The following is a 54,997-nucleotide window of genomic DNA, read 5'->3' on the forward strand; positions in this document are numbered from 1 at the left end:
CCACCAACGCACCATACAAACCTTTCCACATCGCCAAAAGCGATGCGATGGCTGCGCCGAGGATTGAAAGTGCAATGTTCAAGCTGACGTAGTTAACAACTTCTTTGCGACCATTTAAAACGGCCAAACCAAGGGAGTTGATAGCAAGTAAGGGCAGCGCTGCGGCCAGCCAGAAAAAAACCGATTGATATTCATCACTGCCTAGCAACTGAGTGGAAAGTTGCCGGGAAAAAAGGACGATCGACACACCACACAGAAGTGCCACGCCAAGGCCGAACACGAAAGCAGTAGACCACAAACGATTTTGTGCAGACTGGTCGGCGCCATACTCCGCGGTGTACTTGGTTACGCCATTTTGAATGGCCTGCCCCGCCAAGGCCGACACAATGACCAATGCCTGCTGGAACTGACCTATCAGTGCATAACCAGATGGGCCCACATAAATAGCCAACACTTTGTTCAAGCCAAGTGCGGTCAGAATTTTAACAATGACCGCGATGGCGTTGAGCAAACTGGTTTTGATAAGCCCCACGATTGGCCTTTGTCTTAGCGGAAAAAACTACACACAGACTGAATGACGTGTTCAATTTGTGACTGTGTCATGGTGGGGTCGACCGGCAGGCTTAGCACTTCCTCTTGCAATACTTCAGCCAAGGGAAAGCTACCTTTACCCAGGTGCAAGTGCTGATAGGCTTTTTGCAAGTGCGGCGCAACGGGATAGTGAATGACGGTGCCCACACCACACGCATTGAGATGATCTACCAACGCTGTACGTTGCGATGAGCGAACCACATACAAATGCCATACTGGTTCTTGCGCCGAATCAAACTGGGGCAGAGAGAGAGGCAAACCTTTGAGGCCTTCGGAGTATTGTTTGGCAATACTTTGTCGAATTTGATTTTGACGATCCAGATCGCGAAGCTTGATTCTCAGAAATGCGGCTTGCAATTCGTCGAGACGGCTGTTGTAACCAATTTCGTCGTTGAAATACTTGGTGGCGGAACCATAGTTGCGAAGTGTTCGTATTCTTTCAAACAAAGCGGGATCATTGGTTGTGACTGCACCCCCATCGCCCAAAGCACCCAGATTTTTGCCAGGATAAAAACTGAAACCCGCAGCATGGCCTAAACCACCAGTTCGCTGTCCCGATAAACGCGCGCCATGTGCTTGCGCGGCATCTTCAACGACTTTCAATCCGTGCTTCTCTGCAAGAGTCATGATTGGGTCCATGTCCGCAGCCTGTCCGTATAGATGTACTGCAATAATTGCTTTGGTACGCGGTGTAATCGCTTGCTCGATTTGCGAGGGGTCAAGATTGTAAGTATGCGCGTTTGGCTCAACGCCGACCGGGGTTGCACCAACATGGCTGGCGGCCAACCAAGTCGCGATGTAAGTGTTGGTAGGTACAATGACCTCGTCGCCTGGGCCAATATCCATGGCTTTCAAGATCAGAATGAGCGCATCAAGTCCGTTGGCTACACCCACCGCATGAGGAACTTCGCAATAAGCGGCGAACTCTTTTTCAAATGCCTCAAGTTGAGGGCCCATGATGAACCAGCCAGAATCCAGAACCGCTTGCTGAGCTGAGGCGAATTCAGTTTGGTATTGGCGATTGATTGCGCCCAGATTTAGGAAAGGTACCTTCATGATTGACTGACTTTAAGAAAATCGTCGTAGTTGCGGAAGTAATCGGACTCATCATATTTCTCAGATGCAAGCACCATACAAACAGAACCAGAGGAGAAGTTATACAAGTCTCGCCAGATCATCGGCGGAATGTACAGCCCATAGTAGGACCGATTCAGGTGAAATTCTTTCTTCTGTTTCCCGTCATCCAGCAACACTGAAAAACTGCCAGACATTGCAATCATGAGCTGGTGCAAGGCTTTGTGACCATGCGCAGCACGGCTTTCACCGCCGGGCACGTCATAGAGGTAGTACACACGCTTGATATCAAACGGAATGTGATTTTGACCTTCGACAAAGGTGAGGTTACCCCGAGGATCTGAAATTTTGGGCAGTTCAATAATTCGACATTCACTGACTGACATTGCCTGCCTCCTGAAGATAAATATTTGTTTGATCATTCGCCAAATCAAGTAATAGCTTTTTAGCATCGCTTTCTTGATTAGCATTTAATTGTTCAAACAATTTTGAGAACACTCGTACCCATTGATCTGCGCTCAGCCCCACCTCGTGCGCACGCATAATTTTCGGATGTGCTGTTTTCTCAGCCCCCGCGCTGTCTATCAACAATTCTTCATACAACTTCTCGCCCGGGCGTAATCCTGTGAATTGAATTTCAATATCACCTTTTCCATCGGCTGTTTTTTCTGTAAGCCCAGCCAAGCTGATCATCTTTTTGGCGAGGTCCACAATTTTGACGCTTTCACCCATGTCGAGCAAAAACACTTCACCTCCCTTTGCCATGCTGCCCGCTTGAATCACCAACTCAACCGCTTCATGAATACTCATGAAAAAACGATTGATCTCGGGATGAGTGACAGTGATTGGGCCGCCCTTCTGAATTTGTTCTTTGAACAATGGAATTACACTGCCGGATGAACCCAATACATTGCCAAATCGCACGGCACAGAAAATCGTTCTGTTGTTCTGTGTACTTGCGACTTGCTGAATAGCCAATTCGGCCCAGCGTTTGGTGGAACCCATTACATTGGTTGGCCGAACGGCCTTGTCAGTGGAAATGAGTACGAAGGTTTCTGTACCGAATTCTGCTGCCGCTTTGGCCATGTTTTGGGTGCCCAGGATATTGTTTTTAACGCCTTCGGATATATTACTTTCGACCAAGGGCACATGCTTGTGTGCTGCCGCGTGATAAACAGTTTGAACGTGGTAGGTTTTAAATACGTGCTGGATCAAATCCGCGTCAGCCACCGACCCCAAACAGGGCACCACTGGGCAGGCATTCAAATCTTCCACTTTTCGGTGAACCTGGTATAGCGCTGGCTCACTGTGATCGAGCAAAACTAACTGCTTGGGCGAAAGTGCCGCAATTTGGTGGCTAAGCTCGGAACCAATACTGCCGCCAGCCCCGGTCACCAACACAACCTTGCCAGTGATGCATTTGTGAAGCAATGCGGGGTCTGCGGCGATGGGATCCCGCCCCAACAAATCGCCCACATCCACCTCGCGAACCAGACTAACCAGGTTACGACCACTCACGATGTCGCTTAATCCGGGGAGAATACGCACCTTCAGCCGGTGTTGCTCGAGCAGTTCAACCACTTCACGGCGCTTGTCGCTACTGACATCGGGCAGGCATACAATGACGCTGGACACTTCGTAGTGTTCAATCAACCAAGGCAATTGAGTCACACTGTGTACGCGAAGACCACCAAGGTCTTTACCAACCAGGTTGGGGTTGTCGTCTACAAATGCAGCGGGAAACAGTTTGTCGCCTTGCAACAGGCTTGTGGCCAGTTGATGCCCGGCCTGCCCTGCACCATAAATCAGAATTTGTTCATTGCTGTAACGCTTGCGAAGCGGCAACCACAACAGCCACCGCGCACCAAAACGCGAAGCCGCCACAAAACCGGTCGCCAGCATGAAATAAAGCAGGGGAACCGAACGAGGCACGCCCTCAAGCCCGCGCATTTCAGTCATAAAGGCAACACCTGTCCACAGCAAGGTTGCGATACCCATTGACTTAACGATGGCCAATAAGGCCTGCTCACCCACATAGCGGATAACAGAGCGATACAAACCGTTGATCACAAAAATGGGCGCAGCAATAACCGGCGCGAGCAGAAACAAGGCGAACTGTTCAGCGGAAGGTTCGTACCAGTACCCCAAACGCAAACAGTAAGCCCCCCACACAGCAAAAAACAGGCATATAAAGTCGACCACGATAGTGATGATTTGCTTGGTACTGCGTGGCAATGCAGTCGCGACACGCGACATGCGCACCGCTGCGTTGTTGGGTTTATTCATGGTTTGACCGCCTGCGCCATGACACGCTGAAGTACGCTAAAGGTTTGATCAATGTGCTCGGCCGCCAAAGTGGGATGAACTAAAAACATGAGGCTGGTTTCACCCAAGCGCTGCGCGTTGGGCAATCTTTTTTCTGGTCTGAAGGGCGTTGAGTCAAATGCTTTTTCGAGATAGACCTCGCTACACGAACCCGAATAACAAGGTACACCCAGTGCATTGATTTCAGCGAGAATGCGATCGCGACTCCAATCGGTTTTCAGTGCTGACGGTTCGACGAACACATACGCTTTGTATGCAGCATGTTCGACGTTAGTGGGTATTTGTGGCACGCGCAAACCGGGGATATGGGAGGCGTGCTGCCAAATGCGCATGGCATGTTGCAAGCGTGTGGCATGCCACTGGGGCATGCGGCGCAATTGAATTCGACCAATCACGGCCTGAGTTTCAAGCATGCGCCAGTTGGTACCAAAGCTTTCATGCAACCAGCGGAAACCTGGAGGATGCTGACGGTTATACACCGCGTCGTAACTTTTGCCATGGTCTTTCATGGACCAAACCCGATTCCAAAGCTCCGGGTTGTTGGTGGTCACCATGCCGCCCTCACCGCCAGTGGTCATGATTTTGTCCTGACAAAACGACCAGGCCGCAATGTCTCCAAACGAGCCCACCGCCTGGCTATCGCGCAAGGCGCCGTGCGCTTGCGCACAGTCTTCGATCAGGTATAGGTTTTCTGATTTCGCAATTTCGGCCAGGCCTTTCATGTCACAAGGCCAACCAGCAAGGTGAACACACAAAATTGCTTTGGTTTTTTTGGTGAGTACCGGCCTTACTGTACAGGGGCAAATATTTTGCGAATTAGGACAAACATCAGCAAAAATCGGTGTTGCGCCAGCTTGCACAATGCTACTGACCGATGCGAGAAATGTACGTGAGGTAACAACTACTTCATCACCCGGACCAATGTTCAGCGCTTTCAATGCGGCATCCAGTGCCAAAGTGCCATTGGCCAAGGCCACCGCGTACCGGGTTTGAGAGAACGCTGCAAACTCCGATTCAAAATGGCGGCATTCTTGCCCGGTCCAGTAGTTGACTCGATTGCTCAGTAACGTATCTCGAATGGCGTCTGCTTCTTCGGGGGTAAAACTGGGCCAAGAGGGAAATGAGGTGTCGAGCATGTTTACACCTTGGGCCTTGCGGGATTGCCCACAACCACAGCACCAGCAGGAACACTTTTTGTAACTACGGCCCCCATGCCCACCACTGCGCCCCGACCGATTACAAGAGGCTTGCCCGGCAGTCCCTGTTTAATGAGCGCTCCGGTGCCAATGTAAGCGTAGTCTTCAATCACGACGTTGCCATTGCAATGAACACTGGGCGCGAATGTGACGAAGTCGCCAATAATGCAATCGTGTTCTACATAGCTGTAAAGGTTGGCGTGAAAATGTTTGCCAATTCTGATGTTGCTTGTGAAGGTCACGAAGGGGCTCAGTATCGCACCCTCTGCAATTTCCACTTCGTCCATTTCAACCACATTGTGTGCACGAGCCTGCACAAAACCAATACCGTCGGCAGTACAACGAAGGGCCAGCTTTTCACGGATGGTGCAATTGGCAATGGCCAAACACACCTTTTTGCTAAGTGCAGGATGCTTTAAAAACTCAGCATAAGTAAGACATGCGTGACCGTTGAGTACTTCAGCGGGTGGCTTGTCATCGACAAAAACCAATTCAGCGCTTTGCGCATGCTGTGCACGAAGCAAAGGCATGACACCCCTGCCGCAACCGCTCGCTCCGTATACACCAATCAAATTTGCCATATCAATTTTTTCCTGACCCGGTGAATTTGCTGACCGTGGCCTGACCTTCTTGCTGAATACCCTCACGCTTTAGCACCTTGGCTGCAGTGAGGACAATAATTTTCATGTCGAACCAGAACGATTGATGGTCGACGTAATACACATCGAGCTGAAAACGGGTTTCCCAATCAATCGCATTGCGACCGTTAATTTGCGCCCAACCAGTAACCCCGGGCCGAACCTCGTGCCGCCGGTATTGCTCGGGGGTGTACAAAGGCAAATATTCCATCAACAAGGGCCGGGGCCCGACCAAACTCATGTCACCTTTGAGAACGTTCCACAACTCGGGCAGCTCGTCCAGGCTGGTAGAGCGCAACAGTGCGCCAAATGAGGTCAAACGATCGGCATCAGGCAGATAATTGCCCAATTCATCCTTTTGTTCGGTCAAGGTTCGAAACTTGACCATTTTAAAAGGTTTGCCATGCAAGCCGGGACGAATTTGAGTGAAAAAGATGGGACTTCCCAGCTTTGCACGTACCAATAACGCCACAAGCAGCAAAATTGGGCTAAAAGCCAACAGTACAGAAAAGGAAACGATTACGTCGAATATCCGCTTCATGACTGCGCCACCAGAAAATTAACCAGAAATGTGGAGACTGCGTGCTGAGAAAATTGAAGCAAGGCACGCTGCCGCGCAGCTTCACCCATCAATTGTCGCTTGTCAGGATTTGTGGACAGGAACAACATTGCATCCGCAAGTTTGTTTGCATTGCGCACCGGAACCAGCAATCCGGTTTCCCCATCCACCACAGCATCGGACAATCCATAAATGTTGGTGGCCACCGTAGGTGTGCCGCAGGCCGCAGCCTCAATGACCACGGTTCCGAACCCTTCGCGATAGCTTGGTAGCACAAACACATCCGCGGCGGCCATGTAAGCTTCTGGTTGACTGGTTTTACCGGCAAAGCAAATCTTTGGATGGGGTATGGCCGATTGCTCAATATGCTCTTCATCGGGCCCAACCACCAGCAAGGAACTTTCTGGAAATTGTTTGTTGACGTAATCGAAAGCCTGGAGCAATTCGCTGATGCCTTTGTCGCGGGTTAAACGCCCGACGAATACAAAAAGAATATCGCCTTCAGGTACACCATGTTTCTGCCGCACGGGCAGTAGATTGACAGCCTCGGGTGAAAAGCGTTGGGAGTCAACGCCAGAAATGGAGCCCTCGTGAATGCAGTGAATACGCCCCTCAGGTGCGATTCTTTCACTTTCCAGAAAATCAATTTGACTTTGACTGTCAGCCAGGGGGGCTGTGCTAAGGGTAGCAATGAGACGGTCAAGTGCCTTCAAGGCAAGCCGCACCATGCCTTTGCGTGTAGCCCACACTTGACCGGTAAAAATATGAACCCGAACGGGAATACGATTGAACCACGCCGACAAAGCGCCCAACAAACCTGCCTTGGGCGTGACGGTGAGCATGATTTGAGGTGACAACTTGCGAACCAGACGGATCATCGCCAGCAGACAAGCGAGATCACTGAAAAGTGAGGGCTTTCTGCGAATGGGCAAATTGATAAATCCCAACGCCGACAGGGCCGGGTGTTTCTCAATAAACACCTGCCATTCATTGTTCAAATTCGGAAACATGACTGTGGTGTCAAAATGCTCCGAAAGGTATTTAAGGTGTGTGATTAAGAATGCATCAATGGTGAGAGGCGACGCCACTGCCAGTAATAGTTTAGGCTTCATAAGAGGCCTTTTTAATGTTACCAAGAATCTCGTTCAGATCTTTTTGCAACTGATGAGAGACTGGCGAATTTCCGCGAAGCATCAACATTAAGCGATTCAATTTAAGCAAATGCAAAACATATGCAATTGCAAGCTTGGATAACTGCACGATTCCAAAACGCAAACGCAACCAAACTGGGATATTCAGTTGACGGTTCAATGTAATGAACCTGAACTTACTGAGATAGACCTGCTTGAGTTTGCTGAAATGTACATTGCCCTCTTCCCGATAAACATATAGGTACTCGTTCAGAGCCTTGACACGAAGATCACCTCGGCTGGCAGCTGTTACGAACAACTCATAATCTTCAATTCTTTTTGAAGCCGGGTTGTAGCGATTTCTCAAATACCAGGATTTTCTGACCAAGATCGATGCATGAACTATCTGGCAACGACCATGAACCACATCCCCCAGTGTAAGAGGATACGGAATGATTGAATTTCTGGCGCCTTTAAGCTCAAGTTGATTACTCACTGAGTAGAGACCGGTACAAACTAAGTCGATTGACTCGTTTTCTTGCAAAACTTTAAGTTGTTTTTCCAAACGCTGCGGGTGCATTAAATCATCGGCATCCATCCGCATAATGAGGTCAAATTTTGCTTCGTCAACAATTTGATTAAGCCTCGCGGGCAACCCCTTGTTAACTCCGTCAGATAGCACTCTAACCCTTGGATCCTGAATCGATTTCGCGATCGACAACGACCCATCCCGGCTACCATCATCAATCAAGATGAGTTCCCAATCGCTTACTGTCTGGGCTACAACAGATTGCACTGTTTCCAGAAGAGTTGCTTCCGCATTGAATATCGGTATGCCGATAGTGACCATTTATCTATCGCTCGCTTGACTGTACGCTGCTGCCAAAAACCCGGAAACCAAAATCATATAAAGCGTGCGCTCGGCGCTGTCGAGCAGGAATGAATTGAATAAATTGCCAAAAGCAAACGTGGCAAACAATGCTGTGCTGGCTAGCCTAGCGGGTTCAGTCAAGCTGTAAATGGACAAATAGTGTGCTGTTAACATGGCCAGAAACAACAATGGCCCGATCAGCCCGATTTGAGTCAACAGCAAGAAAAACTGGTTGTGTGGGTTGTTGTGCGGTGGCACGCCCATGGGCTCGGCATGTTTTAAAAACTCGGATGGGTAAGCACCCACGCCGGCGCCCGCAACAGGATGTTCCTGAAAAATTTGCAGGCTGATGTGCCACCAGCTTAACCGGGCACCCATGTCTGTGTTTTCGTATTTGTCAGGATTCCAGTTAACCACTTCGTTGTAGGTTTTGTCCACACGGCTACTGACTGTTTCCGAACCGAAGTAAGCCACATTCGCAACAATTGCCACCACGGCGATTGCGATCAGCCCTCCCTTCCAGCTGAATTTCATAAACAGATAAACAAGCAGGGGTAGCACTAAAGATACATAGCCGATGCGGGCGTGCGTCATGTTCAAAAGATTAAACACTGCGAGTACGGTGAACACCACCGCCAAGGCATACAACTTCTTTTGGCTGGCGGGATTCTTCTCGCCCAAGGCAAGGGCCCAGGAAAAATACAGACCCAAACACAGCACGATGGATTGCGTGGTGTGCAATTTGAAGACCGTGGGGTACAAAGGATCTACCGAGGGAAAAGCCTTGAGCAACACGGCCACTTCAAGCCAAATCCCATACGACAGCAACAAGGTAAGCCAGGCTGACAAAACAAATGCGAACAGCACCTTCCGGAGTGCACCTGGATAGGCGAGAAACAGACCAAATACAAACGGTGCCATAAGCAAAGTTGAGTATTTGCCGAGGTAATGCATAGAATCATCGAAACTGCCTTTGGTCCATACAAGGCTAAACCATAGCAAAAGTGCCAGCACCACCCCAAGCAAAAGGAGCGGCTGCTGCAAGGCTGCTTTCAGCCGAGGTTTTAAACCCGGGATAACCACTGAAGCGATGAGTGCAAGCAGCAAAAAAACATTGCTTGGGCCAGGAGCGATCGGCAAAAAAAACGCCGCCCCCGCTAAAAACCAGGCCGGGTTGACCCGTTGAATAAAACTCAAACCCACCCCCACCGTTGCCAGTGCATTTTAAGGAATGCATAGGTGACTGGCGCGGTAATCAGCCCGGGCAAGCCGAAGGCCACTTCGCCGAGAATAATGGCGATGAGCATTTCAGGCACGCTGGCGCGCACGTTGCGGCCAATGATGTAGCCGTTCACAAAGTATTCAAGTTTGTGAATGATGAACAGGTACATGACTGAACCCATGGCCACGAAAACGCCGTAGCGAATGGTGAGCACCAGAATAAGGGTGTTGGCCATGATGTTGCCTGCGGCCGGAATGAGGCTGGCCACGGCCGTGAACATCAGCAGCAGTTCGCGGAAAGGCAGCACCACATCGAATGCGGGCAAAATGCCGTACACAAACACGGCGGTGCAGAAGGTGTTCCAGATGCTGACATACACCTGCGCGCCCATGAGCAGGGTGAAACAGCGCACATAGCGTTCAAGCGTTTCAAGCCAGGCCTGCGCCAGGGGTTTGTAAGGGCCGCGCTGCCCCGGTGAAGCGGGTGCCATTAAAGCGGCAGACACACCCAGAATAAGTGCAAACACAAACTGCAGGAAGATGAAGAAGCTGGCACCGCCGAAGCTGCGCACATAGCCCACGAAATCGCTGTCGTCTTTGCTGATCATGCGGAACAGTTCACTGGGCTTGCCGGGAATGTGTTCTTTGATTGCCTGGGGCAAGCTGGCGGTCACCGAGTTCAAGTTGCGCAGGGCTTCTTCGACCAATTGCGGGCCTTGCTGGGCCATGGTGGCCAGCACAAACCGGACACCGCTGTTTAGCCCAATGCCCAGTAGCACCACGGCTGCGGCCACCACTGCGGTGGTGAGAAAAGTAGGCAGCCAGCCAAACAGCCCGCGCATGAAGGGGCCGTTGAATTTGTTGATGTGGGGTTGCAACAAGTGCACGAAGCCCCGGCGGGTGAAGCGGGTCAGCGCAAAAATGGCCAGGCCCGCAATAAGGCCCACGCCTATTTTTAGCGACAACATGCTGGCCCAAATGGCCAGAATGCCAACAACGGAGGCGTATTCCCACCGAATGGCGTGATTGTCTTGGTGCTGTAAGGGGTTGGACATGGAATCTCTTGGCTGCTTATGGGGTTAGGTATGACCAAGGTTTTCCAGATTCTATCCCAACTTGGTCAGTTCACCCCGTACAAGCGGCGCCAAAGCGCGAGGAAGATGCCTAGCCCCAACAGTCCGGCCAACCCCACGCTTCCACCGCCGCCACCACCGCCAGCGCTTACCGAAGTGGGCGCCGGAGTGACAGACCCACCAGAGCCAGCCTCACCCGTGCCGGTGCCCCCGCCTACAGGGCTGCCGCTGGGCGTGAAAGTACGCTCATTCTCGCTAGCATTGGCCAGGCGAACCACGCTGGTGTTGCTGCGGTTGGTGGCTGTGTCGGTTACGGTGAGTGCAAATTCAGCAATATTGCCTGCCATGCCCGACTGCACTTGCAAGCTGCTGCTTGTGGTGCCAGCCAGCACCACCGGGTTGCCGAACACCTGTTGCCAGCGGTAGCTAAGGTTGGCGCTGCCACCTGCACTGTTGGTGGACAAATCGGCATTCAGGATAAATGGCCCATTGCTGGCTACCACTGCCGATTGCGGCACATTGGCGACGGGCAAGGGGTTGCTTAGGCCTCGGGCGGCATTGATTGCGGCCAAGGGGTTAAGCAAACCTGCCCCACAGGCGGTGGGGGTGCAGTCGAGACGACCGAACAAACCAACCGAATTGCTGGCATTGGCTGGATAAGGCAAGGCATTGTTGCGCAACAGTGTGTCGATTTGGCTGGGCGTTAAACTGGGGCGCGCCGCCTTGAGCAGGGAAATGGCGCCCGCCACCATGGGTGCCGAAAAACTGGTGCCTGCAAACAAAAATGTGGTGCTGCCATTCGGGTTGGGGGTAGAAGTACCGGTGTTGCTGGCGCCCACATACAGGCCGTTGGCATTGCCCGGTGCATGCAGGGTCAAGAAGCTGCTGCTGCCGCCTTTGGCCGAATAATTGGCCAGTTGTCCGTCTTGCTCTGCCGCGCCGGCGGCAATGGTGCCCGCGCAGTTGGCAGGGTACTGCACTGCGCCACCCGAATTGTTGCCTGCTGACACCACCACCGACACATTGCGTGCCCGTGCGTCGGCAATGGCTTGGGCCACCATGTCATTGGTGGCGCAACCGCCACCGAACAAGGGTGTATCGGTGGCAAAACTTAAGTTGATGACATTGGCAGGGTTGGGGTTCACGCCGATGGTGGGGTCAACCCGGCCAGAACCGGTGGCCCAGTAAAAGGCATCGACAATATCCGAACTGGTGGCAATACCACACCGGCCAGAAACCCGCACTGGAAGCACCTTGGCATTCCAATCCATACCAGCCAGAAATTGCCCGTTGTTCGACTGCGCGGCCGCCACAGAGGCCACGGTGGTGCCATGCCAGGAACTGGTGGTTGACCCATCGGGGCAATTAAAGCCGGGGGGTGGCGCATCGCCGGGATCAGACGGATCGGGATCGCGGCCATCGCCATCATTGGAACCTGAATCGAATACGGTACCGCTTTCGCGTGCCCCCGTGGGCGGGGTTACGCGGCTGACAAAGTCGTAACCGGGAAGCAGCCGGCCTTTCAGCTCGGGGTTGTCAAACAACACGCCTGAATCGAGCACTGCAATCACCACGTTGCTGCTGCCACGGGTTTGTTCCCACACGTCTTGCATGCGCAGCGAGGCGTACGCGCCAGTGTTCATGTAACTGGCTTGATTTGTGGCGTAGGCGCCGTCGTTCGGGGCGGGCACCGCTGTGCGCTGCAATTGAATATCAGGACTTGCAAAACGCACCCCCGGCAGGGCTTGAAGCGCTGCGCGAATGGCTTGTGGCGTTTGCAGGCTGCCCAGCACGGGCAGGCTTTGCATTTCAACCAGGTAGCTGTTGGGTTGCAGCAAGGGGCGAACCATTTTTACGGGCACGCCAAGCGTGGATTGAAGTTGCTGCACCATGCCGCTGGGCACAAGGCCTGAAGAATCGCTGCCCACATTGATCACCCAACGCATGGGGGTTGGCGTGGCTGTGGTGGTAACCGCACTGACTTGTGCCGCAGCAAGAGAGGGAAGCGCGCAAATTGCCGCCACGATGACCTGTTTGATTGGTGCTGCCACTGAAACTACTCCGAAAAAGCCGGTTTGATCTAATTGTACCCACCCGCACTCCGCATGGATTCAAATTAGGTTTTGTCGCGTCATGTCATCGACAGACATGCGACTAAACGCCTTACTTTCCCCGTTATTTTTGAAATTTTTATGACATTGCCCTGCTCGGCCGGTTTGTCACATTTCTGCATACAAAACGCGATTAGATACGCGTGCTTTTTCAATCAAATAACTTTAGAGAGTTGAGAGATGTCATACAAACTTGAACCGGAAGACATTGGTGTAAACACCGCCAAGGAATTGAGCCTGACCGAGATCGTAGAACGTGCGATCAAGGTGAACCAGGGCCGTCGCAATGTGTTGAAAAGTGGTGCTGGTCTTGCAGCGTTGTCAATTTTTGGTTTGAACGCCTGTGGGTCTGACGGTTCGGTTGCTGCAACGGCACCTGCCAACACCGAAGTGGCTTTTGCTGCAGCTGCTGCATCGTCTGGCGACACTGTGGTGGTGCCCGATGGCTATGTGGCTGAAATTCTCTATCGCTGGGGCGATCCCTGCGTGGCCGGCTCACCGGAATTTGCAGGCGACCTGAGCGAAACATCTGCCGTGGCAGAACAGCAAAGCGGCGACAACCATGATGCTATCAACTTTTTCCCGTTCCGCAATTCGGATGGTAGCGAACGCAACGATGTAGGCCTGCTGTGTATCAACCACGAGTATATCAATGCCGAGTACTACTACGACAAGCTGGTAAGTGACTCTTCAGTGGCCTTCACTTTTGAAGATGCGCGCAAGGGTCAGGCCGCACACGGTGTATCGATCATCGAGGTGATGCGCAACAGCAACGGCACCTGGACAGTAAACCGCAACTCCACATTCAACCGCCGTATTCATGGCAACACGCCCATTGACATTACCGGCCCAGCCCGCGGCAATGTTTTGCTGCAAACCGCAGCCGACCCAACAGGCACCCGTGTATTGGGCACCTTGAACAACTGTGGCGCAGGTCAAACCCCTTGGGGCACTTACATTACTTGTGAAGAAAACTTCAACGGCTACTTTGGCGCGAATGGTGCATTCACGCCCAACGCGCTGGAGGCACGTTATGGTTTGAATTCCAACGGATTTGGCTACCGTTGGCACGAAAGCGACCCTCGCTTTGACATGAATGCCAACCGCAACGAACCCAATCGTCACGGCTGGGTTGTAGAGATCGACCCATTCCGCCCCGCCAGCACTCCCAAAAAGCGCACTGCACTGGGTCGCTTCAAACACGAAAACGCAGAACTGGTGATTGACCCAACCACGAAGAAAGTGGTGGTTTACATGGGCTGCGACGAGCGTTTTGAGTACGTATACAAGTTTGTTTCCGATGCTGCGTTCGACGAGGACAACATGGCCGCCAACGCCGACATTCTGGACGCAGGTACTTTGTACGTGGCCCAGTTTAACGACGACGGCACCGCTGGCGACGGCGTGGGTGTGGGCACATGGATTCCATTGGTATTCGGCAACCCAGGCCTGACCGCAGCAGACGGCTTTTTGAACCAAGGCGATTTGTTGGTGCGCACGCGCCAAGCCGCGACAGCGGTGGGCGCAACCCGCATGGACCGCCCGGAATGGGTAGCCGCCAACCCCAAGAAGCCTGGTGAAGTATTTGTCACCATGACCAACAACAGTGCCCGTACGGCTGGCCAGGTGGACGAGGCCAATCCACGCGCCAACAACATTTATGGCCACATCATTCGCATCAATGAAACGAATGAAGATGCCACTGGCACAACATTTGACTGGAACATCTTCCTGCTGGCTGGCGATGCTGGTCAGGAGCTGTTCAACAGCCCAGACGGCTTGCAGTTTGACCGTTTGGGTCGCCTGTGGGTGCAAACCGATGGCAACTTCAGCAACGTGAATGCATTTGCGGGGCATGGCAACAACCAAATGCTGGTGGCCGATCTGGACGAGGGCACTGTACAGCGCTTCTTGGTGGGCCCGTCTGGCTGCGAGGTTACCGGCGTAACCTGGACACCCGACATGCGTACCATGTTTGTTGACATTCAACACCCCGGCGAAGTGGGCAGCCACCCCAACGCCATTAACCCGGCAACCGGCGCCCGCTACACAGAGGCAGAGTTGATTGCTGACCCCACTGCTTTTTCAACATGGCCTGACGGCGCGACAGCAAGCCGCCCACGCTCGGGCACAATTGTTGTACGCCGCACAGACGGCGGGATTATTGGCACCTAAGCCTCTGTTTTAAAAAGGCTTAACTGCAAAAGGGCAGGCCTGCTTTAGAGCCTGCCCTTTGTATTTTCTGGCTTGCGAAGATTCGCATTTCCATGCAAACTAAAAATTCCTAAATTTGCTCAGGTAGTTCGCAAATGCCAAGTGACAGTTCTTCTCGCCCCCCCTCAAATAGCAACAAGAAATTGCAGTTCGACAAAGAAAACAGCTTTCGACAACGAATATGGAAAATCTGGCTGATAATTTTCGCAAGTGTTTTAACCGCTGCCTTTACAACCAGCCTGACCCACGCCAGTGAAGCAGACGACAAGAAAGAAACCCGCGCAGTAATCGAAGCCCAACTTGAAGCCTTTAAACAAGGCGATGGCCCCAAGGCCTTTTCTTACGCAACCCCCAATATTCAAACCATGTTTGGCGATGCCGATACCTTTATGCAAATGGTGCGCGACGGCTATGATGTGGTGTATCGCCCTGCCTCGGTTCGCTTTGTGAAGTTTGAGACCGATGGAATGAATGCACTACACGCGGTGCAGATGATTGACCGCCAGAAAACGCTTTGGAACGTATACTACGTATTGCAGAAGCGCCCGGACGGCAGTTGGAGAATTTCCAGTTGCGAGACCGAGAAAGCGGAAACCGACCTGATTTGACATGACTATTGAAGCAGCAACCCCCACTTGTAACATTGCCTTGACCGACGCAGCCCAGGAACGAATTCTGGATTTGCGCGACAACATGCACAAACCGGCGATGATTCGCCTGTACGTGCAAGGGGGCGGTTGTTCTGGCTTTGAGTACAAGATCGACCTTGCGAAGGAAACGGACGAGGACGACATTCTGGTGGAAATCAACCCTTACATTCACATTTATGTAGACCAGGTAAGCGCGCCCTACCTGGAAGGCACCACCATTGACTACGAAGCCCACACCCTGGCCTCACGCTTTGTGTTTAACAACCCGCAGGCCAAAAGCACCTGTGGTTGTGGATCAAGCTTTTCAGTGGAATAAACCACAATTTGTTTCTGGTTCTATACAAAATTTGATTTTTGTATAGAATGGGAAACACAATGCCAGCCAAATTTGATTTAAAAACCTCAGCGCCCCGCGAGCAATTGCTAGCCTTGGGGCAACAATTGAAGCAACACCGCAAGGCCAATAAGCTAAGTGCCGATGCGGTGGCTACTGCTGCCGGCCTTTCCCGCACGACCTTGCACCGAATTGAACTGGGCGAAGCCTCTGTGGCTGCCGGGGCCTATTGGGCAGTGGTTGCTGCCTTGGGCTTGACGTGCGGAATTATTGCAAAGGGTACCGCTGCGGCCAATACGGTTTCCGACAACATCGATTTAAAAAAATATCCACAACTGAAACTGCTGGCCTGGCATGTGCAGGGCACGGATTGGCTTACACCGCGACAGGCTTGGGACATTTATGTACGCAACTGGCGGCATGTTGATGAAACAGCAGTTTCTGCGAAAGAAAGAAAGTTGATTGATCAACTGCGTGCGACGTTTGAACCTGACTCAAAGGACGACATTTGAATGTTTAAACGCACACACCACCAAGCCATTGAGCAAGTGCTTCGTTTGATGAATGCAGAGTTGTTGAAAGCCCACTGTTGCTATTTCGGCGGCGGCACTGCGATCGCGCTGCAATATGGAGAGTACCGGGAATCAGTGGATATTGATTTCATGGTTTCTGATGTGCCGAGTTACAGAACAATGCGTACATTGGTGCGAGAGTCTGGAAATGTGCTGGTACTCTTTAAAGACAACACCACCCTAGTGTCCCAGTTGCGTGAAGTGCGAGCAGATCAATACGGTATTCGAACTGCGATTGGCTTGGGGCAGCACATGATTAAATTTGAAATTGTGCTGGAAGGTCGAATTGAGTTTGATACGCCAAGCGACGATGACACGGTGTGTGGCGTTACAGCCTTAAGCAGTGTTGACCTGGTTGCAAGCAAATTGCTGGCGAACTCAGACCGTTGGGCAGATGAAGGCGTATTCAATCGTGATCTGATTGACTTGGCCATGATGAAGCCAGCGCACGACGCATTTGCAAAAGCATGCACCAAGGCTGAAACTGCCTACGGTGCGAGCATTCGACAAGACCTTGAAAAGGCAATTGGTAAACTGCTGGACAAGCCTGACTGGCTGGAAAAGTGCATGCGCGCCATGAACATGAATGACACCGCACCCGCTGTTGTAGCGACCGCTGTCCTGTCACTTCGCAACATATTGAAAAAAATCAACGGCACTTGATTTCTTCTTTGAACTCGTCGTACTTCGCCTCGCGTTTAACCCTGCATTCACCGTCTTGATATTCCTCTTTCCAGGGCGCATCGGCCACAGGTGAAAAACCATCTTCGCACTTCACTTCTTTCTTGTACTCGTAAGGTTTTGATTCAATTTTGACGCGACAAGGACCATCCCAATATTCTTGTTTGCTGCGCTCCCAATAGCCATAGTCACCACCACTCCAGGCGAATGCAGCGCTGGTGAATGCGAATGTGCCTAGTGCTGCGCTTAAGATTTTAAAGAACTTCATGGGTACTACCTCGGAACGTTGGCGATTGAGGTAATAACGGGTGGGTGAATGGGAGAGTTGACGGGATTATTGGTGGTACTTACATTGCGACATTGCCGTGCATGTCCAATGATGTTTTTATGAAGAAATCAAAAGTACTCAAGAGAAGCGGCACCCAAGCGGTGCGTCTGCCCAAAGCATTGGCTTTTCCTGCAGATCTTAAATTTGTCGACGTTACTGGAATGGGCCGGACTCGTATCATTTCACCGGCAGGTGAATCATGGGACAGTTGGTTCAACGGTCCGGGGGTGACCAATGACTTCATGCCGGATCGAGATCAGCCTGAACCACAAGAAAGAGAATCATTTTGATGTTGAAGTACATGCTCGACACCAACACCTGATTTACGCGATAAAAAACCAACCTGCTGAAGTTAAACGCGCATTCGCGCATCATTACGGCCAGTTCTGCATTAGTGCTATTACTGCAATGGAACTGGTCTTCGGCGCAGAAAAGTCGAGTAACGTGGAACGAAACCTGAACGTTATCGAAGGCTTCATGGCGCGCCTTGATGTGCTGGAATATGACAAGGTGGCTGCAATACAAACCGCGCAAATAAAAGCCGAACTCGCGAGATGTGGAACCCCTATAGGCTCGTACGATGTGATGATTGCAGGGCACGCACGCAGCCAGGGACTGATCATGGTCACAAACAATTTGCGTGAGTTTTCCAGGGTGTCGGGATTGCGTTCTGAGAGTTGGGTGGCCAAGCCAATGAGTGTCTAGTTAACTCGGGGCGATTCACAGTGATTAATTTCTGTTGTGCAAGAAATTAATTTACTTAAACCCCCTCTCAGATTCCAAAACAAAAAGTTTGAGAAGGTTTAAGGCTTGGGACTCGCTGTCCGCAAAACCTAAGACATTCTGCGCACCTCTCTCGACATATACGATTCTCCAATGGTCCTTATCTCTAAGAATTGAAAAAGCATCCTCCTTTGTCGAATAGAAAGCGTAAGAGGCTGGGCTTACTCCGTTTTTATTGAAAAACTTTTCCAGTAAATCAGTTGTCCACATTCTCAACGACTCCCAAGAATATCTTGATCTAAATAGTTTTGTACTGAGCTTGGAAGCTTGTATTGCGTCCCTAATCCAGGCTGATCAAACCAAGGCGCAATCTTGGCTGCCTCCACATCCTTAATAGGAGAGAGCACATCATACACATTTGGATCTACAGTAGGCGCACTAGCTAGAGCTCGAGACCCCAACGGCACCCCCCCTGGTGACACGAACGTTCCAGAAGTACGACCATATCTGTCAATGACCACACCGCGGTCCAGAGTAATAGTCTGTTGAGTCCCGGGAATTGCACCATCATATGGAGGCCACCAGGTGCTTCCATCAGGCTTTTTCCAATTTGCAGCTTTGGCAATCTCTCGTTCTTTAGCCAATAATGCGCGCTCATTAATCGAATGATTAAGATTTCTGAAATCTGGATCACGAGAGTTTTCAGCCATGCGAACAAAAGCTGAACGCTCCGAGGTAACTTGACTACTTTCCTTACAACTCAACCCCCACGGATCCACCCACGTCAGCGGGTTCGGTGCGTACTGGTAGGCATTCATTCCACCCAGCAAACCAATCGGGTCTTGCGTGGTGAACTGGCCGCATTCGGGGTCGTAGTACCTGTGTCTGTTGTAGTGTAGCCCTGTTTCTTCGTCGTGGTATTGCCCCTGAAACCGCAAGGGGTTGTTCACTTCGGTCACGGCTGCAAGGGCCAGTGCGCCGTAGGTTTTAAACCGGGCAGACCACACCACTTCGGCTTTGCTGTTTGTGATTTCTCGCGGCGTGCCAATGTGGTCGGTGTGGTAGTGAAACACTTCACCGTTTTGAACCAGTGCAAGCGGTTTGAAGCTGAATGGTTCGAACAGATAAGCGCGGGAACCGTTGCTGCCCACCTCACCCAAAAGCACATCGCCATTCCAGAAAAAGGTGGTGGTGCCACCCTCGCTGGTTTTTGAAATACGCCTGCCCAGGGCGTCATAGGCATAGCGGGTTACAGCCCCCGCCACATTCACTTCAACAAGCTGGTTTTGGGCGTTGTAGCGGTAGCGTGTTACCTGCCCCTGGCGTGCGCCACGCTCAATAATTTCTTCAATGCGGTTGCCGCGCGCATCATAATTAAAGCGCCTGTTGCCCTGGCGCTTTAAGCGATTGCCCGGCGTTTGTTGTGGCCTTCGGGCATTGGGGCTTGTGGGCTCGGGCAGGGCTTTGCTGGCCTGTGCATCGGTAGCTTCTTGCCCATCGAGTGCTTCCAGCAGGTTGCTGGCGGGATCGAACAAAAACGCTTCGGGGTTGGGGCCTTCCACCACGCGCAAGCGATCCAGCAAGTCGTAGTGGTACAGGCTGGTGCCGTGGCCTTGGTCGTCAATGCGCACCAGTTGGTTGCGCTGGTTGTAGCAGTAACGCCTGCGGGAAACAGTGGGTGAAAGGTCGCCCGCTTTTTCACGCCGGTTAACCTGCCCCACCAACCTGCCCTGTGGGTCGTACAGGCTTTGGGTGTGAACTTGATTGCCCAGCTTGCGCACCACTTCACGGCCGAGGGTGTCGCGCTCAAACTGCGCCAGTAATTCGCCATTGAAACTGATTTCACCCAACAAGCCGAGGGCATTGTATTGGTATGCCAAATTGGCCGCGGCAATTGCGCCGCCTGCCATGGCACCCCAACTGCTTTGCTTTAACCAGCCCGCCGGGTTGTATTGGTGTTCAATGCGATGTTGGCCTTGCAGCTCGGCCAGCACACGGCCTTCAGCATCTACTTCCCATGAAAGTGTTCGGTGTGCGTTGTTGGCCTCTATCAGCTGACCCTGAAGGTTGTAGGCAAAAGCAGCTTCTTCGCCATCGCTGTGCACTGCCTTGCTTAAACGCCCCAATGCATCGCGCGTGTAACGCGTGTAGGCCAGCGGTTGAGCCGGAATTTCATCCAGGTAAACACCGCCTGCGCTGCCATTGAGCACACCCCAGTCTTGCTTTTCAAGCAAATAACCCACCGCGTTGTATTGGTAGGTTTGCACGCGGCCATCGAAGCCGCTTTCTTTCACCAGGCGCTCGGCCAGGTCGTATTCAAAATGGCAGCTTTGCCCATTTTCGTTTTGAAGTTCGACCAAGTTGCGTTCGCTGTCGTAGCGGTAGCGCAATGTAAAGCCCTGTGCATCAATTCGTGCGGTGGGCTGGCTTAAGCGGTCGGCGTATTCATACACCGTGCTTCGGCCTGTGGGGTCGGTGATGCATTCCAGTTGCCCCAGTGCGGTGTAGCTGTACTGCGTAGTCAACCCTTCATGGTTGCTGGCCCTAGTGCAGCGACCCATTAAATCGTAGGCGTAATCGGCGGTGCGCCCCAGCGGGTTGCAAACGCTGGCCAACCTGCCCCATGCATCAAACTGGTAAGTGGTGCTGTTGCCCAAGGCATCGGTTTGCGCCTGCAACTGCCCTTGGGCGTTGTACAACAGCCGGCTGCTGTGGCCCAAGGGGTTGATCACCTCGCACAACAAACCCAGGGCGTTGTAGCGGTAACGTGTGGTGGCACCTGTGGCATTGGTGTGGCTGGCCAGCAAACCCTCTGGGGTGTAGGTGTTCAAGCGAACATGGCCTGCTGCATCGGTGTGTTTTAGCACTTGCCCTTGCGGGTTAAGTTCGAAGCGGTGTACCTGCCCAAGCTTGTTGGTGTAAGCCACCAAGTAACCGTGGCTGTTGTATTGAAATTGCTCCCGGTGACCCAGTGCATCAACGCGCTCCAACACCTGCCCATTGTTGTTGTAGCGCGTGCGCGTAGTGCCGCCTTCGGGGTCTTTTTCAAATACGGGAAGGCCCTGTGCATTGAACTGGAATTCATGCCGACCGCCGCGACTGTCGATGGCAGTGTTGTATGCCCTCCATTCAAACTGGTAGCGATAGGTGGGCTGCCCTTGCACCGGGTCGCCCCACTGCCGCACGCAACGCGAAATCGAGTCTGCCTTTTCCCACTCGAAGTAAATGTTGTAACCACTTTTCAAGGTGCGCTGCGTGAGCACATTGCCGCTGTTGTAGGCGTAACGTTCCTCAAAACCAGCGGCATCCACCGCACCCACCAGTTGGCCTTGCGGGTTGTAACGGTATTGCACCAGCGTTAGCTGGTTGTTGCCACCCTGGGCTACTTGCACAAGGTGCTCAATAAAACCTTGTGCGTTGTAGCCCAGCACCCAGGTACTTTGGCTGCTTTGAATTCGTGTGGCTTTTCCGTCGGCGTACTCAATGTGCAAGAAGTTGCCAAAGGCATCGGCAATGCGCACGAGTACACCGTGTTCAAAATACCTTCGCAGGCCCAAGCCGTTGCTCGCTTGTAACTGAAACGACTGTTCACCCGTGCGCACCAGCGTTAAAAATTCACTGGTGTTGGTGCAGCGTTGGCCCACAGTTAGGGGTTTGAAGTAGACGGTGCGGCCCTCGTCGTCGATGTAATTCAGACCAGCCGATCCAGTCTCTATGCGTTGCGCAAGCGGGTGTGCCCACCCGGCGCCCAGCCCTGCATTAAAGCCTTGCTCGGCCAGGCTGCTGCGGTAAGTGCGTTGCCAGTTCAAACCCACCAAACCGGGCATTGAGCAATCCAGCAATTGCAACAGTTCTTCACCGTTGATCATGCTGATGGGCTCGCCCGCTGTTTTGGTGTCGGCCACTTTGGGTGTGCTTGCGCCTTGCGAAGTTTGGGTGGGTGTTTTGTTGCTTTCGGTATTTTTTTCAGTTGCGGGTGCTGTGCTTTTTCTTGAAGTTGGGCTGCTTGTGGGTGTACCCGCTTCTGCGCGTAATTTGGGGGCCCGTGCCTTTTCAAGCGCCTTGGCGAAATTGGCCAAGTGGCGAATTGCCGCCATGGTGAAGGGGCCGACATGGCTTGCTGCACGCGCCACACCGGCACCTGCACGCGCTGCACCCACGGCAAGGCTTCCGCCAAAAGTGGCCAGGGCCAGCAATACTTCAATGCCAATGGCCACCACCACAGTGGCCGAATTGCGCAAGCGCCGCAGGTGGGGCACGCTTTCAGAATAGCCATCAAGAAACTCAAACAAACCCGTGCGCAGCAGGTGGTCCGAGCCAATCAGGTTGAACAGGCGCATGCCCTCTTTCAAGGTGGCGATCATTTCTTGCGCGGTGTTGTAGGCTGCCAGGCCTGCACCAATCAGCATCTGCTGAATTTGTGCAAAGTTGGAATTGATCATTGTCTCGAACCCCGCGCAGGTGGCCTTTGCAGCATTCACAGTGAATTCCACGCTGATCTTGATCAGATCCCACAACCCCTGAATAAAGCCCATGGCCGCAGCGCCCGCGCCTTGCCCAAGCGCCTTGCCTTCTTCCCACAGTTCATGAATTCGGTGTTTCACCTTGAACTCGAGGTTTTGTGAATCGTGCTCGCGCCAGCGCGCCAGCAAAATGGTGGCCATTTCAACCAGGGCTTTTCCGCGCTCGTGCTCGGCACTGCCCACTGGGTGGGCTTGCAGTTTGGCCTCGTTGGTCCAGTAAATGCTGTTGGGGTTGAGCAGGTCTTTTTGTGGATCCGCCGAAAGCGGAAATTTGACCACCTGCAAATCGCCGGTGAATGCGGCGGTGCGTTGCCTTTCGCTGCGGCCAACGAAAAACCCGTCAGCATACAAATCGCCCTGCACCAATCCAAAATGACTTAGCACTTTGCAATCCACGGTGTCGCCGGTGCGTGTGCGCGGAAAGCCGTGCAGCATCAGTTCATCGAGTTCAGTGTCATTGATCGACTCTCGATGCAAAGCCAACCAAGGTGACAGTTCGGTGCGTTTCTCGAAAAATGCCCAGTAGTTGCCGCGAAAACGCAGCCCCAAACCTGGCTTGACCGATTGACCAAAAACGGGAATTTGAACGAAATCCATGAAAGTAGCGGGGACAAATAACCTTGCGAAGTTACTTGCCCGCCTGGATTTCAGCGAATTGAATCAGTTTGAGTGATGTTTGCCGGGTGATGGGGTGAGCACCCGGCCTTCAAGGGGGGCTTTAGACGATTTTCGCGTTGCGGAACAGCTGGTCGACAGTAAGCCGGGCCAGGCTGCTTTCATCACGAGGATCGGTGGAGGAATACATGCTGACCTGCAAGGCGTCGAGCACGGCGAACAAGCGGTTCACGCTGATCGACCCCGGGTTTTTCTCCAGAGACGACACGGTGCGCTGGTCAATGCCAAGCTTCTCGCCCAACTGTTTTTGGGTAAGGCCCAATTCGCGCCTGCGCGTGCGGATCAGCACGGTGACATCACTCAGATTTACTTTTTTTAGTGCCATAGTGTTTTGAATTTACTTTGTAATTACAACTTGATGACCGCCATCTTTTCCTGTGTCATGTCGTGCATGGTGTGGCCAATTCCACCAACCCCATACCCCGACTGCCGACGACCGGCAAATGGCATCCAATCAACACGAAACGCGGTGTGATCGTTGACCATGACCGCTGTGGCGTCAATTTCACGCACGCAACGCATGGCCACTTTTATTTTTTGGGTAAACACCGCAGCCTGAAATGCCACCGGCAAGCTGTTGGCTTGCGCAATTGCATCGGTCAGTGACTCTGTGCCGTAAACACACACCACGGGGCCAAACACTTCCTGGGTACTGACTTTGGCATTGCGGGGTGGGTTGAGCAGCACGGTGGGCGCATAACTTGTTTCGCCCAAACTGCGGCCACCGCACAGCACCTGTGCACCGCCTGTTACCGCTTCATTTACCCACTGCTCAACGCGCTTGACTTCATTCGGGTTGACCAGCGGACCGCATTCTGTGTCGGCCAGAATGGCATTGCCCACCTTCAGTTGGGAAGCCTTGTCGGCAATGGCTTGTGCCAAAGCAGTGGCCATGTCTTCAGGCACATAAACCCGCTGAACACTGACACACACCTGGCCAGAGTGATAAAAACCGCCCTTGACCAAGGCGGGAACCATGGCATCGAGATCGGCGCAATCGTCCACAATCACCGGGGCGACACCACCATGTTCAAGCGCGCAACGTGTGCCGGGCGCCAGTTTGCTTTTCAGCCGCCAACCCACCGCACCGGAACCAATGAAGCTGAAAAATGCCACGCGCTGGTCGGTCACCATTTGCTCGGCAACATCGCTTTTGCAGGGTGCAAAACGGCACCATTCTTCGGGCAAGCCAGCCTCGTACAGCATGTGCACGAAGGCCTGGCAACTTAGGGGGGTGGCGCTGGCGGGTTTGACCAGCACAGGGCAACCGGTGGCAATGGCCGGGCCTACTTGGTGAACAATCAAATTAAGTGGGTGGTTGAATGCGGACACCGCCACCACGGGGCCAATGGGTTCGCGGGTGGTAAAGGCCATGCGGCCAGAACCTGCGGCGGTCAGGTCCATGGGAATTTCAGTGCCGGTTAAATGCCCCAGTTCTTTGATGCAAAGCTCAACGCCGTCAATGGCGCGGGTTACTTCCACCTTGGCGTCTATCAAGGGTTTGCCGCCTTCGTTGGCGATTTGAAAAGCCAGTTCATCGAACCGGCCTTGCATAAGCTGTTCAGTTTTTTTCAGAATGGCGATGCGCTTGTGCATGGGCAGCCAGTTGGCCCGTTGTTTGTGCAATTGACTGGCGGTGTTTAACCAGGCATCAATGGTTGGCCAGTCCACCAGCTTCACTTCGCCAATCGGCTTCAAATCATAGGGGTTGACCACTTCCAAAGTAGAGTTGCTCATATCAAACACACCTTTGCGGCCAATTCATCGATCAGCACGCGTTTGTTTTCAGAATAGTCCACAGGCACATCCACAATGTGCACGCCCCCGGCTTTGAAGGCTCGGTCGAAGGTGGGCACCAAGTCGGCTGCACTGCCCACGCGGTGGCCGGTTGCACCATAGGCCTCGGCATACTTCACAAAGTCGGGGTTGCCAAACTCAAGCCCCCAATCGGCAAAGCCGGCGTGCTCTTGTTTCCAGCGGATCATGCCGTAAGAACTGTCGTTCAAAATGGTAACGACCAGGTTCATCTTCAGGCGTACAGCCGTTTCAATTTCCTGCGAGTTCATCATGAAGCCGCCATCGCCACAAATGGCCATCACCCGCCTGTCGGGATAAAGCATGGCCGCCATCATGGCAGACGGCAGGCCTGCACCCATGGTGGCCAGCGCATTGTCCAGCAACACGGTGTTGGGCTCGTACGCTTTGTAATTGCGGGCGTACCACAGTTTGTAAATGCCGTTGTCCAGGGCGATGATGTCTTTGGCGCCCATGGCCCGGCGGGTTTCAGCCACCAGCCTTTGGGGAATAATGGGGAAGCGGTCGTCGTCGGCACCTTCTTTGATGTGCAGTTCAACTTCATCGCGAATGCGGTTGAAGTAAGCCAAATCGCACACCACCTTGCCGCCAATTTTCTGGGTCAGTTTTTGCACGGAGCGAGCCACATCGCCCACCACTTCGCACTGCGGAAAATACACCTGGTCCACCTTGGCCGCGCGGTAATTCACATGGATTACCTTTTTACCGCCCACGGCCATGAAGAACGGTGGCTTCTCGACCACGTCGTGCCCCACATTGATGATGAGGTCGGCCCGCTCAATGGCGCAGTGCAAATAATCACCATCCGACAGTGCAGCGGTGCCCAAGAAATGGGGTGAGCCCTCGTCGACCACACCCTTGCCCATTTGCGTGCTGAAAAAAGGAATGCCGGTGGTTTCAATGAATTCCTGCAAGGCCAGGCGCGCCTGCTTGCGGTTTGCACCGGCGCCCAGCAACACCAAAGGCATGCGGGCGGAACGGATCATTGAAACAGCCTCATTGAGCACCACATCGTCGGCCACGGCATAGTGCCTTTCGCTGCGGGGAATAATCGGTGCGCTGGTGGGCTCTGCTGCAATGTCTTCAGGCAATTCCAGCAATACAGCACCGGGGCGCTCTTCTTCGGCAATGCGGAATGCCTCGCGAACCAAAGCGGGAATGGTGTTGCCATGAACAATTTGCTTGCTCATTTTGCAGATCGGGTCGAACAGGTTGACCACATCAATGATTTGAAACTGACCCTGCTTGGATTTCTTGATGGGCTTTTGCCCGGTAATCATGATGAGCGGAAACGCGCCCAAGTGTGCATAAGCAGCAGGGGTGGTGAAGTTGGTTGCACCTGGCCCCAATGTGGCCATGCACACACCGGCACGGCCTGTTAAACGCCCATAGGTGGCGGCCATAAAACCCGCCCCTTGCTCGTGGCGGGTCAGCACCAGCTTGATACTGCTGTTGCGCAGGCTTTCAACCATGTCCAGGTTTTCTTCGCCGGGCACCGCGAAGATGTGTTTGACACCTTCGGCCTCGAGGGCTTGAACAAATAGGTCAGATGCTTTGGTGCCTTGGGTCGACATGGGCGTTCTCCTTTTTTGGGGGAACGACCAGTGTCTGCCTGTTAGATTTCAATATCAATACCTTTATCCATTCTGCATAGATTTTCAGGGTACTTTACTGTTTTACTAAAGTAGGACTTTATGTTCTACTTCAGTAAAACTTTCATGAACAGGAACTTCCATGCGACAAACTTTACGTAAAGCAGGCGGATCGCTGGTGATGACGATTCCAAAATCTTTTGTTGAACAGAACAAGCTATCGGAAGGATCTCAAGTGGAATTGGTTCTGAGTGGAAAAAAACTGCTGATTGAAGTGGCTCAAAAACCCAAATACCGGCTGGCCGACTTGCTGGCTGAAATGCCCGAGGAACTTCCAAAAGTCGAAGGCTGGGACACCTTGCCCGATGTGGGCGAGGAAAAAAACTAATGGCCTACACCCCAAACCGCGGTGACATTGTTCACCTGCAATTCGACCCGGCCAGCGGGCATGAAATGAAAGGCCCACATTTTGGTTTGGTCATCAGCAGTAAAACGTTCAATCAACTTGGTTTGGCCATGATCTGCCCGATTTCGCAAGGGCAAGCCGCTGCGGCCAGGTCTTTCGGTACAGTGGTCACCTTGATGGGTTGCGGAACTGACACTCAAGGTGCAGTGTATTGCCATCAACTGAAATCACTTGACTGGCGCGCGCGCAAAGCGTCCAAAAAAGAAAGCGTGCCGCAGTACATCATTGACGATGTACTGGCACGCCTTGAGGCCATTCTTTTCGAATAGCCAAGCTTGTTTTTAAGGCCTTTATGCGGCCTTGATCGCCATCAAGCCAGTGCTGATGTGGTCTGCCACCTTGGGCTTCACGGTTTTGCCATTGCTGGCGGTCAACACATACTCAGCCGGATTAAAACGCGCAACGCGCATGCGGTACTCTGCATTCAAGCCGGGGTACAAGGTGTTGTTTCGGCCATTGGGGCTGAGGTACCAGCTGGCACAACCGCTTTTCCACACCGTGTGGTCGCTGCGGAAGTCCATGGTATTTACAAACTTTTGCTCAACCTCGGGTTTCACGGAAATGGCTTTCAACTTGCGTTTTTGGCGCAGCTTGATGGCTTGAATGACATAGCCAATTTGGGCCTCTGCATACGCGATAACCGATGTGTGACCAGGACCAGTAAACGGACCCACCAAGAAGTACAGGTTGGGGAAACCAGCGGTTGATATGCCTTGGTAAGCTTCTGAACCTTCTTTCCACTTCTCGTGCAGGCTGGCGCCGCCAATGCCCTTGGCATCGATGGGTGAACCGGTGTGGCGTACTTCATAGCCGGTGGCGTAAATGATCACATCGAGTTCGTGCTCCACACCATCGGCTGTGCGAATGCCTTTCTCGGTGATGCAATCAATGGCATTGGTTTCCAGGTGCACATGCTCTTTCTGCATGGTGGGGTACCAGTCGGAACTGACCAACACGCGCTTGCAACCGAACTTGAAAGTTGGGGTCAGCTTCTTGCGCAGTTCAGGGTCTTTTACTTTGCGGGCCAAATAGCTGCTGGCCATTTTCTCGGGCTGGGCCTTGAACATGTCGTACTTCAAAATCAAAAACGGCGCAGTCAGTTCATTGAACCAGTAAACACCCAAGCGGTTCATTTTCATGTTCAGCGGGGTTTTGCGGTTCAGTGCTTTTTCAGCTTCTTCAATGTTGCGGTCGGGGCGCGGCATAATCCAGTTCGCTGTGCGCTGAAAAACCACCAGGTTTTTCACCTTGTCTGCGATGGCTGGGCCAACCTGAACAGCAGTAGCACCGGTGCCGATCAGGCCAACACGCTTGCCTTCCAGTTCCACGGAATGATCCCACGCCGCGGTGTGCACGGTTTTGCCTTTGAATTTTTCGGCACCCTTGAATTCAGCCACCTTCGGTGCACTGAATGGGCCAACCGCAGTAACCACATTGCGGGCCTGAATGGTTTTGCCATCGGCTGTGGTGATGTTCCACACACCGGCCTGCTCGTCGAACACTGAACCGGTGATGCTGGTGTTGAATTGAATATAGGGGTACACGCCGTACTTGGTGGCGCAGTGGCGCAGGTATTTGTAAATTTCACCTTGCTTGGCGTAGCTGTTGCTCCACTCAGCCCAGGGCTCGAAGGAGTAGCTGTACAGGCTGCTTTTGACATCGCAACCGCAACCGGGATACGTGTTGTCGCGCCAGGTGCCGCCCACATCATGGCCTTTGTCGAAAATTTTGAAGTTGGTTTCGCCTGCTTTCAGCAGTTGAATGCCCATGCCCAGGCCTGATACGCCTGCGCCAACAATTGCAACTTCAAGAATGTTTTGTGCTTCTTTTTTTGAGCTGGCCATGTGTGCTGTCTCGTAGTGTGGTGGTTTTCGATGTGTTGCAGTGTAGGGGGTTGCGGGCAACCGGCGTGAGTGTGAAAAGTGACGACTTTGGAGTCAATTTGGGCCACAGCCTTCGATTGCTGTAGCACAATCAAGGTTCGCAGTAACTTTGTAGCAGGTGACACATGGAATGGTTTCAAGCACTCACAACCTTGGCCTTGGGTGGTTTGTTCGGCGGTATTTTGGCGTTCTCAGCTTTGTTTGCCCCTTTGGTATTCACCAAACTACCCATGGAACACGCGGGGCCATTCATTCGCGCCGTGTTCCCTTGGTATTACCTGTACGTGATTGTGTTTGGCTTTCTCAGTGCAATTTTTGCAGGGCTTTCGGGCGGCGGCTTTTGGGTGTTGTTCCCCTCGGCTTTGGTGGGTTTGGCCAGTGTGTACACACGCCAAATTCTGATGCTTCAAATCAACGAACTTCGTGATCGGGAACTGGCCGGTGACGCCACAGCTGGCGCTGAATTCAACAGCAAACACAGGTTAAGCGTGATCATCAACAGTGTGCAATTGCTGGTGGCTGGTGCCACCCTGGTTTACTGGGCATGGAACTGAAAGACCTTCCGCAGCTTCGGCTGCTGGAACAAACCACGGTGGCGCAAGCCTACCCACTGTTTTTCGTGAACTATGCGGTGCAACGCGGGTTTGCCGCAGAACAAATTCTGGAACACAGCGGGCTGACCCTTGCCCAGTTACAAGTGCCCAATAGCCGAATTGCCGCGGCACAGCACGGCATTATTGTGATGAATTTGTTGGCGCTGTTTCAAAGCGAGCACATTGCCATCGACATGGGTTTGCAAAGCAGCCTGACCAAAGCAGGCATGATCGGTTTTGGTTTGATGAGCTGTGCAACCTTGCGTGAAGCCATCGAGTTGGGCATTCGCTTTTTGCCCACCAAAGTGCCCTTCTACACCATCGACACCAGCGAAGACGAACGTACCTTGATATGCCATGTTCGCGAGGCCATGCCACTAGAGCCTGTTCGCAAATTCGCGATTGAAAATTTTGTGATTGAAGTGTGGCGCTTGTTTGAAAGTTTGTTCAACCCCATGGGCGGCAAGCGCGAGGCCAGCGGAATTGAGTTGTGGTTTGACTGGCCTGAACCGCCCTATTACGGAAGCTACGCCAGCAGCCTGCCCAAGTGCCGTTTCAATGCGGCTGGCAATCAAATTCGAATTCCCGCCAAATGGCTAGACCTGCCCTTGCCCACCGCCAACGCCACCACTGCACAAATGGTGATCCAGCAATGCGAGCAGGAATTGATTGCGCTGGGCCTGGGCGACAATTTAAGTGGGCGGGTGAAAAACCTGTTGATGTGCCGGGACGGCCGCTACCCGCAGCTTGAAGACATGGCCGAGACCTTGCACATGTCAGTACGTACCTTGAAGCGTAAATTACAAAACGAAGGGCGAAACTTCAGCGATTTGCTGGGTGAAGTCATTCAACGCGATGCCTGCCTGTTGCTTGAAACCACAAAGCTAAACGTGGACGAAATCGCGCAGCGTGTGGGATACCAAGACCGGGCCAACTTCACGCGGGCATTTAAAAAACTGACTGGCAAAACACCCAGTGAATACAGGGAGTGGGTAACTACGCCGTCAAGAAATGACTGACCAAACCCTGTGCATCGGTGTCGTGCGGCAGGCTGACATGGTCGGTTCCTTTCACTGTCGCCACCAGGGGTTTCACTGCAAAGTGCTGCATAAGTCGCAACGAGGAATCGTGCGGCACCACTTGATCATTTTCAGCCAGCAACACAAAGGTCGGGTTGCGCACGTTCACCGCGCATTCATTTGATTTGAACTTGCTGCGCAACAGCAGCGACACAGGCGCCAAGGGCACCTTCTTTTTTGCAATGCTGATCAAGCTGTCATAAGGCGTGAACAACACCAGTTTGTGCACGGGTGTGCTGGCTGCCAGTTGCATGGCCACGCCTGTACCCAGGCTGCGGCCAATCACTGAAATTTGATTGCGGTCGCACCAAGGTTGTTCAGCCACCCATTTGTAAATGGCACGTGCATCGGCCACCAAATGTTTTTCCATCGGCGTGCCATTGGAATTGCCATAACCCCTGTAATTGAAAAACACCAAGGGCAAATTTTTGAAGCCTTGTGCTTCGTTGAGTAGCCAACGCACATCTTCACTGCGGCCACCAAAATATATGGCACAAGGTGCTTTGCTGCCTGCACCGCCCATGCCAGTGGGCATGCGCACCCAGCCTTCCAATTCTATACCGGGTGCCACCTGCAAGCGCAGCTCGGTGAATTCATGCGCATGGTGAGTCAGCACTTCATGGTGCTTCAATGCCGGGCTGAAAATATGTTTGGTTTGGCTGAAGTAAAGGTAGGTCCAATATGCCGCAAAACCCATGGAGGCTGACAAGGCCACACGGGGCATTAACCGCGACTCAAGCGCGGTATTTTGTTTTTCTTGAACATACTTCATGGCGGCACTTCTTTACAAAAGGGTTACTGGTCACACTACACAGTGTATTGAAACCAAACTGTCACAAAGGTTCAAAATGCTTGCAGAATCTGCGCTAAATCGATGTTTGGAAGGAATTGCCCACATGACCTGTCACAATGACATTTCATATTTCAGGAAATCTTCCCGGGACAAAACAGGGAAACTTCCTTAGCGTCAAAGCATTTAGCAGGGAGAGAACAACAAATGAAATTCAAAACAAGTGCGATTGCACTGGGCCTGGCAGTGGCCTTGGCCGCGTGTTCAAAAAAAGAAGAAGCAGTGGCCCCCGAGGCAGCGGCACCGGTTGAGCAAACCGCACCACAGGCCGTAGCCTACGTGACTCACCAAGATGGGCCAGTGACCATTTACTCACTCGCGGATTACTCAAAAATTGGTGAGATCAATGTTGGAGAAGGCGGCCGTGGTGTCGGCTTGACCGAAGATGGAAAACTGCTGGTGGTCGCGGTTAAGGAAACCAAAGACCTGGCCATTGTAGACACCGCCACTAACCAAGTGGTACGCCGCGTGCCCGTGGGCATTAACCCGGAATTTGTACGTGTGTTGGGCAACCTTGCATTTGTGGCTTACGAGCCCGCCTCCAAGGGCGGCCCGCCGCCCAAGCCTGGCTCAGCAGAAGCCAAGGCCATTGAAAAAGAACGCGAGGAAGGCGATGAGCTGCCCGCACAAGTGGCCATCATCGACTTGGTGAAGGGCGAGAAAATCAAAGAAATTACAGCCGGGTTTGAGACCGAAGGCATTGAGTTTTCTGCCGATGGCAAACACATCATCGTGACCAATGAAGCCGATGAAAATGTATCGGTTCACGACATTGAAACTGGCGAGAAAATCAAACAGATCGACACCGAAAGCTACGGTATTCGACCACGTGGCGTGAAGCGCTCTCCCGACGGGGAGCAATTCGTGGTCACGCTGGAATACGGCAACAAAATGCTGATTCTCGACAAAAACTACAATGTGATCAACGAAGCCGCCACTGGCGAGGTGCCCTATGGTGTCACCTACACCCGCGATGGTTCGGAAATTGTAGTGGCGCTGGCGCGCGGCAAAGCTATTCAGGTGTTTGATGCAAAAACGCTTGAGCTGAAACGAGAAATGCCGGTGGGCGAGCGTTGCTGGCACTTCAGCTTTACACCCGATGACACCCAGTTGATTGTGGCCTGTGGGCGCAGCGACAATATTCTTGTGCTGGATTACGCCACCGGCAATGTGGTCAAAGACATTCCGGAGGGCAATATGCCTTGGGGTGTGATGGTGTCGCCCAAGTCGGTGGGATCGCTGGACATGCCATGAAGCCACGCCTGCTTTTAATCGGTTTCTCGGTAGTTTCTTCCCTGCTGTTTCAGCCAGCGTGGGCAGCAGGCGACCTGACCAAGCAGGAACCAAAGCGGTTCCATGTTGAATTGAGTAATGCTGCCGGAGAAAAGCGTTTTACGCCCGACACTTTACAATTTGAAACAGGTACCCTGACAATCCTGACGATTTCCAACAACAGTCAGAAATCGTACTACTTTGGATCCAATGGACTTGCAGATTCGGTTTACACCCGCAAAATTGTGGTGCTGGACAAAGGTGGAAAAGAACCGTTGGCTGAAATTTATGGTCCCATTCGCAAGGTAGAGGTATATCCAGGGCAAGTCTTGGAATGGTGGTTTGTTCCCGTGCGCACCGGCCAGTTTGATGACCTGATGTCAAGAAAATCAGAAGCTGCGGCGGGCATGAAAGGTACAATCGAAATCAGGTAAACCGTTCAATACGGCTTTACTCAATAAAAAGGGAGCCTCACAAGGGCTCCCTTTTTTGTTTCAACATTTTTGATTGATTTGTATTCCTAAACGAAAAAGACGCGTTAATCAATGAAACGGTTGCCCCAGCGCAACACTTCTGAATACTTAGAACGACGCTTAGGAGTTACGTATGAGACACATATTCAGTGTGATCGAAACGAATACCCCCACCGCCAAACAACCCGCGGCACACACGGCCACAGCCCCGGATACCGCTATTGAGTCTGTACAAATGCTTTGGGCAGACGCACTGCGATGTGAGTTTGCGCGCGCCCGAGAGACGCTGCTTTGCAAGCTGTCAGAAACTGTTCAAGAACTCGCGATCAACTTTCCCAACGATCCAAAAGTACTGTTGTGGAACGGCATTGTGTTGACTGGTTATGCGAAGTGCCTGGGCGGCCTTGCCGGCATCCACTTTTTAACGCAGGCCAAGCTCTCGCTTGAACGGGCCATGACTTTGGCACCGCAAGACGGCGCCGCATATCTTTACCTGGGTTTGCTGTACGACAGTGCGCCAGAGGCACCTTACGGTTTTGGGGATGAATCGATGGCCAAAATGCTTCTGGAACAAGGCCTGGCGCTGACCTTGAATTCAACCGAACAGTTACGCCACGCATAAAAAAAGGAAAGCCAACTCTGCCTGGCCTTCCTTTTTCTTGCGACAACAACCGAAAAAATTAACGGTTGGCGATGTACATGGTGATTTCGAAACCGAAACGCATGTCTACAAATTGTGGGGTGGTCCAGCTCATGTCTTCTTCTCCAAAGTTGTTGTGATAAACAGCACACTGTGCTGCCATGAAAAAAGTGTACTGAATCCAGCTCAGGAATTTTGCCCGACATCACTGAGTAATCGATGCAGTGGTCAATCCCCACCCAATGGCCAACTTGGTCAGCTCAATGTCATTACTCACCTGTAATTTCTTTTTGATTTGGTAATGAATGTTGTGAATGGTTTTTGAACTCAAGAACAGCAATTCTCCGATTTGTTCAGCCGACTGCCCTGCCACCAACAGGCACAACACTTCAAACTCGCGGCTGCTAAGCTCGTCCAGCCCGCCCCGGTTGTCGCGCAAACGCGATAGCGCCATTAAACGCGACAGGTCTGCACTCATGAACGTGCGGCCCGCCAACACTTCACCAATGGCCCGCAACAGTACTTCTGGGCGGCTGCTTTTTGTGACATAACCTTTTGCGCCAGCGTCCATGCAGGCGCGCGCCAATTCAATTGAATTGTGCATGGTGAACATCAGGAATTTCACCTCAGGCCAACGCCCCAGCACCCGCTGAATCAAACTCAAGCCAACAGGTTCGGGCATGCTGATGTCGCAGATCACCAATGCGGGCAGCGCCTTCTGGCATGCGGCATAGGCTTCTTGCGCACTTTCCGCTTCTCGAACCTGACTATAACCGCCCTGCGTTTCCAGCAAGTGCCGGTAACCAGCCCGCACCACGGCATGGTCGTCTACCAATAAAATAGGAAAGTCGGCGTTGTTCATGCAGCACCTTTTTGTTGAAAGCTGGCCGACACCACAAACTGGTGATTCTCAACTTGCGCCTTGAACACACCGCCATGCACCCGCACTCGTTCAGCCAGCAAATTCAGACCCATTCCACCCGAGGGCAGCTGCGTTTCAGCAGGCTGGGGCAGTTGGTTATCAACACGTAATTCGAGCATTCCCTGCTGCAGCACCAAACCAACATTCACCGGCGAACCTGGCGATGCATGCCGCCGCACATTGGCCAGGCACTCCTCTACCGTGCGGTAAACGCACAGTGCGCGGTCTTTGTCCAAACCATTCAGCGCGGCCTCTTCAAGATTCAGCTTCACGATCCAGCCGCTGCCCGAATTAATTTCCCAGCGGGTGCACAGGTCTTGAATGGCCATGCCCAAATCCGCCCCCTCAAGAACCGGTGGACACTTGTTGACCAGCACCGCCCGCATGCGCTCGAAAGCCCCTTCAATCTGTAAATCGATTTCTTCCAGCTTGTCCTGCACTTCAGTGTCGCCGCCCTTTAGCTGCGCGCGCAACTGGGCACAGTTCACTGCAATCAAACTAAGAGACTGCCCCAAGTCTGCGTGCACCAAGTGGGCCAACTCCCGTCGCTCTTCTTCTTGCACATTCAGTAACTTCATCAACAGGTTTCGCCGGGTTTGGGTAAGGCGCCACAATCGCTCGTTCAAACGGTTCACACCCTGTGCAATCCGACCGAACTCGCGCGGTTGCACATCGGGCAATTGCGCCGGTGGCGGGCTGTCCTCTGAAATGGCGATCGAGTCGATTTTCTCGACCAAAGTGGCGGCCGGCTGCAAGGCACGACCAATCACCACATAAGTCAGGGCGGCAAGACTGGTCACAATCAGGGTGCTCAGCAACAGCAGGTCGCGCAGTGTGTTCCAGAATTTGGCCAACACCAGTTGCGGGTCGGCAGTAATGAACAACTCGCCGAACGGTTGGCCCCACAAACCCACTGCCCTGGGCTCGGATTCAATTTGAACGCCCAGCAAGCGCATTAACTGCGCCTCTACAGGATGGCGCACCAGGTTGTCACAGCCCTCCTGCCGCACCTGCCCATTCCAGCCTTCATAGCGAATGCAGTAAGGAGCCAGCAACAAACCATACTGGCTTCCCACCAACACCGGCGAGCCCTCGATTTCCGGGTTGATTTGCCGCTTGTACATGGAATATTCCACCATCTCGTGCAGGCGGGTGGCGTCGCTGACCAAGGCCTGGTCTACTTCACTGGCCGTGCGCAGCACCACATAGGCAGAAATGAGCACCCAGCACAACAGGCCCAGGGTGATCATTCGCACCAGCAAATAGCGTTTCAGGTTCATTCAAACAGTTCAATCGGCGTTGGGCTGCAAGTGCGCCAGCGCAGCCTCCCCATGCAGGCGGGCCGCCAGCTTTCGTGCAACCGAATAATTGCTCACTGCCTCGCCACGGTTTTGAACACCCAGTCGCCCAAAGGCCTCTTTGATGTGGGCATTCACCGTGTCAGGGCTCATGCCCAGTATCCTTGCAATTTCCTTGCCTGTCCTACCCAGGGACACCTGTTCCATCACTTGGGCCTGCTTGATGGTTAAGGGCTTGGGGCTACCGGGCATTTGAATCAGGCTTTGAAATTCGTTTCGCTGGGCAATCGAATTCACGTTGACTGAATCACGCTTCAAAAAAGACTGAACCTGAACCATGAGTTCTTTGTAATGCTGACTTTTGGAGAGCAGCAAGGCACCCGAGCTGGTCACCTGTCGCTCAATTTTTGGATCGCCCAAGGCAGTAAAGAAGATACGAAATGAATTGGAAAACCGCTGTGACACCAGGTCAACCACCTCGGCCGGCTTGCTGTTGGGCAGCACCAGGTCAGACACGACCAAATCAACATCGGCTGGCTCAATTTGCTGCAGTTGATCGACTGAATCAACTACACGGGTATTCAACCCTGGAATAACGGCAGCAATAATTTCTTCAACGACCATGGCCGAAGTCGGATGGTCTTCCAGTATCAATAAGTTCTTCAAACCCTTGTCCCCAAGTGTGCGGTTGTAGCGTGGCGAGTGTATTAATTGTTATGTGAATTATTGCTGCGATTATTAATTGAATGTTTAGTTATGTAAAGAATGCAAAGCCCGCAAAATGAATGTCAGCGAATTTTCGAAGAACTGCGTTTCAATACTATGATTGCCACGCTCGAGGCGGTCCAATTTGACAGGGGAAGCAATATGTCACATTCCGACGACGAGAAACTCAAAGCACGGCGGGCCGCGCTGGCCAAGGTGGGCCTGGCTGTGGGCGCCCTGTATGCTGCGCCTGCCATGGTTGGTTTGGCCACCGCACAGGCGGGCAGTCGCTCAAAACCCAGCCGCAGATCACGCCCTTCCCGCCCCGACTATCACCGTACCCGCTACGGTCGGGGTTATCGTTCCTCCCGGCCATCACGCCCTAGCCGGTATTCGCGGTACTCCCGCTACTCGCGTTATTCAAGGATCAGCCGACCCTGGTTCTACATTCGCTTTTAAGTACGCGTGGACACCGTAGTACCGGCCGCTTGCCTGGCACTGAGGTTTGCGGGTGTAGGCAAACACCTGTGCATTCCCGACGACCCCGAGTTGCTGGGTGGTATTGACCAAGTCATTCCGAGTTGGCAATACACCCGGCAGCCTGGGCAGCAACCCTGCAATCTTGGCGATGAATGCGTGGTCAGGGTTCGCCACAACCTGCAACAAGCAGGAACCTTCGACATCGAATCCGCGTACCTGGATGAACCATTGCGAGGCCTACCCATGGCCAGTGCCGTGTGCGCCGTGGTCGCCGATTTGCTGGAGGCTTTTTCAGAACAGGCCACCACCCCAATTGTTTTTCACGCCGGTGCATTTGCAATTGACAATCGCCTGATCGCGATTACAGGCCCAGGCCGTGCAGGCAAAAGCACCCTGATCAGCCGCCTGTGTGCCGAGCCCAAGCTGCAAGTGTTCTGCGACGACGTGCTGCCTGTAGGCCCGCAAGGTGAAGGAATTGCACTGGGCGTATCGCCCCGCCTGCGCTTGCCGTTGCCCGCTGACTCAAGTGAAGCTTTCAGGCAAATGGTTGCCAGGCACCTTGGCCCCCACGATTCCCGTTACGGGTATGTGTGCCCAGCCACGTTGGCCCCGCACGGCACACACCTGCCGTTGAGCGCACTGGTGGTGTTGGACCGACAGGCCGACACCCCCGCCCGTTTGCACCACATTCAGCAAGACGACGGCCTGTTTTATGCCCTGCAACAAAATATGGGGCACTTTGAATCGCCGGGCGAAGCCCTGGCGGCAACTCAAGCACTGTTGGGCGGAATCACTTGCGTTCGACTGGTGTACAGCAACCTGGAGGAAGCCGTACAACTGCTGCAACAGGCGTTCTCCAGCCCGACGGGAATAGCCCCCGATGTTCAAGTGCATGACGCAGGCCACTGGAACCCGCTCAAGGCCGCCGCCCCAAAACCGGTGAATTCAAAGCAAATATTTTCAAGAACAGCGGGCGCCACCCTGCGCAGGGTTGGCGAAACCGCCTTTTTGTGGAGAAACGGCGAACATTGTGTTTGGCGGCTAAATGCTGTGGCCCAGGCCGTGTGGGGAATACTTGAAATTCCCGGCACCGCAATTGAGGTTACCGAGGTACTGGCTGAAATATTTGTTCAGGTTCCCCGAAAGAAACTTGAGGCCGACGTGCGCAGCATGATGGGCATGATGCGAGAGGAAGGATTTCTGGTGGAATCACCGCAGGAACTTTTCGGGTGATTAGCACTCTGTGACAAGGAGTGCTAAAATTAACTGGAAATTGGTTCATTAATTCGGAGAACACCGCAATCATGACCACTGCATTAACTCTTGCTAACACCCGCGCCGCTGGCAGCAGCCTTGCCGTGCGCGACCCATGGGCGCTGGTGGCCCGTGGTCCGCTTGGCAATCTGGATGCTTACATTTCCGCCACCCACCAAATTCCAATGCTCTCGCAAGAAGAAGAAGTGGAGCTGGGCGAACGCCTGCAACGCGACAACGACCTGGAAGCTGCCCGCCGCTTGGTACTTAGCCACCTGCGCTTGGTGGTTGCCGTGGCGCGCCAGTACCTGGGCTATGGTTTGCCCCACGCCGACCTGATTCAGGAAGGCAATATTGGCCTGATGAAAGCCGTGAAGCGATTTGACCCAACGCGCGGCGTGCGCTTGGTCAGCTTTGCGCTGCACTGGATCAAGGCTGAAATTCACGAATACATTATCCGCAATTGGCGCATGGTGAAAATGATCACCACCAAGGCGCACCGCAAGCTGTTTTTCAACCTGAACAGCTTCAAGAAATACGGCCAAACCCTGTCACCTGACCAAATTAGTGAGGTGGCCAGCGAGTTGAACGTACGCCCGGAAGACGTCTACGACATGGAACGCCGGATGGCAGGCCATGAATTCAGCCTGGACCCTGTGGTGGATGCGGACAGCGAGGAAAACAGCTACAACCCTGTGCGTTATTTGGCTGCCGAGGGTGCCGAGCCCACCGAAGTGCTGGAAGGCGCCAACATGGAGCGCCTGCACAGCGAGGGGCTTGACCAGGCTTTGGCCAGCCTGGATGAACGCAGCCAGCGTATTATTGCCAGCCGCTGGTTGGCTGGTGACAATGCAAAAACCCTGCACGACCTTGCCGCCGAGTTGGGTGTATCGGCCGAGCGGGTGCGTCAAATTGAAACCCAGGCCATGAAAAAAATGAAAACCGCTTTGTTGAAATACGAACACGGCGAGGTTTAAAACAAAGCCGTAATCATTTCGGGTGAAAACTGACCTACACTAAGGGCTTGGCAACAAGCCCTTTTTTATGACCATGATCGAAGTACACCACCTGGAACACTCACGCTCGCAACGAATTATCTGGTTGCTTGAAGAACTTGGCCTTCCCTACAAAGTAACCCGCTACGCGCGTGACGCCAAAACTTACCTGGCCCCGCCCGAATTGCTGAAAATTCACCCCTTGGGGAAATCGCCTGTGATTACCGATGGCGACATTACCGTGGCCGAAAGCGGTGCCATTGTGGAATACCTGATCGACAAGGCGGGTGGCAAGTTTCGCCCGGCAGCAGGCACCCAGGCCCACCGCGACTACACCTACTGGATGCACTTTGCTGAGGGCACCGCCATGCCACCTTTGGTGATGACGCTGGTGTTCAACAAAATTGAAAACGCACCTGTGCCTGCCCTGCTCAAACCCATCGTACTGCCGATCGCGCGCGGTATTTCCAAGCAGGTGAAAAGCGGCTTCATCAACCCCAACCTTGAAAAGCAGTTCGCTTACATTGAAAGCGTGCTGAACAAGAATGAATGGTTTTGCGGCAGCGAGATCACCGGTGCTGACTTCATGATGAGCTTCCCCTTGGAGGCAGCCATGAGCCGCGCAGACAGCATTAATAAAATGCCGAAAATTGCAGCGTATGTAAAACGTATTCACGCCATGCCCAGCTTTAAAAAAGCACTTGAAGTAGGTGGCCCCTACAATTACGCTTAGCACTTATGAACGCAGCAAGCACCCAAGTTGAACAGCAAGCAAAAATTAGCCAGGTCAGCGGCAATGTGCAGTTGATACGGGATGGCTTTTTTCTGCCTGCCCAGGCTGGCCTGGTTTTGTTGCCGGGCGACCGCGTGGTGAGCGACCCGGCAGGCAAAGCCGTGATCGAGTTCACCGGTGTGAAAGATGCGTTGATTATTGAAAACGGTGCAGCAGCCACCTTCAATTTAGAAGTGGTTGAGATGGACCAGGCACCACAGTGGATCGCCACCGACCTGTACGGCCAAGGCGTGTATTTCGAAAGCCAGCAAGCTGACACCACAGCAGACAGCGACGACACACCCGACCTTTTCGGCCTGTTTGGCACGGGTGCCGAGGGCGGTGACTCAACAGGCTACCCAGTACTGGAAAGCCTGGTGTTTTTGGGTGCAACCGCGGCAATTTACAGCGACAACGAAGACAACAACTCAAGCACCACAGACACCACCAGCACCAATGAATCGGGCAATGGCAACAACCCTGGCACCAGCAACCCACCGCCCACCACAAACCCGGAGCCAGGCCCCGAGCCTGAGCCTGCAGCTGGTCCACTCGATGCCGTATTAAGCCCGGTCACCGATGCGCTGGATGGCTTGCTTTCTACCTTGGGAGCCCCCTCCCCACTCGGAAGCCTGGCCGCCCCAACCCAAGCCAACCTTGCAAATACGCCACCTGCTGAATAAGACACAAGCTCTGTTCTGCACAACGGAATAAGCTTTGTGCATAGAACTATGCACAGCGAGAATATGTTTATTCACTGAATAAGATAGGAGATCATTCAGGCAGCACAGGACGTGTTTTTATGAGTAACGGCAGAAGCTTTGAAATTGACTTTGCAGAGGCGAAATCAATTGTCGATGCAAACACACCACGCGAATTCAGCCCAACTTCCAGTTTCCAGCTTTCTTCCTTTTATGGCTTTACATCACCAGCAGGTGTTGAAAGGGCAAGCGGACCATGTGCGCTTGGTGCCATTCTTCATCATCATCAAATTGGCTGGAACCATGTTCCCAAGGACCGACACGGCCATCCACTGAACGACCCCTTCATTCAGGAAATCATGCGCTGGGCCGAATGCCCGAATTTGCTGAGTGGCAGCATGGGCAGCTCGCCCACTCGACTGCTGAAGGCTTTAAGAAAGGCAGGACTGAATGCAAACTGGTATGCAGGCAATGGCGCATCAGCCACAATCAATTTAATACGGGAAGAGTTATTCGAGGGCAGACCAGTGATCGCCTTGGTCAACCATGGACCCGAAGGCGAACCACTGTTGCTGGAATGGGAAGTGGTGTTCAGCATGGAAGGCAACACCGTGACCACAAAACAGGCTGAAGGGCCACACCCCGACAAACAACGCTCGGTAAGCGAGTTCAAAAAGCAACTGACCATGAACCTGCCACAACTGAGCTGCAGCGTGATCACGGCCAGAAAGGATTAATTATTTGCCGTCGAGTATTTGCGCAACGTCGCTTACCACGGGGGCAGAATCGGCATTGTGGCGCACCAGCAAACGAGCACGGCCTTGCTGGTCAAACACATAACTGGCCGAGGTGTGGTCCATCAAGTAGTTCTCAGGCGTACTGCCCTCGACTTTGCCGGCAAACACCCGCAGGCCAGCCAGCAAAGGCTTCAACTCCTCGGAGGATTCCGCAGTGAGCGCATCGAAAGAAGGGTCAAACTGGGGAACATATTTCTTCAGCAATTCAGGGGTGTCGCGCTCGGGGTCAACTGACACAAACAGCACCTGCAAGTTGTCGCCCTTCTCGCCTAACTTGGCTTTCACCTCGCTCCATTGCTGCATGGTAATTGGGCACACATCGGGGCAATGGGTGTAGCCGAAGAACATGGCCACCACCTTGCCCTTGTAGCTTTCCATGGTTCGCTCGGTGCCCGACAAGTCTTTCAACTTGAAGTTGGCCACCAGGGACGAACCCGTGATGTCTGTGTTGGTAAAACTGGCGGGACCCATGTTGCAAGCGGTCAAAAGCGCCACCGCGCCGACAACCCACCACGTTTTCAACTGCTGGAACTGCTTGAATACACTGCGCATACTGCTTACACCGTTACATAGTGATCGACCAACAAGGCCGCGAACAAAAACGCCAGGTAGGCGATGGAATACGTGAACGCCTTTTTCGCCAAGGCGTCGCTGTAGTTTTTCCAGATTCTGTAACCGTAGCCAATGAAAATTGCATTCAGCACGATGGCACTGATCAGGTAGATCAAACCGCTCATTTTCATGGCGAAGGGAATCAGCGTGGTGGCTGCCAACATGATGGTGTACAGAAACACATGGAACTGCGTGAAGGCGGCGCCATGGGTTACAGGCAACATGGGCAGGCCGGCCCGGGCGTATTCTTGCGTGCGGTACAGTGCCAGTGCCCAGAAATGCGGCGGAGTCCACACAAAAATAATCAGGAACAACACTAGCGCTTCAGCCGATACGCTGTTGGTGACCGCAGCCCAACCCAGCACCGGCGGCATGGCACCGGAAGCGCCACCAATCACGATGTTTTGGGGGGTATTGGGTTTCAGCAGCAAGGTGTAAATAATGGCGTAGCCCACGAAGGTGGCCAAGGTCAGCCACATGGTCAGCGGGTTCACGAACACATACAAAATCCACACACCCACACCACCAACCATGCTGGAGAAGACCAGCGTTTGGACGGAATTCAATTCACCACGCGGCAAGGGCCTGGCCCGCGTGCGGGCCATTTTTGCATCAATTTGTTGTTCAACCAGGCAATTAAAAGCCGCTGCTGCACCGGCCACCAACCAGATACCCAAAGTACCGGCAATCAACACCTGCGCATTGGGCAAACTGGGCGTTGCCAAAAACATGCCAATGACGGCACAAAACACGATCAAGGCCACCACGCGTGGCTTGGTCAATGTCCAGTACTGTTTGGCCACGTGAGAAAAACCACTCATGGTTTTGGCTTTGTCTGCTTTGGGTGGAGCTGATGGCATTGTTGGGCCTTATGAAATTCGATGGCGATTGCCCGCAACCCGATAGTTTACCAAGATCAGGGTGACCAGCAATAGCGCCGCGCCCCCATTGTGCGCCACGGCCAACCACAAAGGCAATTGAAACACCACGTTACCAATGCCCATGGCAATTTGCAAAGCCAGCACCGCCACCAGTTTAATGGCCAACGGTTTGGTGCCAGGGTTACGCCACAGCGCAAAGGCGAGGAAGCCCAAAATGCCAGTGACTACCAAGGCGCCAATGCGGTGAATAAAGTGAATCGCGGTGAGCGAGGCCACGTTCAGAATTTCGCCCTCGGGTGTTTCACCCAAATGGCGAACGATGTGAAATGCATCCTTGAATTCCATGTGTGGCCAGAAGCTGCCTTGGCAGGTCGGGAAGTCCGTACACACCACAGCAGCGTAGTTGGTGCTTACCCAGCCACCCAGAATAATTTGCGCGGCTACAGCCACGAAACCCACGCGCGCCAGCAAGCGCAAGCCGCCCATGTCGCGTGGCGGGGCCACGGTGCGCGCCGGGCTGGTTTGGCGCAACCACAACCAGGTCAGCATGCCCAGAATGGTCATGCCACCGATCAAATGCCCGGTCACAATAGCGGGCTTGAGCAACATGGTCACGGTCCAAGCACCAAAGGCACCTTGCAAACACACTGCAAAAAACAGCCAGGTGGCCAAAGCCGGGGACTGCTTCAGTTCAGCCCGTTTTTTCCAGGCCATCACCATGATGCCGATAATCAACAAGCCCAGAAATGTTGCCACGTAGCGGTGCGCCATTTCTTTCCAGGCTTTGGGCATGGAAACCGGGCCGTGCGTACCCCCTTGAATTTCCACTGCCTGCGCGATTTCCTCGGCGGCGTGCGTGGGGGTTAACTTGCCGTAGCAGCCGGGCCAGTCGGGGCAACCCAAACCTGCATCGGTCAAGCGCACAAAAGCGCCCAACATGATCAACAGGAAGGTAAGTACGGTGGTGAATGCGACCAAACGCTTGTAACTGCTCATGATGCTGCTCTCGAATTAACCAATATTGGATGCCCACAACAGGCGGCTTACGTCTTTGCGAAACTTGTCAAACTGCAAGGTGTTGTTGGGCGGAAAACGCATCATCACATGGCCCAAAGGGTCAGCAACGAACACGTGGTCGCGAACCGTGCCAATGTCGGCACTGCCTTTGCTGCCCACAATGCCCTGCTCCAGTGGCAACCAGCTTTTCAATTGATCTTCACTGGCGCGCACAAAATGCACGTCTGGAAACTGGCGCAACAACAAGGTTTCAAGGGGACCGTCATCGGTGACAAACACCACACGCTCGATGCGCCCCTGTTCCTTGCCCTTGGATGCGCGGGCCTGACGCTGGAAGTACATCGTGTTCTGGCACACTTCATCACAACTGCTGTTGATGACCTGGATTAGCACCCACTTGTCGGCCACCTGCTTCATGGTGAAATCGTCGCCATTGATGTTCTTGAATACATCGGTTGACACATCCACCTGCGGATCCAGAATGGTGCCGTAGTTGTTGGTGCCCTCGGGCTTGTCGAAAAAGTACAAATAGAAAGCCGCCGCAATGGGCAAAGCACAGGTCAGGAACACCAAAATGATGGTGATTCGGCCTTTGTTCATTGTTTGTTTCCCTTGTAAAACTCGCGATACACAAAAAATAGGGTCAGCAAAACCAACACCGCCGACATGCTAAACCATTGAAAAGCGTAACCCTTGTGCTTGGCCACTTGTTCCTGCAAAGGCACAGGCAGGTGATAAAAACCGCCGACCTTGCTGGCTTGTGACTGCTGCCCGGCAGTTTGTGCTACAGGCTGTTGGGTTACAACAAAATTACTCACCGCTTCACCGGCGTGTTTCTCAAATTCATTCGCACTAAAATTTGACCACACTTCAAAACCATTGCTTTGGGTCATCACAATGTCCTCTGTGCCGCCCAGGGCAATACCCCGTAACTCAGCAGACTGGGCAAAACGCGGCAAAATAGTCCCTTGCAATTCAAACAGTCCGCCAGCCTGGGCAGCCTCCGAAGGCATCTCGGGCGCAAGGCGTGGTTCAGCCGGGTTGCGAAGCAACAAGCCACGATCCACAGGAATCAGAAAACTTTCTCCCTCGGGCCTGAACCCCTGCACCACTTGTACTGCGGGCCTACCGTTAACCTGACGATTGTCTATATATATCAGGGCTTTGGCCTCGAACCTACCCTTCAATTCAATTTTCCGGTAGGACAAATTGTCCAAGTCCAATTGCGCACTGGCTGGAGACACAGGCTCGGCCGCCAATGCGCGCGCCTGCGCATCAAACAGGGTTTGTTTTTCCTGCGCTCGCCCTGTTTGCCATTGTCCCAAACTGAAGGTCAGCCACACCAAAGTAGCCCCGATCAACAGGGTGAAGGTAAGCTTGACTTTGCCGGGTGTTCTCACTGCTTTAACCATGACATACTTCCACTTGTGTGCTGTACACGGTTAGTTTTAAAAAGGTTTTCACCATGAAGTTGATCATTGGCCTGGCGTTCCTGGGCATATTGGCAAGCTTGGGTTCGGCGTTTTTCTTTCTCATGAAAGACAAAAGCAAATCCAGCCGCACTGTAAACGCCTTAACCATGCGCATCGGTTTGTCCATCGCGCTGTTTCTATTGATTCTGTTTGCCTGGTACATGGGCTGGATAGAGTCAACAGGCATTCGATAAGTTCAAAATCCAAAAAAAAGCCACCGGAGTTTTCCAGTGGCTTTTTTCATTGCGTGTTTTACAGCCTGCCGGGAAAGCTCCCGGTGTTACAGCCAGTAAACCACCACGTACAAGCCCAACCAAACCACATCCACGAAGTGCCAATACCAGGCTGCCGCTTCAAAAGCGAAATGGTTCTGCGGCGTGAAGTGGCCCTTGATGCAACGAATCATGATGAAGAACAGCATGATGGCACCGATGGTCACGTGGAAGCCGTGGAAGCCGGTCAACATAAAGAAGGTTGAACCGAAAATACCGGAAGTCAGCTTCAGGTTCAGGTCGCGATAAGCGTGAATGTATTCATACGCCTGGAAGCCCATGAAGATAGCGCCCAACAACACGGTCAGCGCCAAGCCCCAAATCAACTGTGAACGCTTGTTGGCGATCAGCGCGTGGTGCGCCCAGGTCAGGGTCAGGCCTGAGGTGAGCAGCAAAGCGGTGTTGATGGTTGGAATTGGCCAGGGGCCCATAGTTTGAAATGCATCCACTGTGCCGGCGGGGCCAGTGTTGGGCCAATTGGCGGTGAAGTCGGGCCACAGGAAGGCCTTGTTGTCGATGTCGCCAAGCCAAGGCAGCGCAATTTGACGGGCATAAAACAAAGCGCCGAAAAATGCGGCAAAGAACATGACTTCAGAGAAAATGAACCAGCCCATGGACCAGCGGAAGGAGACGTCAACGCGGGCGCTGTACTGACCACTTTCGGATTCACCAACCACGTGCTTGAACCAGCCGGTGAGCACATAGATGAGAATTGCCATGCTGAGTGCAAACAGGTAAGGGCCAGATGCGGCGCCGTTTACCCACTGGGACATGCCCAGTACAAAAAAGAACATGGCCACTGCGCCAAGCACAGGCCACTGGGACAAGCCGGGCACAAAGTAATATGGTGCATTCGCACGCATGGTGGTTTCTCCTATTTCTCTAATTTAGATGCTTCAATATTGCCTCAGCGGGTTCCGTACGGCTTAAGCGGAACTCACCACAAAATTCACCAGTAGCAGCAGTCCGATCACAAAACCGGCTGCGGCCAGCAGGCCCACAATGATCACGTGGACCGGATTCAACTTCTGCATGTCTTCGGAGTGGCTTTTGCCCCTGCGAACACCAAAAAACGACCACAACACCGCCGACAGCGTTTGCAGAAAAGTGGCCTTGCTCGCTTTACGCGATGCGGCCTCTTTGATGTCTTCCGACATTACTCTGCTGCCATGGCTGTAGCACCGGCCACTTCAAAAAACGTATAGCTCAATGTGATGGTGTGTACGTCTTGCGGCAACTTGGGGTTGATCACAAACACCACCGGAAATTCTTTGGTTTCACCCGACTTGAAAGGCTGCTGTTTGAAGCAGAAACATTCCAGCTTGGTGAAGTGCTCAGCAGCCTTGCTGGGCAAATAACTGGGTATTGCCTGACCTGCCGTGTCGTTGGGCAGGTTGTTATAAACCACATAATTCATGGTGACCAATTCACCGGGGTGGACCATCATTCGATTGGTCTCGGGCTTGAACTGAAACTTGCCCCGCTCGTTGGCATCAAAAATCACTTCAATGCTTCGGCTTTTGTCCACCTGGGTGTTCTTGACAATTTCTTCCGCATTCTTGGTTTGAGGCGTCAATACGTTGATCCCGGTAATTTCGCAAATTGCCTTGTAAATGGGCACCAATGCGTAACCAAAGGCAAACATGGCCACAACAATCACCACAAGACGCACAACCATTTGTTTGTGCAAACCGCTTGTTTTTTGACTATTTCCTTGTGCCATGCTGCATTACCTCTACTGCTGATTCAACAAAACTAATTCACCAAACTCAAAATGCTGGGCTCCATCACCTTTCGGACCAGGATGCCGATGAAAAACACGGCGGCCACCGAGAGCAGAATTAAACCGGTACGCTTGTTCTGCTTGGCTTTCTCTTTCTCTTCAGGTGTCACTTTTACTTCCTTACTGAACCAATTCGTTGTGTGAAAAAGCCTCCGTGCGGAAGCCTTTTTACACAACGCAGGGTTGGAAAAAACCAACCCCCCGTTGTTAACCGCGCAGCGAATTACTTCACTGTGGGTGGATCTTCAAAAGTGTGGAACGGTGCTGGTGATGGAACAGTCCACTCCAGGCCTTCCGCGCCTTCCCATGGCTTTGCAGGCGCTGGCTCACCTTTCTGGAACAGCCAGGCTTGCAACACGCACCACAGGAAAATCAGCTGAGACAAACCAAACCAGAACGCACCAACAGTGGCAAGGGCATGGAAGTCAGTGAACTGAGTGGCGTAATCGGCGTAGCGACGTGGCATACCGGCCAGGCCCAGGAAGTGCATTGGGAAGAAGGTGACGTTGAAACTGATCAGCGATGACCAGAAGTGCCACTTGCCCAATGTTTCGCTGTACATGCGGCCAGACCACTTGGGCAACCAGTAGTAGGTACCCGCAAACAAGGCAAACAATGAACCCGCGACCAACACATAGTGGAAGTGGGCGACCACGTAATAGGTGTCTTGCAGCTGAATATCAACCGGGGCTACGGCCAGAATAAGACCGGTGAAACCACCCATGGTGAACACGAAAATGAAGCCCACAGCAAACAGCATTGGGGTTTCGAAGGTCATTGAGCCGCGCCACATGGTGGCCAGCCAGTTAAACACCTTCACGCCAGTGGGCACTGCGATCAGCATGGTTGCATACATGAAGAACAACTGGCCTGTGACTGGCATGCCGGTTGTGAACATGTGGTGCGCCCACACGATGAAGGACAGAATCGCGATGGACGCTGTGGCGTACACCATGGAGCTGTAACCAAACAGTGTTTTACGCGCGAAGGTAGGCACGATGTGGCTGATGATGCCGAAAGCCGGCAAGATCATGATGTACACCTCAGGGTGACCAAAGAACCAGAAAATGTGCTGGTACATCACGGGGTCGCCGCCGCCGGCCGCGTTGAAGAATGACGTGCCGAAGTGGCGGTCAGTCAACACCATGGTGATGGCACCGGCCAACACGGGCATTACAGCAATTAGCAGGTAAGCAGTGATCAGCCAGGTCCAGGCAAACATTGGCATCTTCATCAAGGTCATGCCGGGAGCGCGCATGTTCAGGATGGTGGTGATAATGTTGATGGAACCCATGATTGATGAGGCACCCAGAATGTGCATCGCGAAAATGGCGGCATCCATGCCAGGGCCCATTTGTACGGACAACGGTGCGTACAGGGTCCAGCCAGCAGCGGTGGCGCCACCGGGCATGAAGAATGAAGCGGTCAGAATGATCGCAGCGGGCACCATCAGCCAGAAGCTGAAGTTGTTCATGCGGGCAAAAGCCATGTCAGAACAGCCGATTTGCAGCGGAATCATCCAGTTGGCAAAACCCACGAAAGCAGGCATGACCGCACCAAACACCATAATCAGACCGTGCATGGTGGTGAGCTGGTTAAAGAACTCGGGCTGAACCAGTTGCAAGCCGGGTGCAAACAGTTCTGCACGCAGCATCAGGGCCAACACGCCGCCTTCAAGCAGCATGATGAACGAGAAAATCAGGTACATGGTACCGATGTCTTTGTGGTTGGTTGCGTACAACCAACGACGCCAGCCATGCGGATGGTCGTGCGCGTGGTCATGGTCGTGACCATGGCCGTGGGTTAAATCTGCCGCGGTAGTGCTCATTTAATAAATCTCCTAAGCAATATTAACGTGCAGCCGTAACAGCACTTGGCTGAACAACCGGGTCGGTACCTGTGCCAGCATTGGCCCAAGCGTTTCGTGTGTATGTGATTACTGAAGCAATTTCAACATCGCTCAACTGCTTCCACGCTGGCATGCCAGCGCCCTTGCCGTTCAGCAGAATGTCGATTTGACCTGCTTGTGGGCCAACCACGGAAGGTGCAGCGACCAGCGAAGGGAATGCGCCAGGAATGCCTTCACCGGAGGCTTGGTGACAAGCTGCACAGTTGGCGTTGTAGACCTGCTCGCCACGGGCAACCATGTCTTCTTTGGTCCATTCCTTGGTGGGGTCATCCTGCTTGGCTTTCATTTCTTCCAGCTTGGCTTGAACCCACTTGGAGTAGTTTTCCTCGGACATCACTTCAACAACGATGGGCATGTAGGCGTGGTCTTTGCCGCACAGTTCTGCGCACTGGCCGCGGTAAATGCCTTCTTGCTCGGCCTTGAACCAGGTGTCACGCACGAAACCAGGAATTGCATCTTGCTTCACGCCGAAGGCGGGAATCATCCAGGCGTGAATGACGTCGTTGGCTGTAGTTACCACGCGAACCTTCTTGTTCACCGGCACCACAACATGGTTGTCCACTTCCATCAAATAATTTTCGCCACGGGCAACGGCCTGACCTTGATGGTCGTCGATTTGATCGCGCGGGGTAGACAGGGTGGACAGGAATGAAATGCCTTCGCCCTCACCTGCCAGGTATTCATAGCCCCATTTCCACTGATAGCCAGTGGCCTTGATGGTGAGGTCGGCATTCGAGGTGTCTTTCATGGCCACCACGGTTTTGGTGGCTGGCAGCGCCATGCCGATCACGATCAGGAAAGGCACGATGGTCCATGCAATTTCAACTTTCACGCTTTCGTGGAAAGAAGCAGGCTTTGCGCCTTTTGACTTGCGGTGGGCATAGATTGAGTAAAACATCACGCCAAACACGGCAACGAAAATGACCAGACAGATCACCAGCATCAACGTGTGCAAATCATAGATTTGACGCGCAATTTCGGTAACCGGTTCGGCGAGGTTGTACTGCACGGGTTGCCCAGAAACATTCTCGGCAAACGCTGCACCTCCGAAGGATGTCATCGCAATTGCTGCAGCCGATGCCACTGCTTTGCGAATACCCAAGGACGACTTCAACATGGCGATCCTCAATCTCAAAAAAAATATCAAACTGGTGGAAGCCACATGCCTATACCGCACATGCAGCCCTGGCCAACGCTGCTTTTAATTCCCGGTGCAACGCCGACTTGTCTTTCTCGGCAATAAACTTGCCTATTTTTACTTGTTGGCCCCTGTGGCTGAACAACAGCGGCGCTTTGTATTTTCCGTTATAGCTCAATTTGGCCCATTGGGGAGACCATTCAAGCTGGGTCAATTTGGTGCCATCGGCCATGACCAGGGTTAGCTGGTTTGGCTGAAGTTCGATCATTTCGTAATCGGCCGCATGCCTCGCATAGATTACAAATGCCGTGCCCACCAACAACAGTTCAAGTCCGGCAAAAGGCAAAACGATCCAGAAACCTGCCAGCAAAAAACCAGTGGCAATCACCAGGGTGATTACACACAAGCTTAAATACCACTGCAAAAGCTGCCTGGGACTGAGCGAACAATTGCGCCGGAATACCCACTTACTACTTTGCGGCTCCGCCTGTGGCGCGCCGTGTGGTGTGTTAGCTGAACTTGAATTTTCTGGAATCATGCCCATTTACCTCTCAGAGAGCAGTCATTCAGACCCAATGCACACCCAAAAGAGTGCATTAAAACCTTCGAATTATAGGCTCAAGGCTCTAAAGCAAGCAATAAGACAGGTGCAATCCAAGCCTGATTTCCCAGAAATAAGTTAAAAACAATGCGCTACATTTGAAAATGCTGCGCAGCAACATGCTATTTCAAACCTTTGCGCCCTTTGATGTCTGAAATTTTGACGGTCGCAATGTCGGTTTTGGTTTTTCTTTCGACCTTCCAGGCGTGTCCGTAAACCAGCTCGAGTGTGAGCGGAATACGCCCCGTTTCAGGATTGCGCAATGCTTCAAGTTGACAGGTGGCCACAGCCAGCTGTCGCGGTGTTTTCAAACCTTTTTGACGTGATTCCAGGTGGTTGCCGCACAGCGCGCGCCAGTCTTCAAGCAATTTGGCGGGCGAGCTGTAGGTCAGCGTCAACTTTTCCATTTCCATGACTGGGTCTGAGAAGCCTTGCTTGCTCATCAGGTCGCCAAGGTCGTGCATGTCTGCAAAATCAGGAAAGGGCTCGCCCAGCGTTTGGGCAAGCCCTTGCAATTCGCGGGCGGTGTCGGGCCCGAAACAACTGAAAAACACACCACCCTCGGGCTTTAACACCCGCAGCCATTCAGCCATGTATTGGCCGGGGTCGGCAACTGCGTGCAACCACAATGGCGACCAGACCATGGCCTGGCTTTCAGTGCTTACAGGCAGGGGCGCATTGATTGGCAGTGCAATGGCCGAAGAGGGCTTGGGTGCCCCCCTGCCGGGCCACAGCTTGGCCAGAAAGGAGGCTGCCGCCTGATCAATCTGCGCCACGGGCAAAGTAACCGCCTTGGGTGCAAACACAGCCAGTTCACGCCCGGCAAACAGGGTTTTTACATTCGGCAAGGCCCCGGGGTGTAACCAGCCTTGATGCACTACACCTCCCTCGACCGGGCGCATGATTTGCGCACGGTTCACCATGCGCTGGTTGACCTCTTCAAGGATGAACGGCAACGGTTTTGCAATGCGCCGCGACCATTGGTGCGCCAAAGCGGTGTTTGATCGAGAAATTTTCCAGAACTGCGAGGACATTGTGCGGCTAGCCATTTCAGCAAAAAGGTGGTGCTTTCTATTCTATAGAACTTGCCAGAGTATGGGCGCCGCCATGGTGCCGGGGCGCTGCATGGCCTGCCAAACGCCTTTGCACAAGCAAACCCATGGTTTTGGAAGTTTTGTGTGCACGAATTGCCAAGCAATGATTGACCACCTTGAGACCGTGCGCTGCAAACGGTGTGCACTGACCCTTGGGCCAAGATTGCAGGCATTTGGATGGACGCATTGCAGACACTGCAAACCGGCGGTTGAGAATTCCACACCAGCGCCTTTGGAGTGCGTGGTGTGCAGCGATTACGTGGCGCCGTTTGATCAATGGATTGCCCTGCTGAAGTACGGCAACAACCACGGCATGGCGAGGTTTCTGGGCTACTGGCTGGGCAGCAGAGTGATGGAATCGGGCATGGCGTTGCCGGATGTGCTGGTGCCTGTGCCGGTGAGCCCGGACAAATTAAAGCAGCGCGGCTATAATCAAGCCGCTTTGATTGCCCGGCATTTGGGCAGGCATATTGATCGACCCGTGCGCAATGACTGGCTGATTAAAACCCAGGAACTGGGAGCACAGGCGGCTTTGGGCCGGGAAGAGCGACTGCAAAATTTGCAAGGCGCCTTCAGGGCAACGCGTTGCATTCCCAAGAACATTCGGATTGGCCTGGTGGATGATGTAATTACCACGGGGGCCACCATTCAAAGCTGCGAGGCGGCCCTTCGCAAGGCAGGCGCTGAAACAATTCTAACCATGGCAGTGTGCAGGACCCCAGAATGATTAATGTGGTATTGGTTGAACCGGAGATTCCGCCCAACACGGGCAATGTCATTCGCTTGTGTGCGAATACAGGCGTGCAATTGCACTTGGTTGAACCTTTGGGCTTTCCGTTGGAAGACGCGCGCATGCGCCGCGCCGGGCTGGACTATCACGAGTTTGCCGACATGCTGGTACACCCAAGCTGGCAGGCATTTCTTGATCGCTGCCAACCCGACCCGCAACGCTGTTTTGCAATGACCACCAAGGGCAAAAGCTCACCCTTCGATGTGAAGTTTCAAACCGGTGATTACTTGATGTTTGGCAGTGAAACCCGCGGCCTTTCGGAGGATGTGCGCAACTGGTTTGCACGTGAAAACTGGCTGCGTTTACCGATGCGCCCGGAAAGCCGGTCGTTGAACCTGTCCAATTCAGTGGCGGTGATGGTGTATGAAGCGTGGCGGCAGCTGGGGTTTGAAGGCGGAAGCTAAGCGTTTTTGCTCGCTGCGGGTTAGATGCCCGATCGGCTTGGGTTCCGCTTTCTCGACCGTTCGTTAACTGCCCGATCGGCTTGTGTTCCACTTTCTCGACCGCTCGTTAACAGCCCGATCGGCTTGTGTTCCGATCTCTCGCCTGAAAACCTGTACTTCCCTTTTTGAGATTCACCCTGACTCACCTCGCTCGGCAAAAGGGCGGGCCGAGTCTCGGTGCCGGCCTTTGGCCGACCGTGGCGGGTGAATTCAAACGGGCAGGTTTTCTTGAAGGCGAGGCGATCGAAACACCGCCGCCGATTGGGCTACAGACCCAGCCGACGGTGACGCTGAGCTGAACTTGCAAGTGGTCGCGCACGGCAGGTTTAAGCCAACTCGGCAGTGGGATTGCTTGGGACGCACTTCAAGAAAACCGCCCCGTTTGAGTTTATTTGAAGCGTTCGGCGCGAAGCCGACACCGAGACTCGGCCCGCCCTTTTGCCGAGCGAGGTGAGCAAGAATAAAGTCAAAAAGGGATCAAGCGGTTTTCAGTGCGGCACGAGTAACCCACGCCGAGTAGGCGAGAAACCAGCAGCGAACAAGCAACAAGTCAGCAAAAAACCGCAGTGGTCACCCTTCAAGTTCAGCGCGCAATCACGCTGAATCTTCAGACCTGGCCTCGCGCGACAGCAAACGCATCACGCCCTCACCCGGACTTAAGCCCTCAAACAAAACAGCATTGACCGCCGCAGTAATTGGCATGTCAACACCCAAGCTGGCAGCAAGTTGCTTGACCACAGGCGCACATTTCACACCCTCGGCCACTTGCCCCAATTCTTTGAGAATGGTGTCCAAACACTTGCCTTGAGCCAACAACAAACCGACGCGCCGGTTGCGGGACAGATCGCCAGTGCAGGTAAGAATGAGGTCGCCAAAACCGGATAGACCATTCAAGGTTTCAGCCTGCGC

Annotated in this window: 60 protein-coding genes (2 of these 60 only partly in view); 23 read left to right on the forward strand and 37 right to left on the reverse strand. The window is 53.2% G+C overall.

All coding sequences use genetic code 11. The features are described from left to right. The 12 genes from FCS97_RS01350 to FCS97_RS01405 all read right to left on the reverse strand — a co-directional run. Nucleotides 1–532, reverse strand: partial view of an O-antigen translocase gene (locus FCS97_RS01350; protein ID WP_171035120.1) — the 5' portion only. Its footprint begins 728 nt before the window's first position; only the first 532 of its 1,260 coding nucleotides appear in the window; it begins with the start codon at nt 530–532; the stop codon falls past the left edge of the window. Between the two features lie 14 nt (nt 533–546). Further along, nucleotides 547–1,647 carry a DegT/DnrJ/EryC1/StrS family aminotransferase gene (locus FCS97_RS01355; RefSeq protein WP_138515908.1) on the reverse strand — a complete coding sequence of 367 codons (1,101 nt, stop codon included), beginning with the start codon at nt 1,645–1,647 and terminating at the stop codon, nt 547–549. Further along, entirely contained in the window at nt 1,644–2,051 is a 408-nt protein-coding gene (locus tag FCS97_RS01360) for a sugar 3,4-ketoisomerase (RefSeq protein ID WP_138515910.1), read from the reverse strand. Before FCS97_RS01360 ends, FCS97_RS01355 begins: the two co-directional genes overlap by 4 nt. Continuing rightward, the gene (locus FCS97_RS01365) at nt 2,038–3,951 is read right to left on the reverse strand and encodes a polysaccharide biosynthesis protein (protein WP_138515912.1); all 1,914 of its coding nucleotides are present in this window, start codon (nt 3,949–3,951) and stop codon (nt 2,038–2,040) included. Before FCS97_RS01365 ends, FCS97_RS01360 begins: the two co-directional genes overlap by 14 nt. Then, complete coding sequence (locus FCS97_RS01370; RefSeq protein ID WP_138515914.1) at nt 3,948–5,126, reverse strand: DegT/DnrJ/EryC1/StrS family aminotransferase; 1,179 nt, start codon at nt 5,124–5,126, stop codon at nt 3,948–3,950. The genes FCS97_RS01365 and FCS97_RS01370 overlap by 4 nt, the downstream gene beginning before the upstream one ends. A 2-nt stretch (nt 5,127–5,128) precedes the next feature. Beyond that, a complete protein-coding gene (locus tag FCS97_RS01375; protein WP_138515916.1) occupies nt 5,129–5,767 on the reverse strand; it encodes a NeuD/PglB/VioB family sugar acetyltransferase in 639 nt (212 codons plus the stop codon). A 1-nt stretch (nt 5,768) separates the two neighbouring features. Then, a complete protein-coding gene (locus tag FCS97_RS01380) occupies nt 5,769–6,365 on the reverse strand; it encodes a sugar transferase (protein WP_138515918.1) in 597 nt (198 codons plus the stop codon). Further along, on the reverse strand, nt 6,362–7,393 hold the full coding sequence (locus FCS97_RS01385) for a glycosyltransferase family 4 protein (RefSeq protein ID WP_171035121.1): 1,032 nt from the start codon (nt 7,391–7,393) through the stop codon (nt 6,362–6,364). Before FCS97_RS01385 ends, FCS97_RS01380 begins: the two co-directional genes overlap by 4 nt. A 91-nt stretch (nt 7,394–7,484) precedes the next feature. Further along, entirely contained in the window at nt 7,485–8,363 is an 879-nt protein-coding gene (locus FCS97_RS01390; RefSeq protein ID WP_138515922.1) for a glycosyltransferase family 2 protein, read from the reverse strand. Continuing rightward, nucleotides 8,364–9,428: an O-antigen ligase family protein gene (locus FCS97_RS01395; RefSeq protein ID WP_212746427.1), complete on the reverse strand. Its 1,065-nt coding sequence runs from the start codon at nt 9,426–9,428 to the stop codon at nt 8,364–8,366. A 149-nt stretch (nt 9,429–9,577) separates the two neighbouring features. After that, nucleotides 9,578–10,660: an AI-2E family transporter gene (locus tag FCS97_RS01400; protein WP_138515926.1), complete on the reverse strand. Its 1,083-nt coding sequence runs from the start codon at nt 10,658–10,660 to the stop codon at nt 9,578–9,580. Between the two features lie 65 nt (nt 10,661–10,725). Continuing rightward, the gene (locus FCS97_RS01405; RefSeq protein WP_138515928.1) at nt 10,726–12,729 is read right to left on the reverse strand and encodes a S8 family peptidase; all 2,004 of its coding nucleotides are present in this window, start codon (nt 12,727–12,729) and stop codon (nt 10,726–10,728) included. Nucleotides 12,730–12,969: 240 nt separating this feature from the next. Between FCS97_RS01405 and FCS97_RS01410 the strand changes: the two genes are divergently transcribed. From FCS97_RS01410 to FCS97_RS01430, 5 genes are all read left to right on the forward strand, one after another. Further along, a complete protein-coding gene (locus FCS97_RS01410; protein ID WP_138515930.1) occupies nt 12,970–14,964 on the forward strand; it encodes a PhoX family protein in 1,995 nt (664 codons plus the stop codon). Nucleotides 14,965–15,146: 182 nt separating this feature from the next. Next, nucleotides 15,147–15,611: a DUF4864 domain-containing protein gene (locus tag FCS97_RS01415; protein ID WP_171035123.1), complete on the forward strand. Its 465-nt coding sequence runs from the start codon at nt 15,147–15,149 to the stop codon at nt 15,609–15,611. Between the two features lies 1 nt (nt 15,612). After that, nucleotides 15,613–15,969, forward strand: a complete 357-nt coding sequence (locus tag FCS97_RS01420; protein ID WP_138515935.1) for a HesB/IscA family protein — start codon at nt 15,613–15,615, stop codon at nt 15,967–15,969. Nucleotides 15,970–16,028: 59 nt separating this feature from the next. After that, the gene (locus FCS97_RS01425; protein ID WP_138515937.1) at nt 16,029–16,499 is read left to right on the forward strand and encodes a helix-turn-helix domain-containing protein; all 471 of its coding nucleotides are present in this window, start codon (nt 16,029–16,031) and stop codon (nt 16,497–16,499) included. Further along, entirely contained in the window at nt 16,500–17,222 is a 723-nt protein-coding gene (locus tag FCS97_RS01430) for a nucleotidyl transferase AbiEii/AbiGii toxin family protein (protein ID WP_138515939.1), read from the forward strand. It begins immediately after the preceding gene. Here FCS97_RS01430 and FCS97_RS01435 read toward each other — a convergent pair. Beyond that, entirely contained in the window at nt 17,209–17,508 is a 300-nt protein-coding gene (locus FCS97_RS01435; RefSeq protein WP_138515941.1) for a hypothetical protein, read from the reverse strand. The two genes, FCS97_RS01430 and FCS97_RS01435, sit on opposite strands and share 14 nt — an antisense overlap. 101 nt (nt 17,509–17,609) lie before the next feature. Between FCS97_RS01435 and vapB the strand changes: the two genes are divergently transcribed. Both vapB and vapC read left to right on the forward strand, forming a co-directional pair. Further along, nucleotides 17,610–17,858 carry a type II toxin-antitoxin system VapB family antitoxin gene (vapB, locus tag FCS97_RS01440; protein WP_281283825.1) on the forward strand — a complete coding sequence of 83 codons (249 nt, stop codon included), beginning with the start codon at nt 17,610–17,612 and terminating at the stop codon, nt 17,856–17,858. After that, entirely contained in the window at nt 17,803–18,273 is a 471-nt protein-coding gene (gene vapC / locus FCS97_RS01445) for a tRNA(fMet)-specific endonuclease VapC (protein WP_342776942.1), read from the forward strand. Before vapB ends, vapC begins: the two co-directional genes overlap by 56 nt. Nucleotides 18,274–18,563: 290 nt before the next feature. Here the strand turns inward: vapC and FCS97_RS01450 are convergent, their stop codons facing one another. From FCS97_RS01450 to FCS97_RS01465, 4 genes are all read right to left on the reverse strand, one after another. Further along, a complete protein-coding gene (locus tag FCS97_RS01450; RefSeq protein ID WP_138515943.1) occupies nt 18,564–23,411 on the reverse strand; it encodes an RHS repeat-associated core domain-containing protein in 4,848 nt (1,615 codons plus the stop codon). 121 nt (nt 23,412–23,532) lie between these two features. Continuing rightward, entirely contained in the window at nt 23,533–23,814 is a 282-nt protein-coding gene (locus FCS97_RS01455; RefSeq protein WP_138515945.1) for a helix-turn-helix domain-containing protein, read from the reverse strand. A 23-nt stretch (nt 23,815–23,837) separates the two neighbouring features. Further along, nucleotides 23,838–25,226 (reverse strand): aldehyde dehydrogenase family protein, encoded by a 1,389-nt coding sequence (locus FCS97_RS01460; RefSeq protein ID WP_138515947.1) that lies wholly within the window; start codon nt 25,224–25,226, stop codon nt 23,838–23,840. Beyond that, a complete protein-coding gene (locus tag FCS97_RS01465) occupies nt 25,223–26,878 on the reverse strand; it encodes an acetolactate synthase large subunit (protein WP_138515949.1) in 1,656 nt (551 codons plus the stop codon). The genes FCS97_RS01460 and FCS97_RS01465 overlap by 4 nt, the downstream gene beginning before the upstream one ends. A gap of 160 nt (nt 26,879–27,038) precedes the next feature. Between FCS97_RS01465 and FCS97_RS01470 the strand changes: the two genes are divergently transcribed. Then, nucleotides 27,039–27,284, forward strand: coding sequence for an AbrB/MazE/SpoVT family DNA-binding domain-containing protein (locus FCS97_RS01470; protein WP_138515951.1), 246 nt, complete (start codon nt 27,039–27,041; stop codon nt 27,282–27,284). After that, entirely contained in the window at nt 27,284–27,631 is a 348-nt protein-coding gene (locus FCS97_RS01475; RefSeq protein ID WP_138515953.1) for a type II toxin-antitoxin system PemK/MazF family toxin, read from the forward strand. The genes FCS97_RS01470 and FCS97_RS01475 overlap by 1 nt, the downstream gene beginning before the upstream one ends. A gap of 21 nt (nt 27,632–27,652) precedes the next feature. Here FCS97_RS01475 and FCS97_RS01480 read toward each other — a convergent pair whose 3' ends face one another. Next, a complete protein-coding gene (locus FCS97_RS01480) occupies nt 27,653–29,206 on the reverse strand; it encodes a flavin-containing monooxygenase (RefSeq protein ID WP_138515955.1) in 1,554 nt (517 codons plus the stop codon). A 164-nt stretch (nt 29,207–29,370) separates the two neighbouring features. Here FCS97_RS01480 and FCS97_RS01485 point away from each other — a divergent pair, with 164 nt between their 5' ends. Together FCS97_RS01485 and FCS97_RS01490 are read left to right on the forward strand one after the other, a co-directional pair. Beyond that, nucleotides 29,371–29,799 carry a DUF4149 domain-containing protein gene (locus FCS97_RS01485; RefSeq protein WP_138515957.1) on the forward strand — a complete coding sequence of 143 codons (429 nt, stop codon included), beginning with the start codon at nt 29,371–29,373 and terminating at the stop codon, nt 29,797–29,799. After that, nucleotides 29,790–30,857 (forward strand): AraC family transcriptional regulator, encoded by a 1,068-nt coding sequence (locus FCS97_RS01490; RefSeq protein WP_138515959.1) that lies wholly within the window; start codon nt 29,790–29,792, stop codon nt 30,855–30,857. Before FCS97_RS01485 ends, FCS97_RS01490 begins: the two co-directional genes overlap by 10 nt. Here the strand turns inward: FCS97_RS01490 and FCS97_RS01495 are convergent. Continuing rightward, nucleotides 30,835–31,689, reverse strand: a complete 855-nt coding sequence (locus FCS97_RS01495) for an alpha/beta hydrolase (RefSeq protein ID WP_138515962.1) — start codon at nt 31,687–31,689, stop codon at nt 30,835–30,837. The two genes, FCS97_RS01490 and FCS97_RS01495, sit on opposite strands and share 23 nt — an antisense overlap. 225 nt (nt 31,690–31,914) lie before the next feature. Here FCS97_RS01495 and FCS97_RS01500 point away from each other — a divergent pair, with 225 nt between their 5' ends. The 3 genes from FCS97_RS01500 (at nt 31,915) to FCS97_RS01510 (ending at nt 34,134) form a co-directional block, all read left to right on the forward strand. Then, the gene (locus FCS97_RS01500; protein ID WP_138515964.1) at nt 31,915–33,021 is read left to right on the forward strand and encodes a cytochrome D1 domain-containing protein; all 1,107 of its coding nucleotides are present in this window, start codon (nt 31,915–31,917) and stop codon (nt 33,019–33,021) included. Next, nucleotides 33,018–33,473 (forward strand): cupredoxin domain-containing protein, encoded by a 456-nt coding sequence (locus FCS97_RS01505; RefSeq protein WP_138515966.1) that lies wholly within the window; start codon nt 33,018–33,020, stop codon nt 33,471–33,473. The genes FCS97_RS01500 and FCS97_RS01505 overlap by 4 nt, the downstream gene beginning before the upstream one ends. A gap of 172 nt (nt 33,474–33,645) precedes the next feature. Then, the gene (locus FCS97_RS01510) at nt 33,646–34,134 is read left to right on the forward strand and encodes a TRAP transporter TatT component family protein (RefSeq protein WP_138515968.1); all 489 of its coding nucleotides are present in this window, start codon (nt 33,646–33,648) and stop codon (nt 34,132–34,134) included. A 58-nt stretch (nt 34,135–34,192) separates the two neighbouring features. Here FCS97_RS01510 and pqqA read toward each other — a convergent pair whose 3' ends face one another. From pqqA to FCS97_RS01530, 4 genes are all read right to left on the reverse strand, one after another. Continuing rightward, on the reverse strand, nt 34,193–34,267 hold the full coding sequence (pqqA, locus tag FCS97_RS16755) for a pyrroloquinoline quinone precursor peptide PqqA (RefSeq protein WP_008247588.1): 75 nt from the start codon (nt 34,265–34,267) through the stop codon (nt 34,193–34,195). Between the two features lie 90 nt (nt 34,268–34,357). Next, nucleotides 34,358–35,014: a response regulator gene (locus FCS97_RS01520; protein WP_138515969.1), complete on the reverse strand. Its 657-nt coding sequence runs from the start codon at nt 35,012–35,014 to the stop codon at nt 34,358–34,360. Next, a complete protein-coding gene (locus FCS97_RS01525) occupies nt 35,011–36,354 on the reverse strand; it encodes a sensor histidine kinase (protein WP_138515971.1) in 1,344 nt (447 codons plus the stop codon). The genes FCS97_RS01520 and FCS97_RS01525 overlap by 4 nt, the downstream gene beginning before the upstream one ends. Nucleotides 36,355–36,363: 9 nt before the next feature. Continuing rightward, nucleotides 36,364–37,038 (reverse strand): response regulator transcription factor, encoded by a 675-nt coding sequence (locus FCS97_RS01530; protein WP_138515973.1) that lies wholly within the window; start codon nt 37,036–37,038, stop codon nt 36,364–36,366. A gap of 201 nt (nt 37,039–37,239) precedes the next feature. Here FCS97_RS01530 and FCS97_RS01535 point away from each other — a divergent pair, with 201 nt between their 5' ends. From FCS97_RS01535 to FCS97_RS01560, 6 genes are all read left to right on the forward strand, one after another. After that, nucleotides 37,240–37,536: a hypothetical protein gene (locus FCS97_RS01535; RefSeq protein ID WP_138515975.1), complete on the forward strand. Its 297-nt coding sequence runs from the start codon at nt 37,240–37,242 to the stop codon at nt 37,534–37,536. Between the two features lie 6 nt (nt 37,537–37,542). Continuing rightward, nucleotides 37,543–38,790, forward strand: a complete 1,248-nt coding sequence (locus FCS97_RS01540; protein WP_138515977.1) for a PqqD family protein — start codon at nt 37,543–37,545, stop codon at nt 38,788–38,790. Nucleotides 38,791–38,861: 71 nt separating this feature from the next. Next, on the forward strand, nt 38,862–39,788 hold the full coding sequence (rpoH, locus tag FCS97_RS01545; protein ID WP_171035124.1) for an RNA polymerase sigma factor RpoH: 927 nt from the start codon (nt 38,862–38,864) through the stop codon (nt 39,786–39,788). Between the two features lie 73 nt (nt 39,789–39,861). After that, nucleotides 39,862–40,539 carry a glutathione S-transferase gene (locus FCS97_RS01550; RefSeq protein WP_138517748.1) on the forward strand — a complete coding sequence of 226 codons (678 nt, stop codon included), beginning with the start codon at nt 39,862–39,864 and terminating at the stop codon, nt 40,537–40,539. Nucleotides 40,540–40,544: 5 nt separating this feature from the next. Then, complete coding sequence (locus FCS97_RS01555; protein ID WP_138515980.1) at nt 40,545–41,261, forward strand: FecR family protein; 717 nt, start codon at nt 40,545–40,547, stop codon at nt 41,259–41,261. Nucleotides 41,262–41,380: 119 nt separating this feature from the next. Next, complete coding sequence (locus FCS97_RS01560) at nt 41,381–42,016, forward strand: hypothetical protein (protein ID WP_138515982.1); 636 nt, start codon at nt 41,381–41,383, stop codon at nt 42,014–42,016. On the opposite strand, the gene FCS97_RS01565 is transcribed toward FCS97_RS01560, so the two are convergent. From FCS97_RS01565 to FCS97_RS01585, 5 genes are read right to left on the reverse strand one after another with little or no spacing between them, the layout of a single operon-like run. After that, entirely contained in the window at nt 42,017–42,628 is a 612-nt protein-coding gene (locus tag FCS97_RS01565; RefSeq protein ID WP_138515983.1) for an SCO family protein, read from the reverse strand. A gap of 5 nt (nt 42,629–42,633) precedes the next feature. After that, nucleotides 42,634–43,548 carry a heme o synthase gene (gene cyoE, locus FCS97_RS01570; protein ID WP_281283826.1) on the reverse strand — a complete coding sequence of 305 codons (915 nt, stop codon included), beginning with the start codon at nt 43,546–43,548 and terminating at the stop codon, nt 42,634–42,636. A gap of 9 nt (nt 43,549–43,557) precedes the next feature. Then, complete coding sequence (locus FCS97_RS01575; protein WP_138515986.1) at nt 43,558–44,565, reverse strand: COX15/CtaA family protein; 1,008 nt, start codon at nt 44,563–44,565, stop codon at nt 43,558–43,560. A 15-nt stretch (nt 44,566–44,580) separates the two neighbouring features. Further along, on the reverse strand, nt 44,581–45,186 hold the full coding sequence (locus tag FCS97_RS01580) for an SCO family protein (protein WP_138515988.1): 606 nt from the start codon (nt 45,184–45,186) through the stop codon (nt 44,581–44,583). Beyond that, on the reverse strand, nt 45,183–45,998 hold the full coding sequence (locus FCS97_RS01585; protein ID WP_138515990.1) for an SURF1 family protein: 816 nt from the start codon (nt 45,996–45,998) through the stop codon (nt 45,183–45,185). Before FCS97_RS01585 ends, FCS97_RS01580 begins: the two co-directional genes overlap by 4 nt. A gap of 53 nt (nt 45,999–46,051) precedes the next feature. Between FCS97_RS01585 and FCS97_RS01590 the strand changes: the two genes are divergently transcribed. After that, nucleotides 46,052–46,252 carry a twin transmembrane helix small protein gene (locus FCS97_RS01590; RefSeq protein WP_008247552.1) on the forward strand — a complete coding sequence of 67 codons (201 nt, stop codon included), beginning with the start codon at nt 46,052–46,054 and terminating at the stop codon, nt 46,250–46,252. A gap of 86 nt (nt 46,253–46,338) precedes the next feature. Here FCS97_RS01590 and FCS97_RS01595 read toward each other — a convergent pair whose 3' ends face one another. The 8 genes from FCS97_RS01595 to FCS97_RS01625 form a co-directional block, all read right to left on the reverse strand. Next, nucleotides 46,339–47,193, reverse strand: coding sequence for a cytochrome c oxidase subunit 3 (locus FCS97_RS01595; protein WP_138515992.1), 855 nt, complete (start codon nt 47,191–47,193; stop codon nt 46,339–46,341). 63 nt (nt 47,194–47,256) lie between these two features. Further along, entirely contained in the window at nt 47,257–47,487 is a 231-nt protein-coding gene (locus tag FCS97_RS01600) for a DUF2970 domain-containing protein (RefSeq protein WP_138515994.1), read from the reverse strand. After that, nucleotides 47,487–48,053, reverse strand: a complete 567-nt coding sequence (locus tag FCS97_RS01605) for a cytochrome c oxidase assembly protein (RefSeq protein ID WP_138515996.1) — start codon at nt 48,051–48,053, stop codon at nt 47,487–47,489. The genes FCS97_RS01600 and FCS97_RS01605 overlap by 1 nt, the downstream gene beginning before the upstream one ends. A gap of 32 nt (nt 48,054–48,085) precedes the next feature. After that, nucleotides 48,086–48,223: a cytochrome oxidase small assembly protein gene (locus FCS97_RS16510; protein WP_171035125.1), complete on the reverse strand. Its 138-nt coding sequence runs from the start codon at nt 48,221–48,223 to the stop codon at nt 48,086–48,088. A gap of 113 nt (nt 48,224–48,336) precedes the next feature. After that, nucleotides 48,337–49,941 carry a cytochrome c oxidase subunit I gene (ctaD, locus tag FCS97_RS01610; RefSeq protein WP_138515998.1) on the reverse strand — a complete coding sequence of 535 codons (1,605 nt, stop codon included), beginning with the start codon at nt 49,939–49,941 and terminating at the stop codon, nt 48,337–48,339. 22 nt (nt 49,942–49,963) lie between these two features. Then, a complete protein-coding gene (gene coxB / locus FCS97_RS01615) occupies nt 49,964–51,139 on the reverse strand; it encodes a cytochrome c oxidase subunit II (protein WP_138515999.1) in 1,176 nt (391 codons plus the stop codon). Nucleotides 51,140–51,188: 49 nt separating this feature from the next. Beyond that, nucleotides 51,189–51,704 carry a DUF2244 domain-containing protein gene (locus FCS97_RS01620; protein ID WP_138516001.1) on the reverse strand — a complete coding sequence of 172 codons (516 nt, stop codon included), beginning with the start codon at nt 51,702–51,704 and terminating at the stop codon, nt 51,189–51,191. A 179-nt stretch (nt 51,705–51,883) separates the two neighbouring features. After that, the gene (locus FCS97_RS01625; protein ID WP_138516003.1) at nt 51,884–52,810 is read right to left on the reverse strand and encodes a methyltransferase domain-containing protein; all 927 of its coding nucleotides are present in this window, start codon (nt 52,808–52,810) and stop codon (nt 51,884–51,886) included. Nucleotides 52,811–52,856: 46 nt separating this feature from the next. Here FCS97_RS01625 and FCS97_RS01630 point away from each other — a divergent pair, with 46 nt between their 5' ends. After that, nucleotides 52,857–53,582: a ComF family protein gene (locus tag FCS97_RS01630; RefSeq protein WP_138516005.1), complete on the forward strand. Its 726-nt coding sequence runs from the start codon at nt 52,857–52,859 to the stop codon at nt 53,580–53,582. After that, nucleotides 53,579–54,049, forward strand: a complete 471-nt coding sequence (gene trmL, locus FCS97_RS01635; protein WP_138516007.1) for a tRNA (uridine(34)/cytosine(34)/5-carboxymethylaminomethyluridine(34)-2'-O)-methyltransferase TrmL — start codon at nt 53,579–53,581, stop codon at nt 54,047–54,049. The genes FCS97_RS01630 and trmL overlap by 4 nt, the downstream gene beginning before the upstream one ends. A 633-nt stretch (nt 54,050–54,682) precedes the next feature. Here the strand turns inward: trmL and FCS97_RS01640 are convergent. Continuing rightward, on the reverse strand, nt 54,683–54,997 hold the 3' end of the coding sequence (locus FCS97_RS01640) for an NAD(P)H-dependent glycerol-3-phosphate dehydrogenase (protein WP_138516009.1). Its footprint extends 699 nt past the window's final position; only the last 315 of its 1,014 coding nucleotides appear in the window; its start codon lies off the right edge, out of view — the gene reads right to left on this strand; its stop codon occupies nt 54,683–54,685.

It is taken from the genome of Limnobacter alexandrii (assembly GCF_005871185.1).
GTDB classification, from domain to species: Bacteria; Pseudomonadota; Gammaproteobacteria; order Burkholderiales; family Burkholderiaceae_B; genus Limnobacter; species Limnobacter alexandrii.

What these genes read in the sequence shown, in the direction of transcription:
- FCS97_RS01355 (WP_138515908.1), bottom strand. Translation starts at nt 1,647, where the DNA reads ATGAAGGTACCTTTCCTAAATCTGGGCGCAATCAATCGCCAATACCAA.
- FCS97_RS01360 (WP_138515910.1), bottom strand. Translation starts at nt 2,051, where the DNA reads ATGTCAGTCAGTGAATGTCGAATTATTGAACTGCCCAAAATTTCAGAT.
- FCS97_RS01365 (WP_138515912.1), bottom strand. Translation starts at nt 3,951, where the DNA reads ATGAATAAACCCAACAACGCAGCGGTGCGCATGTCGCGTGTCGCGACT.
- FCS97_RS01370 (WP_138515914.1), bottom strand. Translation starts at nt 5,126, where the DNA reads ATGCTCGACACCTCATTTCCCTCTTGGCCCAGTTTTACCCCCGAAGAA.
- FCS97_RS01375 (WP_138515916.1), bottom strand. Translation starts at nt 5,767, where the DNA reads ATGGCAAATTTGATTGGTGTATACGGAGCGAGCGGTTGCGGCAGGGGT.
- FCS97_RS01380 (WP_138515918.1), bottom strand. Translation starts at nt 6,365, where the DNA reads ATGAAGCGGATATTCGACGTAATCGTTTCCTTTTCTGTACTGTTGGCT.
- FCS97_RS01385 (WP_171035121.1), bottom strand. Translation starts at nt 7,393, where the DNA reads ATGTTTCCGAATTTGAACAATGAATGGCAGGTGTTTATTGAGAAACAC.
- FCS97_RS01390 (WP_138515922.1), bottom strand. Translation starts at nt 8,363, where the DNA reads ATGGTCACTATCGGCATACCGATATTCAATGCGGAAGCAACTCTTCTG.
- FCS97_RS01400 (WP_138515926.1), bottom strand. Translation starts at nt 10,660, where the DNA reads ATGTCCAACCCCTTACAGCACCAAGACAATCACGCCATTCGGTGGGAA.
- FCS97_RS01410 (WP_138515930.1), top strand. Translation starts at nt 12,970, where the DNA reads ATGTCATACAAACTTGAACCGGAAGACATTGGTGTAAACACCGCCAAG.
- FCS97_RS01420 (WP_138515935.1), top strand. Translation starts at nt 15,613, where the DNA reads ATGACTATTGAAGCAGCAACCCCCACTTGTAACATTGCCTTGACCGAC.
- FCS97_RS01425 (WP_138515937.1), top strand. Translation starts at nt 16,029, where the DNA reads ATGCCAGCCAAATTTGATTTAAAAACCTCAGCGCCCCGCGAGCAATTG.
- FCS97_RS01430 (WP_138515939.1), top strand. Translation starts at nt 16,500, where the DNA reads ATGTTTAAACGCACACACCACCAAGCCATTGAGCAAGTGCTTCGTTTG.
- FCS97_RS01435 (WP_138515941.1), bottom strand. Translation starts at nt 17,508, where the DNA reads ATGAAGTTCTTTAAAATCTTAAGCGCAGCACTAGGCACATTCGCATTC.
- vapB (WP_281283825.1), top strand. Translation starts at nt 17,610, where the DNA reads ATGTCCAATGATGTTTTTATGAAGAAATCAAAAGTACTCAAGAGAAGC.
- vapC (WP_342776942.1), top strand. Translation starts at nt 17,803, where the DNA reads ATGACTTCATGCCGGATCGAGATCAGCCTGAACCACAAGAAAGAGAAT.
- FCS97_RS01450 (WP_138515943.1), bottom strand. Translation starts at nt 23,411, where the DNA reads ATGGATTTCGTTCAAATTCCCGTTTTTGGTCAATCGGTCAAGCCAGGT.
- FCS97_RS01455 (WP_138515945.1), bottom strand. Translation starts at nt 23,814, where the DNA reads ATGGCACTAAAAAAAGTAAATCTGAGTGATGTCACCGTGCTGATCCGC.
- FCS97_RS01460 (WP_138515947.1), bottom strand. Translation starts at nt 25,226, where the DNA reads ATGAGCAACTCTACTTTGGAAGTGGTCAACCCCTATGATTTGAAGCCG.
- FCS97_RS01465 (WP_138515949.1), bottom strand. Translation starts at nt 26,878, where the DNA reads ATGTCGACCCAAGGCACCAAAGCATCTGACCTATTTGTTCAAGCCCTC.
- FCS97_RS01470 (WP_138515951.1), top strand. Translation starts at nt 27,039, where the DNA reads ATGCGACAAACTTTACGTAAAGCAGGCGGATCGCTGGTGATGACGATT.
- FCS97_RS01475 (WP_138515953.1), top strand. Translation starts at nt 27,284, where the DNA reads ATGGCCTACACCCCAAACCGCGGTGACATTGTTCACCTGCAATTCGAC.
- FCS97_RS01480 (WP_138515955.1), bottom strand. Translation starts at nt 29,206, where the DNA reads ATGGCCAGCTCAAAAAAAGAAGCACAAAACATTCTTGAAGTTGCAATT.
- FCS97_RS01485 (WP_138515957.1), top strand. Translation starts at nt 29,371, where the DNA reads ATGGAATGGTTTCAAGCACTCACAACCTTGGCCTTGGGTGGTTTGTTC.
- FCS97_RS01490 (WP_138515959.1), top strand. Translation starts at nt 29,790, where the DNA reads ATGGAACTGAAAGACCTTCCGCAGCTTCGGCTGCTGGAACAAACCACG.
- FCS97_RS01495 (WP_138515962.1), bottom strand. Translation starts at nt 31,689, where the DNA reads ATGAAGTATGTTCAAGAAAAACAAAATACCGCGCTTGAGTCGCGGTTA.
- FCS97_RS01500 (WP_138515964.1), top strand. Translation starts at nt 31,915, where the DNA reads ATGAAATTCAAAACAAGTGCGATTGCACTGGGCCTGGCAGTGGCCTTG.
- FCS97_RS01505 (WP_138515966.1), top strand. Translation starts at nt 33,018, where the DNA reads ATGAAGCCACGCCTGCTTTTAATCGGTTTCTCGGTAGTTTCTTCCCTG.
- FCS97_RS01510 (WP_138515968.1), top strand. Translation starts at nt 33,646, where the DNA reads ATGAGACACATATTCAGTGTGATCGAAACGAATACCCCCACCGCCAAA.
- FCS97_RS01520 (WP_138515969.1), bottom strand. Translation starts at nt 35,014, where the DNA reads ATGAACAACGCCGACTTTCCTATTTTATTGGTAGACGACCATGCCGTG.
- FCS97_RS01525 (WP_138515971.1), bottom strand. Translation starts at nt 36,354, where the DNA reads ATGAACCTGAAACGCTATTTGCTGGTGCGAATGATCACCCTGGGCCTG.
- FCS97_RS01535 (WP_138515975.1), top strand. Translation starts at nt 37,240, where the DNA reads ATGTCACATTCCGACGACGAGAAACTCAAAGCACGGCGGGCCGCGCTG.
- rpoH (WP_171035124.1), top strand. Translation starts at nt 38,862, where the DNA reads ATGACCACTGCATTAACTCTTGCTAACACCCGCGCCGCTGGCAGCAGC.
- FCS97_RS01550 (WP_138517748.1), top strand. Translation starts at nt 39,862, where the DNA reads ATGATCGAAGTACACCACCTGGAACACTCACGCTCGCAACGAATTATC.
- FCS97_RS01555 (WP_138515980.1), top strand. Translation starts at nt 40,545, where the DNA reads ATGAACGCAGCAAGCACCCAAGTTGAACAGCAAGCAAAAATTAGCCAG.
- FCS97_RS01560 (WP_138515982.1), top strand. Translation starts at nt 41,381, where the DNA reads ATGAGTAACGGCAGAAGCTTTGAAATTGACTTTGCAGAGGCGAAATCA.
- FCS97_RS01565 (WP_138515983.1), bottom strand. Translation starts at nt 42,628, where the DNA reads ATGCGCAGTGTATTCAAGCAGTTCCAGCAGTTGAAAACGTGGTGGGTT.
- cyoE (WP_281283826.1), bottom strand. Translation starts at nt 43,548, where the DNA reads ATGCCATCAGCTCCACCCAAAGCAGACAAAGCCAAAACCATGAGTGGT.
- FCS97_RS01575 (WP_138515986.1), bottom strand. Translation starts at nt 44,565, where the DNA reads ATGAGCAGTTACAAGCGTTTGGTCGCATTCACCACCGTACTTACCTTC.
- FCS97_RS01580 (WP_138515988.1), bottom strand. Translation starts at nt 45,186, where the DNA reads ATGAACAAAGGCCGAATCACCATCATTTTGGTGTTCCTGACCTGTGCT.
- FCS97_RS01585 (WP_138515990.1), bottom strand. Translation starts at nt 45,998, where the DNA reads ATGGTTAAAGCAGTGAGAACACCCGGCAAAGTCAAGCTTACCTTCACC.
- FCS97_RS01590 (WP_008247552.1), top strand. Translation starts at nt 46,052, where the DNA reads ATGAAGTTGATCATTGGCCTGGCGTTCCTGGGCATATTGGCAAGCTTG.
- FCS97_RS01595 (WP_138515992.1), bottom strand. Translation starts at nt 47,193, where the DNA reads ATGCGTGCGAATGCACCATATTACTTTGTGCCCGGCTTGTCCCAGTGG.
- FCS97_RS01600 (WP_138515994.1), bottom strand. Translation starts at nt 47,487, where the DNA reads ATGTCGGAAGACATCAAAGAGGCCGCATCGCGTAAAGCGAGCAAGGCC.
- FCS97_RS01605 (WP_138515996.1), bottom strand. Translation starts at nt 48,053, where the DNA reads ATGGCACAAGGAAATAGTCAAAAAACAAGCGGTTTGCACAAACAAATG.
- ctaD (WP_138515998.1), bottom strand. Translation starts at nt 49,941, where the DNA reads ATGAGCACTACCGCGGCAGATTTAACCCACGGCCATGGTCACGACCAT.
- coxB (WP_138515999.1), bottom strand. Translation starts at nt 51,139, where the DNA reads ATGTTGAAGTCGTCCTTGGGTATTCGCAAAGCAGTGGCATCGGCTGCA.
- FCS97_RS01620 (WP_138516001.1), bottom strand. Translation starts at nt 51,704, where the DNA reads ATGGGCATGATTCCAGAAAATTCAAGTTCAGCTAACACACCACACGGC.
- FCS97_RS01625 (WP_138516003.1), bottom strand. Translation starts at nt 52,810, where the DNA reads ATGGCTAGCCGCACAATGTCCTCGCAGTTCTGGAAAATTTCTCGATCA.
- FCS97_RS01630 (WP_138516005.1), top strand. Translation starts at nt 52,857, where the DNA reads ATGGGCGCCGCCATGGTGCCGGGGCGCTGCATGGCCTGCCAAACGCCT.
- trmL (WP_138516007.1), top strand. Translation starts at nt 53,579, where the DNA reads ATGATTAATGTGGTATTGGTTGAACCGGAGATTCCGCCCAACACGGGC.